General features: G+C 71.6%; 59 protein-coding genes (2 of these 59 running past the window's edge). 32 read left to right on the top strand and 27 right to left on the bottom strand.

The genetic code is table 11. The features are described 5' to 3' along the window. Positions 1-128, top strand: the 3' portion of a protein-coding gene (locus AB0J55_RS06710; protein ID WP_364243848.1) for a TetR family transcriptional regulator. Its footprint begins 487 nt before the window's first position; 128 of the gene's 615 nt are visible here — the last part of the coding sequence; its start codon lies beyond the left edge, outside the window; its stop codon occupies positions 126-128. Here AB0J55_RS06710 and AB0J55_RS06705 read toward each other — a convergent pair. The 3 genes from AB0J55_RS06705 to AB0J55_RS06695 are packed head-to-tail and all read right to left on the bottom strand — an operon-like array spanning position 110 to position 2480. After that, complete coding sequence (locus AB0J55_RS06705; protein ID WP_364243845.1) at positions 110-814, bottom strand: FadR/GntR family transcriptional regulator; 705 nt, start codon at positions 812-814, stop codon at positions 110-112. The genes AB0J55_RS06710 and AB0J55_RS06705 overlap by 19 nt on opposite strands. A gap of 51 nt (positions 815-865) precedes the next feature. After that, complete coding sequence (locus tag AB0J55_RS06700; protein WP_364243842.1) at positions 866-1870, bottom strand: beta-propeller fold lactonase family protein; 1005 nt, start codon at positions 1868-1870, stop codon at positions 866-868. Beyond that, a complete protein-coding gene (locus tag AB0J55_RS06695; RefSeq protein ID WP_364243840.1) occupies positions 1863-2480 on the bottom strand; it encodes a bifunctional 4-hydroxy-2-oxoglutarate aldolase/2-dehydro-3-deoxy-phosphogluconate aldolase in 618 nt (205 codons plus the stop codon). The genes AB0J55_RS06700 and AB0J55_RS06695 overlap by 8 nt, the downstream gene beginning before the upstream one ends. A 64-nt stretch (positions 2481-2544) precedes the next feature. Between AB0J55_RS06695 and AB0J55_RS06690 the strand changes: the two genes are divergently transcribed. The 10 genes from AB0J55_RS06690 to AB0J55_RS06645 all read left to right on the top strand — a co-directional run bounded on the left by AB0J55_RS06690 (position 2545) and on the right by AB0J55_RS06645 (position 12131). Further along, positions 2545-3222 (top strand): SDR family oxidoreductase, encoded by a 678-nt coding sequence (locus AB0J55_RS06690; RefSeq protein ID WP_364243837.1) that lies wholly within the window; start codon positions 2545-2547, stop codon positions 3220-3222. Positions 3223-3236: 14 nt separating this feature from the next. Then, positions 3237-4382: a galactonate dehydratase gene (gene dgoD, locus AB0J55_RS06685; protein WP_364243834.1), complete on the top strand. Its 1146-nt coding sequence runs from the start codon at positions 3237-3239 to the stop codon at positions 4380-4382. Positions 4383-4412: 30 nt separating this feature from the next. Further along, positions 4413-5756 (top strand): peptidoglycan recognition family protein, encoded by a 1344-nt coding sequence (locus AB0J55_RS06680; protein ID WP_364243831.1) that lies wholly within the window; start codon positions 4413-4415, stop codon positions 5754-5756. A gap of 22 nt (positions 5757-5778) precedes the next feature. After that, complete coding sequence (gene purB, locus AB0J55_RS06675; RefSeq protein WP_364243828.1) at positions 5779-7206, top strand: adenylosuccinate lyase; 1428 nt, start codon at positions 5779-5781, stop codon at positions 7204-7206. A gap of 114 nt (positions 7207-7320) precedes the next feature. Continuing rightward, positions 7321-8142 (top strand): ABC transporter substrate-binding protein, encoded by an 822-nt coding sequence (locus AB0J55_RS06670; RefSeq protein ID WP_364243826.1) that lies wholly within the window; start codon positions 7321-7323, stop codon positions 8140-8142. Between the two features lies 1 nt (position 8143). Then, positions 8144-8908, top strand: a complete 765-nt coding sequence (locus AB0J55_RS06665; RefSeq protein WP_364243825.1) for an ABC transporter substrate-binding protein — start codon at positions 8144-8146, stop codon at positions 8906-8908. Between the two features lie 7 nt (positions 8909-8915). Then, a complete protein-coding gene (locus tag AB0J55_RS06660) occupies positions 8916-9698 on the top strand; it encodes an ABC transporter substrate-binding protein (protein ID WP_364243824.1) in 783 nt (260 codons plus the stop codon). Positions 9699-9704: 6 nt separating this feature from the next. Next, the gene (locus AB0J55_RS06655) at positions 9705-10469 is read left to right on the top strand and encodes an amino acid ABC transporter permease (RefSeq protein ID WP_364243822.1); all 765 of its coding nucleotides are present in this window, start codon (positions 9705-9707) and stop codon (positions 10467-10469) included. Further along, a complete protein-coding gene (locus AB0J55_RS06650) occupies positions 10466-11206 on the top strand; it encodes an amino acid ABC transporter ATP-binding protein (RefSeq protein WP_364243819.1) in 741 nt (246 codons plus the stop codon). The genes AB0J55_RS06655 and AB0J55_RS06650 overlap by 4 nt, the downstream gene beginning before the upstream one ends. A gap of 43 nt (positions 11207-11249) precedes the next feature. Beyond that, positions 11250-12131: an MOSC N-terminal beta barrel domain-containing protein gene (locus AB0J55_RS06645; RefSeq protein ID WP_364243816.1), complete on the top strand. Its 882-nt coding sequence runs from the start codon at positions 11250-11252 to the stop codon at positions 12129-12131. On the opposite strand, the gene AB0J55_RS06640 is transcribed toward AB0J55_RS06645, so the two are convergent. Further along, positions 12014-12820 (bottom strand): SAM-dependent chlorinase/fluorinase, encoded by an 807-nt coding sequence (locus tag AB0J55_RS06640; protein WP_364243813.1) that lies wholly within the window; start codon positions 12818-12820, stop codon positions 12014-12016. The two genes, AB0J55_RS06645 and AB0J55_RS06640, sit on opposite strands and share 118 nt — an antisense overlap. A gap of 47 nt (positions 12821-12867) precedes the next feature. On the opposite strand from AB0J55_RS06640, the gene AB0J55_RS06635 reads away from it, so the two are divergent. The 3 genes from AB0J55_RS06635 to AB0J55_RS06625 all read left to right on the top strand — a co-directional run bounded on the left by AB0J55_RS06635 (position 12868) and on the right by AB0J55_RS06625 (position 15028). Next, entirely contained in the window at positions 12868-13872 is a 1005-nt protein-coding gene (locus AB0J55_RS06635) for a phosphoribosylaminoimidazolesuccinocarboxamide synthase (RefSeq protein ID WP_364243810.1), read from the top strand. Next, positions 13793-14257 (top strand): NAD(P)H-dependent oxidoreductase, encoded by a 465-nt coding sequence (locus AB0J55_RS06630; RefSeq protein ID WP_364243807.1) that lies wholly within the window; start codon positions 13793-13795, stop codon positions 14255-14257. Before AB0J55_RS06635 ends, AB0J55_RS06630 begins: the two co-directional genes overlap by 80 nt. A 66-nt stretch (positions 14258-14323) precedes the next feature. Further along, positions 14324-15028: a DUF2334 domain-containing protein gene (locus AB0J55_RS06625; RefSeq protein WP_364243805.1), complete on the top strand. Its 705-nt coding sequence runs from the start codon at positions 14324-14326 to the stop codon at positions 15026-15028. Here AB0J55_RS06625 and AB0J55_RS06620 read toward each other — a convergent pair. Both AB0J55_RS06620 and AB0J55_RS06615 read right to left on the bottom strand, forming a co-directional pair. Further along, positions 15025-15660 (bottom strand): MBL fold metallo-hydrolase, encoded by a 636-nt coding sequence (locus AB0J55_RS06620; RefSeq protein ID WP_364243803.1) that lies wholly within the window; start codon positions 15658-15660, stop codon positions 15025-15027. The genes AB0J55_RS06625 and AB0J55_RS06620 overlap by 4 nt on opposite strands. Before the next feature lie 34 nt (positions 15661-15694). Then, entirely contained in the window at positions 15695-16630 is a 936-nt protein-coding gene (locus AB0J55_RS06615) for a DUF5937 family protein (protein ID WP_364243801.1), read from the bottom strand. 61 nt (positions 16631-16691) lie between these two features. Between AB0J55_RS06615 and AB0J55_RS06610 the strand changes: the two genes are divergently transcribed. Both AB0J55_RS06610 and AB0J55_RS06605 read left to right on the top strand, forming a co-directional pair. Beyond that, complete coding sequence (locus AB0J55_RS06610; RefSeq protein WP_364243798.1) at positions 16692-17831, top strand: MFS transporter; 1140 nt, start codon at positions 16692-16694, stop codon at positions 17829-17831. 33 nt (positions 17832-17864) lie between these two features. After that, entirely contained in the window at positions 17865-19361 is a 1497-nt protein-coding gene (locus tag AB0J55_RS06605) for an aldehyde dehydrogenase family protein (RefSeq protein WP_364243796.1), read from the top strand. Between the two features lie 134 nt (positions 19362-19495). Here AB0J55_RS06605 and AB0J55_RS06600 read toward each other — a convergent pair whose 3' ends face one another. Next, complete coding sequence (locus AB0J55_RS06600) at positions 19496-21070, bottom strand: GMC family oxidoreductase N-terminal domain-containing protein (RefSeq protein ID WP_364243794.1); 1575 nt, start codon at positions 21068-21070, stop codon at positions 19496-19498. Positions 21071-21225: 155 nt separating this feature from the next. On the opposite strand from AB0J55_RS06600, the gene purS reads away from it, so the two are divergent. Further along, the gene (purS, locus tag AB0J55_RS06595) at positions 21226-21465 is read left to right on the top strand and encodes a phosphoribosylformylglycinamidine synthase subunit PurS (protein ID WP_013230759.1); all 240 of its coding nucleotides are present in this window, start codon (positions 21226-21228) and stop codon (positions 21463-21465) included. Continuing rightward, entirely contained in the window at positions 21462-22139 is a 678-nt protein-coding gene (gene purQ / locus AB0J55_RS06590) for a phosphoribosylformylglycinamidine synthase subunit PurQ (protein ID WP_354817800.1), read from the top strand. The genes purS and purQ overlap by 4 nt, the downstream gene beginning before the upstream one ends. Before the next feature lie 92 nt (positions 22140-22231). On the opposite strand, the gene AB0J55_RS06585 is transcribed toward purQ, so the two are convergent. The 3 genes from AB0J55_RS06585 to AB0J55_RS06575 form a co-directional block, all read right to left on the bottom strand. Further along, on the bottom strand, positions 22232-22657 hold the full coding sequence (locus tag AB0J55_RS06585) for a pyridoxamine 5'-phosphate oxidase family protein (RefSeq protein WP_364243791.1): 426 nt from the start codon (positions 22655-22657) through the stop codon (positions 22232-22234). Between the two features lie 66 nt (positions 22658-22723). Beyond that, positions 22724-24469, bottom strand: coding sequence for an ABC transporter ATP-binding protein (locus AB0J55_RS06580; RefSeq protein ID WP_364243788.1), 1746 nt, complete (start codon positions 24467-24469; stop codon positions 22724-22726). Further along, positions 24466-26100, bottom strand: coding sequence for an ABC transporter ATP-binding protein (locus tag AB0J55_RS06575; protein ID WP_364243785.1), 1635 nt, complete (start codon positions 26098-26100; stop codon positions 24466-24468). Before AB0J55_RS06575 ends, AB0J55_RS06580 begins: the two co-directional genes overlap by 4 nt. 347 nt (positions 26101-26447) lie before the next feature. Here AB0J55_RS06575 and purL point away from each other — a divergent pair, with 347 nt between their 5' ends. Next, positions 26448-28730 (top strand): phosphoribosylformylglycinamidine synthase subunit PurL, encoded by a 2283-nt coding sequence (gene purL, locus AB0J55_RS06570; protein WP_364245916.1) that lies wholly within the window; start codon positions 26448-26450, stop codon positions 28728-28730. 71 nt (positions 28731-28801) lie between these two features. Here the strand turns inward: purL and AB0J55_RS06565 are convergent, their stop codons facing one another. The 5 genes from AB0J55_RS06565 to AB0J55_RS06545 all read right to left on the bottom strand — a co-directional run bounded on the left by AB0J55_RS06565 (position 28802) and on the right by AB0J55_RS06545 (position 33631). Further along, positions 28802-29875, bottom strand: coding sequence for a pentapeptide repeat-containing protein (locus tag AB0J55_RS06565; RefSeq protein ID WP_364243783.1), 1074 nt, complete (start codon positions 29873-29875; stop codon positions 28802-28804). A 4-nt stretch (positions 29876-29879) separates the two neighbouring features. Beyond that, entirely contained in the window at positions 29880-30788 is a 909-nt protein-coding gene (locus tag AB0J55_RS06560) for a hypothetical protein (protein ID WP_364243781.1), read from the bottom strand. Positions 30789-30964: 176 nt separating this feature from the next. Then, on the bottom strand, positions 30965-31834 hold the full coding sequence (locus AB0J55_RS06555; protein WP_364243779.1) for a lysozyme: 870 nt from the start codon (positions 31832-31834) through the stop codon (positions 30965-30967). 192 nt (positions 31835-32026) lie between these two features. Next, positions 32027-32836: a lysozyme gene (locus AB0J55_RS06550; RefSeq protein WP_364243777.1), complete on the bottom strand. Its 810-nt coding sequence runs from the start codon at positions 32834-32836 to the stop codon at positions 32027-32029. 90 nt (positions 32837-32926) lie between these two features. Continuing rightward, positions 32927-33631, bottom strand: a complete 705-nt coding sequence (locus AB0J55_RS06545; RefSeq protein ID WP_364245913.1) for a type VII secretion system-associated protein — start codon at positions 33629-33631, stop codon at positions 32927-32929. Positions 33632-33687: 56 nt separating this feature from the next. Here AB0J55_RS06545 and AB0J55_RS06540 point away from each other — a divergent pair, with 56 nt between their 5' ends. Then, positions 33688-34068 (top strand): sterol carrier family protein, encoded by a 381-nt coding sequence (locus AB0J55_RS06540; RefSeq protein ID WP_364243774.1) that lies wholly within the window; start codon positions 33688-33690, stop codon positions 34066-34068. Positions 34069-34085: 17 nt separating this feature from the next. On the opposite strand, the gene AB0J55_RS06535 is transcribed toward AB0J55_RS06540, so the two are convergent. After that, on the bottom strand, positions 34086-34883 hold the full coding sequence (locus tag AB0J55_RS06535) for an SAM-dependent methyltransferase (RefSeq protein WP_364245910.1): 798 nt from the start codon (positions 34881-34883) through the stop codon (positions 34086-34088). Between the two features lie 200 nt (positions 34884-35083). Here AB0J55_RS06535 and AB0J55_RS06530 point away from each other — a divergent pair, with 200 nt between their 5' ends. The 6 genes from AB0J55_RS06530 to arfB all read left to right on the top strand — a co-directional run bounded on the left by AB0J55_RS06530 (position 35084) and on the right by arfB (position 39919). Continuing rightward, positions 35084-35962, top strand: a complete 879-nt coding sequence (locus AB0J55_RS06530; RefSeq protein ID WP_364243771.1) for a helix-turn-helix transcriptional regulator — start codon at positions 35084-35086, stop codon at positions 35960-35962. Between the two features lie 216 nt (positions 35963-36178). Further along, complete coding sequence (locus AB0J55_RS06525; RefSeq protein WP_247059172.1) at positions 36179-36418, top strand: DUF397 domain-containing protein; 240 nt, start codon at positions 36179-36181, stop codon at positions 36416-36418. Continuing rightward, positions 36405-36710 carry a hypothetical protein gene (locus AB0J55_RS06520; protein ID WP_364243768.1) on the top strand — a complete coding sequence of 102 codons (306 nt, stop codon included), beginning with the start codon at positions 36405-36407 and terminating at the stop codon, positions 36708-36710. The genes AB0J55_RS06525 and AB0J55_RS06520 overlap by 14 nt, the downstream gene beginning before the upstream one ends. Positions 36711-36828: 118 nt before the next feature. Next, entirely contained in the window at positions 36829-38355 is a 1527-nt protein-coding gene (gene purF, locus AB0J55_RS06515; RefSeq protein WP_364243766.1) for an amidophosphoribosyltransferase, read from the top strand. A 28-nt stretch (positions 38356-38383) separates the two neighbouring features. Further along, positions 38384-39454, top strand: a complete 1071-nt coding sequence (gene purM, locus AB0J55_RS06510) for a phosphoribosylformylglycinamidine cyclo-ligase (RefSeq protein WP_364243764.1) — start codon at positions 38384-38386, stop codon at positions 39452-39454. 33 nt (positions 39455-39487) lie between these two features. Beyond that, positions 39488-39919 carry an alternative ribosome rescue aminoacyl-tRNA hydrolase ArfB gene (gene arfB, locus AB0J55_RS06505; protein WP_364243761.1) on the top strand — a complete coding sequence of 144 codons (432 nt, stop codon included), beginning with the start codon at positions 39488-39490 and terminating at the stop codon, positions 39917-39919. Here arfB and AB0J55_RS06500 read toward each other — a convergent pair. Next, entirely contained in the window at positions 39916-40644 is a 729-nt protein-coding gene (locus AB0J55_RS06500; RefSeq protein WP_364243758.1) for a GNAT family N-acetyltransferase, read from the bottom strand. The genes arfB and AB0J55_RS06500 overlap by 4 nt on opposite strands. A gap of 310 nt (positions 40645-40954) precedes the next feature. After that, a complete protein-coding gene (locus AB0J55_RS06495; RefSeq protein ID WP_364243755.1) occupies positions 40955-41863 on the bottom strand; it encodes a Gfo/Idh/MocA family oxidoreductase in 909 nt (302 codons plus the stop codon). Positions 41864-41940: 77 nt separating this feature from the next. Here AB0J55_RS06495 and AB0J55_RS06490 point away from each other — a divergent pair, with 77 nt between their 5' ends. From AB0J55_RS06490 to AB0J55_RS06475, 4 genes are all read left to right on the top strand, one after another. Further along, positions 41941-42564, top strand: a complete 624-nt coding sequence (locus AB0J55_RS06490; protein ID WP_364243753.1) for a hypothetical protein — start codon at positions 41941-41943, stop codon at positions 42562-42564. Then, positions 42554-43618 carry an energy-coupling factor transporter transmembrane component T gene (locus tag AB0J55_RS06485; RefSeq protein WP_364243750.1) on the top strand — a complete coding sequence of 355 codons (1065 nt, stop codon included), beginning with the start codon at positions 42554-42556 and terminating at the stop codon, positions 43616-43618. Before AB0J55_RS06490 ends, AB0J55_RS06485 begins: the two co-directional genes overlap by 11 nt. After that, positions 43615-45213 carry an ATP-binding cassette domain-containing protein gene (locus AB0J55_RS06480; RefSeq protein ID WP_364243748.1) on the top strand — a complete coding sequence of 533 codons (1599 nt, stop codon included), beginning with the start codon at positions 43615-43617 and terminating at the stop codon, positions 45211-45213. The genes AB0J55_RS06485 and AB0J55_RS06480 overlap by 4 nt, the downstream gene beginning before the upstream one ends. A gap of 510 nt (positions 45214-45723) precedes the next feature. Continuing rightward, positions 45724-46551, top strand: coding sequence for an ECF transporter S component (locus tag AB0J55_RS06475; protein ID WP_364243745.1), 828 nt, complete (start codon positions 45724-45726; stop codon positions 46549-46551). Here AB0J55_RS06475 and AB0J55_RS06470 read toward each other — a convergent pair. Beyond that, complete coding sequence (locus tag AB0J55_RS06470) at positions 46536-47390, bottom strand: 3-hydroxybutyryl-CoA dehydrogenase (protein ID WP_364243742.1); 855 nt, start codon at positions 47388-47390, stop codon at positions 46536-46538. The genes AB0J55_RS06475 and AB0J55_RS06470 overlap by 16 nt on opposite strands. A gap of 123 nt (positions 47391-47513) precedes the next feature. Next, entirely contained in the window at positions 47514-47708 is a 195-nt protein-coding gene (locus AB0J55_RS06465; RefSeq protein WP_091319261.1) for a DUF3073 domain-containing protein, read from the bottom strand. A 207-nt stretch (positions 47709-47915) separates the two neighbouring features. Here AB0J55_RS06465 and AB0J55_RS06460 point away from each other — a divergent pair, with 207 nt between their 5' ends. After that, the gene (locus tag AB0J55_RS06460) at positions 47916-48812 is read left to right on the top strand and encodes a hypothetical protein (protein WP_364243740.1); all 897 of its coding nucleotides are present in this window, start codon (positions 47916-47918) and stop codon (positions 48810-48812) included. A gap of 121 nt (positions 48813-48933) precedes the next feature. On the opposite strand, the gene AB0J55_RS06455 is transcribed toward AB0J55_RS06460, so the two are convergent. Genes AB0J55_RS06455 through AB0J55_RS06445 form a run of 3 tightly spaced genes read right to left on the bottom strand, consistent with a single transcriptional unit; the run spans position 48934 to position 51603 of the window. Next, positions 48934-49866 (bottom strand): asparaginase, encoded by a 933-nt coding sequence (locus AB0J55_RS06455; protein ID WP_364243738.1) that lies wholly within the window; start codon positions 49864-49866, stop codon positions 48934-48936. After that, positions 49863-50423 carry a hypothetical protein gene (locus tag AB0J55_RS06450; protein ID WP_003056950.1) on the bottom strand — a complete coding sequence of 187 codons (561 nt, stop codon included), beginning with the start codon at positions 50421-50423 and terminating at the stop codon, positions 49863-49865. Before AB0J55_RS06450 ends, AB0J55_RS06455 begins: the two co-directional genes overlap by 4 nt. A gap of 49 nt (positions 50424-50472) precedes the next feature. Continuing rightward, positions 50473-51603: a folate-binding protein gene (locus AB0J55_RS06445; protein ID WP_364243735.1), complete on the bottom strand. Its 1131-nt coding sequence runs from the start codon at positions 51601-51603 to the stop codon at positions 50473-50475. A 31-nt stretch (positions 51604-51634) separates the two neighbouring features. Between AB0J55_RS06445 and AB0J55_RS06440 the strand changes: the two genes are divergently transcribed. Beyond that, the gene (locus AB0J55_RS06440) at positions 51635-52483 is read left to right on the top strand and encodes an aminodeoxychorismate lyase (RefSeq protein WP_364243732.1); all 849 of its coding nucleotides are present in this window, start codon (positions 51635-51637) and stop codon (positions 52481-52483) included. On the opposite strand, the gene AB0J55_RS06435 is transcribed toward AB0J55_RS06440, so the two are convergent. The 4 genes from AB0J55_RS06435 to AB0J55_RS06420 all read right to left on the bottom strand — a co-directional run. Continuing rightward, on the bottom strand, positions 52462-52887 hold the full coding sequence (locus AB0J55_RS06435; protein WP_364243729.1) for a hypothetical protein: 426 nt from the start codon (positions 52885-52887) through the stop codon (positions 52462-52464). The genes AB0J55_RS06440 and AB0J55_RS06435 overlap by 22 nt on opposite strands. Before the next feature lie 98 nt (positions 52888-52985). Then, positions 52986-53816: a biotin-dependent carboxyltransferase family protein gene (locus AB0J55_RS06430; RefSeq protein ID WP_364245907.1), complete on the bottom strand. Its 831-nt coding sequence runs from the start codon at positions 53814-53816 to the stop codon at positions 52986-52988. Positions 53817-53827: 11 nt separating this feature from the next. Then, positions 53828-54424 (bottom strand): allophanate hydrolase subunit 1, encoded by a 597-nt coding sequence (locus AB0J55_RS06425; RefSeq protein ID WP_364243727.1) that lies wholly within the window; start codon positions 54422-54424, stop codon positions 53828-53830. A 4-nt stretch (positions 54425-54428) separates the two neighbouring features. Continuing rightward, on the bottom strand, positions 54429-55030 hold the 3' portion of the coding sequence (locus tag AB0J55_RS06420) for an FABP family protein (RefSeq protein ID WP_364243725.1). 13 nt of this gene lie beyond the right edge of the window; only the last 602 of its 615 coding nucleotides appear in the window; its start codon lies beyond the right edge, outside the window — the gene reads right to left on this strand; its stop codon occupies positions 54429-54431.

Here is a 55030-nt window from a genome sequence, read left to right as displayed (position 1 = left end):
GGCTGGTCGCCCTGGTCGACGGCGCGGTGGTCAACGCGCTGATCGCGGTCGACCCGGAGCCCCGCGCGGCGGCGGCCCGGATGCTCCAGGCGGCGCTGGAGCCCACGGCTCACGACCGCGTGCGCTGAGCCTTCTCGAGGTCGTCGCGGGACTTCGTGACCAGCGCGAGCATCGCCTGCTCGGCCGCGACCGGGTCGCCCTCGACGATCGCGTCGAACACCTTCCGGTGGCTCGGCACCGGGTCCTCCGCCGTCGCCGCGCCGTGCACCAGCTTGTCCCGCTCGGCCAGCCCGATCGCGATGACCCGTTCCATCCGCATCAGGAAGTTGTTGTGGGTGGCGGCCATCAGCCGCCGGTGGAAGGCCAGGTCGGCCTGGACGCTCGCCTCGGGGTCGGAGCCTGCGGCGGCCATGTCGGCCAGCGCTTCCCGCAGCCCTTCGAGGTCCTCCTCCGACGCCCGCCCGGCGGCGAGCCGCGCGGCGGCGGGTTCGACGACCGCCCGCACCTCGGTGAGCTCGTCCAGCAGCGCCGGGTCGTCGGCGGCCGCGGTCTGCCACCGCATGACGTCGGTGTCGAGCATGTTCCACTTTTCGCGCGGCTGGACGAAGGTGCCGCGCTTCTGCCGGGCGTCGATCATGCCCTTGGCCGCCAGCACCTTGAGCGCCTCCCGCAGCGCGGTCAGGCTGATGTCGAGCTCTTCGCGCAGGGCGGGCAGGTCCAGGACGGTGCCCTCGCCCCACTCGTCGGAGAGGATCCGGCTGGCCAGGGTTTCCACGGTCTGGCCGTGCAACCCGCGTGGCCGGTGTTCGCTCAATGGAGGGACCCTCTCAGCCGGCAGGTGGTGACCGCATTATGAATGCCGGGGTCAAGGCAGGGAAACGGGCAGCACGAAGGTCGGCGACCCCGTCGGGTAGTACCGCAGTTCCGCCTCGCCGGACGCGGTCAGCGTGAACGCCGTGACCGCGTCCTCCGACTGCGCCGCCACGTAACAGGTCCCGTCGACCAGCGCGAAGTGCCGCGGGTTCGCGCCGCACGGCTGGTCCGCCACCGCTGCCGCGTCGTCCAGCGCGAACTCCGTCACGCAGTCCGGCCCGCGGTTCGACACGTACAGGCGCGAGCCGGCCAGTTCCAGGTGCGCCACCAGGTTGGGTTTCCCGGAAGACAGCGTCGAAGGGGTGGACGCGACCACCTCGAACGCGCCCGGCGACGTCTCGCGGACCGTCACCAGCGTTCCGGCGAGTTCCCCGACGACGTACGCCAGGTCCGTACCGGGACGCCGCACCAGCTGACGCGGTCCGGTGCCCGGCGGCAGCGACGACACCGCCAGCGGCTCCAGCTCGCCCGACGACGTCAGCGTGTAGCTGCGGATCTCGTCGGTGCCCAGGTCGACGGCGCTCACCACGGAACCGTCCGGCGACGGGACCGCCATGTGGACGTGGGCGGCTTCCTGGCGGCCGGACACCGGGCCGCTGCCGCTGTGCTGCACCAGGGCCGTCCGCGCCTGGAGCGCACCCGACGGCGTCAGCGAAAACACCGCCACGCTGCCGCCGGTGTAGTTGGCGCACAACAGGAACCGGCCGTCCGGCGTCACCGCCAGGTGACACGGGTGCGCGCCGCCCGTCTCGGCCGTGCCCAGCACCGACAGCTCACCGGAGGGCGAAATGGCCAACGCCGTCACACCGCCGGCAGCGGTCTCGTTCGCCGCGTACAGCACCAGCAACGACGGGTGCTGCGTGAGCCACGACGGCGATTCCAGCGGCAGGCAAGCCACTTCGCGCAGCGAGCCGGACGGCGACCGCTCGAAGGTCGTGATCCCGGTGCCGTTCCCGGCGTCCCCGGTGTAGCACCCGACGAAGACCAGCTCAGCCATGCGCGCTCCTCAGCAACGTCCCGACCCGGGCGGCGATCTCCGTCGCGGTGCCGCGGGTCAGCGCCGAGCCGATCCCGCAGGCGACCGCACCCGCCGCAAGCCAGCCTGGCACGTCCTCGGGGGCGATGCCGCCGGTGGGTACCAACGGCGCCTGCGGCAGCGCCGCCCGCACGTCCGACACCCACGACGGCCCCAGCGCCGACGCCGGGAACACCTTCACCGCGTCGGCGCCTTCCTCCAGCGCACGCACGATTTCGGTCACCGAACCAGCGCCCGGGAACGCCGCCACGCCGTACCGGTGCGCAGTGCGGATCACCGCGCGGTCCACCGACGGCGACACGAGGAACCGCGCCCCCGCGCGAATCGCGAGCACCGCGGACGGCTCGTCGAGCACCGTCCCGGCCCCGATCGTCGCCTCCGGGTACGCGGCCGCGAGCCCGGAGATCGCGTCCAGCGCGCCGGGGTTCGTCAGCGGCAGTTCGATCGAGCGCAGCCCGGCTTCGAGGGCCGCGCGGGCCGCTTCCACCGCGGACTCCGCGTCGTGCGTGCGCACGATTCCGACGACCCCCTGGCGCAGGGCGTCCGCCATGATCTCCCAGCGGTAGCTCATGACCCCAGTCTACCTTGTGAAATCTTAAATTAGGATTTATTCTCACCTCGTGAGGGGAGCGGCGATGCCTACAGCGGTGGTGACCGGAGCGGCCTCCGGAATCGGCAGGGCGACCGCCCGGAAGCTCCTCGACGACGGCTACCGGGTGCTCGGCGTCGACATCGCCGAGCTGCCCGACGGCGTCACGCCGATCCGGGGTTCGGTGGCCGACGAGTCGACCTGGGCGGCGATCGGCGAGGTGGACGCCCTGGTCAGCAACGCCTACGTGCCCAGCACCGGGCCGCTGCACGAGATCGGCCGCGCCGAGTGGCAGCGGCAGCTCGACGTCAACCTGACCGGGACCTACCTGGCCGTGAAGGCGTGCTTGCCGTCGTTGCGGGACCGGCGCGGCGCGATCGTGCTGGTCTCTTCGGTGCACGCCCACTTCGGGCTGCCCGGCCACCCCGCGTACGCCGCCAGCAAGGGCGCGCTCGTCGCGCTGGCCCGGCAGCTCGCCGTGGAATACGCGCCCGAGGTGCGGGTCAACTCCGTGCTGCCCGGGCCGGTGCTCACCGAGGCGTGGGCCCGCATCTCGCCCGAGGACCGCGAACGCAGCGCGCGGGCGACGCCGGCGGGCCGGCTCGGGGAGCCGGGCGAAGTCGCGAACGTGATCGCCTTCCTGCTGTCGCCCGCCGCGTCCTTCGTCACCGGGGCCGAACTGACCGTCGACGGCGGGTGGTCCGCCGCCAAGGATTCCGCGTAGCCGGGAGGACACGGGTGAAGATCACCGACGTCGAAACGTTTCTGGTCGCGCCGCGCTGGCTGTTCCTCAAGGTCGACACGGACGAAGGGATCAGCGGCTGGGGTGAGCCCGTGGTCGAGGGCCGCGCGGGGACCGTGCGCGCGGCCGTGCACGAGCTGTCGGAGCTGCTGATCGGCCAGGATCCGCTGCGCATCGAGGACCACTGGCAGGTGCTGCGCCGCGGGGGCTTCTACCGCGGCGGCCCGGTGCTCTCCAGCGCGCTCGCCGGGTTCGACCACGCGCTGTGGGACATCGCGGGCAAGGTCCGCGACGCGCCGGTGCACGAGCTGCTCGGCGGCCCGGTCCGCGACCGCGTCCGGGTGTACAGCTGGGTCGGCGGCGACCGGCCGTCCGGCATCCGCGAAGCCGTGTCCGCGCAGGTCGAGGCCGGGTTCACCGCGGTGAAGATGAACGTCGCCGGCCCGCTGGCCCCGATCGCGTCGCCCGCGGAGGCTGACGCGGCGGTCGCTCGCGCGTGGGAAGCGCGCGAGGCGCTCGGCCCGCACCGCGACCTGGCGATCGACTTCCACGGCCGGGTCTCGCCCGCGATGGCGCGGCGGCTGGTGCGCATGCTGGAGGACGTCCAGCCGATGTTCGTCGAGGAGCCGGTGCTGCCGGAGACCCAGGGCGACGCGCTGCGGTCGGTCGTCGAGGCGTCCACGGTGCCGGTCGCGGTCGGCGAGCGGCTGTACTCGCGCTGGGAGTTCAAGCCGGTGCTCGACGCGGGCGTCGCGGTGGTCCAGCCCGACCCGTCGCACGCCGGCGGCATCTCCGAGCTGCGGCGGATCGGGGCGCTCGCCGAGATGTACGGCGCTTCGCTCGCGCCGCACTGCCCGCTCGGGCCGATTTCGCTGGCGGCGTCGCTGCAGGTCGCCTTCGCGACCCCGAACTTCCTGATCCAGGAACAAAGTGCGGGCATGCACTACCACGAGGGCCGCGAACACGCGTACCTCGCCGATCCGTCGGTCTTCGCCTTCCAGGACGGCTACGCGGCGCGCCCCCTCAAACCCGGCCTCGGCATCGAAATCGACGAAGCGGCCGTGCGCCGCGCGGACGAGGCCGGCCACGCCTGGCGATCCCCGGTGTGGCGGCACGACGACGGTGGTTTCGCCGAGTGGTGAACGCTTCCGGCGGTTCTGGGAACATGACGTGTGACCTTCCCCGTCAGAACCCTGACCGCCGCGGCGTTCGCGCTGGTGATCGCCGCCGCCGTGCCCGTCACCGCGTCCGCGCAGGACACCCCCTCGCCCGAATGCCCGGCCGACCTGGACTGCCGGTTCGTGCCGGCCGCCTACGACTGGTCGAGCGCCGACCACAGCGACCCCAACAACTACGGCAACTACGACCCCGCGAACCGGCCGGCCGACGGCCAGCAGATCAAGTACATCGTCATCCACGACACCGAAAGCGTCCCCGGCAGCGGGGTCAGCCCGTACGACCAGGCGATCGCCACCTTCCAGAAGCCGTCGAGCGGATCCAGCGCGCACTACGTGATCCGCTCGTCCGACGGCCAGGTGACGCAGATGGTGCCGACGAAGGACGTCGCCTGGCACGCCGGCAACTGGACGCTGAACGAGCACTCGATCGGCATCGAGCACGAGGGCATCGCCGCCGAGGGCGGCACCTGGTACACCGAGCAGATGTACCGCGCCTCCGCGGACCTGGTGAAGTACCTCGCGGCGAAGTACCACATCCCGCTGGACCGCGAGCACATCATCGGCCACGAGGACGTTTCCCGCGAGCGCACCAAGAACTTCGCGGCCGCGCACTGGGACCCGGGTCCGTACTGGGACTGGAACCACTACATGGAGCTGCTCGGGGCGCCGGTCCACGCCACCGGCGGCCCGGCGAGCCAGGCCGTCACGATCAAGCCGGACTACGCCACGAACCAGCCGCCGATGACGACGTGCACCGGCACCACCTGCACGCCGCTGCCGGCGCACGGCGCGAACTTCGTCCCCCTGCACACCGCGCCGGACGCCGGCTCGCCGCTGATCACCGACCCGGTGGTGCACCCGGACGGCTCGCCCGGGACCACCGCGATCGACGACTGGAGCGACAAGGCGGTCGCGGGCCGGACGTACGCCCTCGCCGGCGAGCAAGGCGACTGGACGGCCATCTGGTACGGCGGCCAGCAGGCGTGGTTCGAGAACCCGGGACACCGCGCGACCGTGCCCGCCGGCGGCCGGCGGGCCACCGCGGTCTCTTCGGTGCCGTTGTACGGGCGGGCCTTCCCCGAGCAGTCCGAGTACCCGGCGGACATCCCGTTCGACCCGATCTGGACCGTCGGCGCCATCCCGTGGACGCTGCCGGCGGGCCAGAGCTACGTCGTCACCGGTGAGTTCCAGGCGGAGAACTACTACGCGCGCTTCGACCCGGCGGGCGTGCCGGACAACCACACGCTGGTCACCGGCGCGACGAAGTACCTCCAGCTCTCCTACAACCACCGGCTGGTCTACGTGAAGGCCTCCGACGTCCAGGTGCAACCCTGCTGACCTGCGCAGGTAGTGTGAGGGCGTGACGGACAAGCCCCGCATTCCCAACGTGCTCGCCGCCCGCTACGCCTCGCCGGAGCTGGTCCAGCTCTGGTCGCCCGAGTACAAGGTCGTGCTCGAGCGGCAGCTCTGGATCGCGGTCCTCGAGGCGCAGCGGGACCTCGGCGTCGAGGTGCCCGACGGCGTCGTCGAGGCGTACCGGCGGGTGATCGACACCGTCGACCTCGAGTCGATCGCCAACCGCGAGCGCGTCACCCGGCACGACGTCAAAGCCCGGATCGAGGAGTTCAGCGACCTCGCCGGGCAGGAGCACATCCACAAGGGCATGACCTCGCGCGACCTCACGGAGAACGTCGAGCAGCTGCAGCAGCTCCGCTCCCTGGAGCTCGTGCGCACCCGGGTCGCCGCCGTGCTGGCCCGGCTGGCCGCGCTCGCCGTCGAGCACACCGACACCGTCATGGCCGGGCGCTCCCACAACGTCGCCGCGCAGGCCACCACCCTCGGCAAGCGGTTCGCCACCGCGGCCGACGAGCTGCTGGTCGCCTTCGAACGGCTCGAAAACCTCATCGAGCGGTACCCGCTGCGGGGCATCAAGGGCCCGGTCGGCACTGCGCAGGACATGCTCGACCTGCTCGGTGACGAGTCCACTTTGGACCAGCTCGAGGACCGCGTGATGCAGCACCTCGGCTTCGGGCGCCGGTTCGTCAGCGTCGGCCAGGTGTACCCGCGCTCGCTCGACTTCGACGTGCTGTCCACTGTGGTCCAGCTCGCCGCGGCGCCGTCCAGCCTGGCCAAGACGATCCGGCTGATGGCCGGCCACGAGCTGGTCACCGAGGGCTTCAAGCCCGGCCAGGTCGGTTCGTCCGCCATGCCGCACAAGATGAACACCCGCTCCTGTGAGCGCGTCAACGGCCTCGCCGTCGTGCTGCGCGGCTACCTGTCGATGATCGGCGAGCTCGCCGGCGACCAGTGGAACGAGGGTGACGTCTCGGACTCGGTCGTCCGCCGGGTGGCGCTGCCGGACGCGTTCTTCGCGCTCGACGGCCTGCTGGAGACGTTCCTCACCGTGCTCGCCGAGTTCGGGGCCTTCCCGGCGGTCATCGAGCGTGAGCTCGATCGCTACCTGCCGTTCCTCACCACCACGAAGGTGCTGATGGCGTCGGTGCGCGCGGGCGTCGGACGTGAGACGGCCCACGAAGCCATCAAGGAGCACGCGGTCGCCGTCGCGCTCGAAATGCGCGAAGGTCGCGCGGAGAACGACCTGCTCGACCGGTTCGCCGCCGACGACCGCATCCCGCTCGACCGCGGTGAGCTGGACAAACTCCTCGCCGACCGGATCTCGTTCACCGGGACGGCCGGGCGGCAGGTGGCCCAGGTGGCCGAGCGCGTCGCGGCGGTGCTCGAGCGGTTCCCCGAGGCCGCGGGCTACGCGCCGCAGCCGATCCTGTGAGCTGACACACCCGTCCACGAAGTGGAACAAATCCACTCGAACGGGCGAAATCCCTAATCTCGATCGCTGACCACGGAGCGCTGCGAAGCGCCAGTCCCCACCATGGAAGAAGCGATGAGATCCACGCTGTCCAAGATCACCGCCGTCCTCACCGCGGGCGCGCTGACCATGACACTGGCCGCCTGCGGTGGTTCGAGCGCGGGAGCGACCACCCTGCGCGTCGGCACCCTCAGCGACGCCCCGCCGTCGATCTACCTGGAGAACGGCCGCTTCACCGGCTACGACAACGAGCTGCTGCGCGACATCGCCAAGCGTGAGGGCTTCGAGGTCGAGTTCGTCGGCACGGAGTTCGCCGGGCTGCTGGCGGGCGTCGCGGGAGGCAAGTTCGACATCGGCAGCTCGACGATCTCCAGCACCGAGGCGCGCAAGAAGACGGTCGCCTTCTCCAACGGCTACAACACCGGGTTCACCACGGTCGTGACCGCGAAGGGCGCGAACCTCAAGGACCTCGCCGCGCTGTCCGGCAAGCGCCTCGGCGTGGTCCAGGGCTCGGTGCAGGACGAGTTCGCCGGCGGCAAGGTGGCCGGCGCCCAGGTCGTCCGCTTCCCCGACTACAACGCGGGCTTCGCGCAGCTGAAGAACGGCACCCTCGACGGCTGGGTCGTCCCGCAGGACATCGGGCAGAAGTACCTGGACCAGAACCCGGCTGTGCCGCTGGAACTCGGGTACACGGTCGAGGACAAGGACACCCCGTCGGCGTTCGCCGTCGCGAAGAAGAACGTGGACCTGCTGAACAAGCTCAACGACGGGCTCGCGAAGGCCGTCGCCGACGGCACGGTCGCGCGCATCTACGCGCAGTTCTACAAGAACACGCCGCTGTCGAAGGAACTCCAGCAGGGCGGCCCGGGCCTGCCCGTGAAGAACCTGGGGGCGTGACATGAAGAAGCTGATCGTCACCGTGCTGGCTGCCGCTCTCACGCTGACCGCGTGCGGCGGCTCGGACAGCGCTTCCCCGGCCCTGCGCGTCGGGACGCTGAGCGACGCACCGCCGAACATCTTCCTCAAGGACGGCAACTACACCGGCTTCGACAACGAACTGCTCAAGGCCATCGCGGCCAAGCAGAACCTGAAGCTGGAGTTCGCCGCGACCGACTTCTCGGCGCTGCTCGGGCAGGTCGCGTCCGGCCGCTACGACATCGCCAGCTCGGCGATCGCGCAGACCGACGAGCGCAAGAAGACCGTGGACTTCTCCGCGGCCTACGACTTCGAGACCATGAGCATCCAGGCCAAGCAGGGCACCCCGGTGGCCGACGAGAAGGGCCTGGCGGGCAAGCGCGTCGCCGTCATCCAGGCGACCGTCGGCGACCACTGGCTCGGCACCACGGTCCCCACCGCGCAGGCCGTGCGGTTCCCCGACTACGCCGCCGCGCTGACCGCGCTCAAGACCGGCGCGGTCGACGCGTACATCCTGGACCAGTCCATCGCCGAGAAGAACGTCACGGACAACCCGGACGCCAAGCTGGTCGTCGTCAAGAGCTTCGTCACCGACGTGCCGCACGGTTTCGCGGTGAAGAAGGGCAACAGCGAGCTGCTCGGCAAGATCAACGACGGGCTCAAGCAGGTGATCTCCGACGGGACCTGGCTTAAGCTGCACCAGCAGTTCCTGCCGACCGCTCCGGTGCCGGCCGGGTTCCAGGGTTAGGAGAAGCATGAAGAAGACACTGGTCACGGCGATCGCGGCGACGCTGCTCGCGGCGCTGACCGCGTGCGGCGGCGGCTCGGACAGCGGTGCCGGCAAGACCCTGCGCGTCGGCACGCTCAGCGACTCCAAGCCGAACGCCTACCAGGAGAACGGCACCTTCACCGGCTTCGACAACGAGCTGCTGAAGGCGATCGCGGCGAAGGAGAACCTGAAGCTGGAGTTCGTCGCGACCGACTTCTCGGCGCTGCTCGGCCAGGTCGCGAACGGCACGTTCGACATCGGCAGCTCGGCGATCTCCCAGACCGAAGCCCGCAAGAAGACGGTCGACTTCTCGGCGCCGTACAACTACCAGGCCCTCGGCATCGAGGCGAAGGAAACCGCCGGCATCACGGACGAGAACTCCCTGTCCGGCAAGCGGATCGGCGTCGTCCAGGGCACGGTCTCGGACACCTGGCTGGGCACCAACGCCCCGGCCGCGCAGGCCGTCCGGTTCCCGAACGACGCCGCGGCCCTGGCCGCGCTGAAGACCGGCGCGGTCGACGGCGCGGTGTTCGACCAGGCCACCGCCGAGGACTACGCGAAGAACAACCCGGACGCGAAGCTCAAGGTGACCAAGGCGATCACCACGACCATTCCGCACGGGTTCGCGTTCAAGAAGGGCAACACGGACCTCATCGACAAGGTCAACGACGGCCTGAAGAAGGTCATCGCGGACGGCACCTGGGTGAAGGTGCACGACCAGTTCGAGCCCAGCGCGCCGGTGCCCGCCGAGTTCAAGCCGGGGCAGTAATCCTCCATGGAGCAATTTTTCGACACCTTCCTGAACTGGGAGTACATCTGGCAGGTCTTCCCGGACCTGCTGAAGACCGGCCTGCTCAACACGCTGATCCTGGCGGTCACCTCCGCGCTGATCGGCACCGTGCTCGGCATGGTGCTGGCGGTGATGGGCCTGTCCACGAAGGTCTGGCTGCGCTGGCCGGCGCGGGTGTACACCGACATCTTCCGTGGACTGCCGGCGATCCTGACCATCCTCGTGATCGGCCAGGGTCTCGGCACGCTCGCCCGGGACGTCGTCGGCACCAACCCGTACCCGCTGGGCATCCTGGCGCTGAGCCTGATCGCGGCCGCCTACATCGGCGAGATCTTCCGGTCCGGCATCCAGAGTGTCGACAAAGGACAGCTGGAGGCCAGCCGCGCGCTGGGGATGAGCTACAGCAAGGCGATGCTGCTGGTGATCATCCCGCAGGGGGTGCGGCGGGTGCTGCCGGCGCTGGTGAACCAGTTCATCGCGCTGATCAAGGACTCCAGCCTGGTGTACTTCCTCGGCCTGCTGTCCGAGCAGCGCGAGCTGTTCCGGATCGGCCAGGACCTGGCGGCCAACACCGGCAACCTGTCGCCGCTGGTCGCGGCCGGGTTCGTGTACCTGGTGATCACCGTGCCGCTGACGCACCTGGTGAACTACATCGACAAGAAGCTCCGGACCGGCCGCAAGGTGCGTGCGGACGAGCCGGGCGAGGGTGATGAGCTGGACCTGGTCGCCAGCGGGAAGGTCAGCTCGTGACGACGGCGGTGCGTTCGTCCAGTGTGGAGCTGCGGGACATCCACGTCAGCTTCGGCACGCTCGAAGTCCTGCGCGGGGTGGACCTCCGGGTCGAAAGCGGCAGGACGACGTGCGTGATCGGGCCGTCGGGCTCGGGCAAGTCGACGTTGCTGCGCTGCGTGAACCGCCTGCAGGAGCCGGATTCCGGCGACCTGCTGCTCGACGGCGAGTCAGTGATCCGGTCGGACCCGGACGCGCTGCGCCAGCGCGTGGGCATGGTGTTCCAGCACTTCAACCTGTTCGGCCACCGCAGCGTGCTGGACAACATCGTGCTGCCGCTGCGGAGTGTGAAGAAGCTGGGCAAGGAGGAGGCGGCGGAGATCGCCCGCGCCCGCCTGGCCGAGGTCGGCCTGGCGGACAAGGCGCCGTACCGGCCGAGCGCGTTGTCGGGTGGCCAGCAGCAGCGCGTGGCGATCGCGCGGGCCCTGGCCATGGACCCCGAGGTGATGCTCTTCGACGAGGCCACCAGCGCGCTCGACCCGGAGCTGGTCAAGGGCGTGCTGAACCTGATGGCGGGCTTGGCCGAGCGGGGGCTGACGCTGATCGTGGTGACGCACGAGATGGGTTTCGCCCGCAGCGTCGCCGACGAGGTGGCGTTCATGGACGCCGGCCGGATCGTCGAGCAGGGCCCGCCGGCCAAGATCTTCGACGAGCCGCAGAGCCCGCGCCTGCAGCGGTTCCTTTCGCAGGTCCTGTGAAACGAAGACGCTTCGGCGGCCGCAGCCCGGGTAACCTGCGAAGATGGCGAGAATCGCGCGGCTGACGTACTACCCGGTCAAGGGCTGCGCCGGCACCGACGTGCCGTCCGCCGAGGTAACGCCGGCCGGGCTCGCGCACGACCGGGTCTTCCAGCTCGTCACGCCGGAAGGCGGCGTGCTCACCCAGCGGCCGCACCCGGTGCTGGCGGCGGTCCGCCCGCGGGTGCTCGGTGACCGGCTCGCGCTGTCCGCCCCGGGCCGGGACGACGTCGTCTTCCCCATCCGGCTCGACGGCCCGCGCCGCCCGACGTCGACGTACGGCTGGCAGGGCGACGGCGTCCGCCAAGGCGAAGCGGCGGACGCGTGGTTCTCGGACCTGCTCGGCCGGCCCGCGGAGCTGATCCGCATCGCGCCCGGCCACGACCGCGTCACCGGCGGCCACACCCCGGGCACGGCCGCGTTCGCCGACGGGCACGCGCTGCTCATCACCTCGGAGTCCTCTTTGGACACTCTGAACGAGCGGATCGCCGCCGGGCAGGGCGACCCCGTCCCGATGGACCGGTTCCGCCCCAACATCGTCATCGCCGGCTGGGCGGAACCGCACCGCGAAGACGAAGCCCGCGAACTGTCCGCGGGCACCGCGAAGTTCGGCTACGCCCAGCAGTGCGTCCGCTGCACGGTCCCGATGATCGACCAGGAAACCGGCGCCAAGGCCGGCCCCGAGCCGATCCGCGCCCTCGCGACCTACCGGCGCGGCCCGGACGGCGGGGTGGTCTTCGGAGTGCAGGCCGCGGTGCTGCGGCCGGGTCAGGTCGCCGTCGGCGACGAGGTGATGGTGCATTCCTGGGCCGGCCCGAGCCCGAGCACGGCGGCTGCGGAGCCGCCGTTCACGGCGACGGCGAGCCGTCCGGCGGAGTCGGTGTAGAGCACGCTGGCGCCGGCGGGCACGTCCGCGAACGTCCGCCCGAGCACCGTCGTCACGGCCACCCGCTCGCTGTGCACCGAAACCGCGCCCGAGAGGCCCGAGAGCTCGAGGTCCGCCGGGGTCGCGGCCAGCTGGACGTTGCCGAAGTGGTCGACCGTCAGCACCTCCGACACGAGCTTCCCGGGGAACGCCGCCACGAACGGCTCCGGCATCGCCACCAGGTCGTCCACCGGGTCGCCGAAGTCGGCCGGCGCGACACCCAGCGCGAGGTGAGCGGCCGCGGGCGCGAAGACGTCACGCCCGTGGAACGTCGCCGACGTCGTCGGCAGCCGCAGCGAGGGCTCGGCCAGCTCGTACGCCGCTTGGACGCCGCCCAAGGCCTGCGCGGCCGGCAGCAGGAGGCCGTTGTCCGGCCCGACCAGCAGTCCTTCCCCGGCGACGACGACCACGCCGAGCCGGTTCGTGCCGACCCCCGGGTCGACGACGGCCACGTGGACCGACGGCGGCAGGAACGGCACCGTCTGGGCCAGCGCCATCGCCCCGTGCCGGATGTCCTGGGGTGGCACCTCGTGCGTCACGTCGATCACCCGCACGGCGGGCGCGAGCCGCGCGATCACGCCGTGGCAGGCCGCCACGAAGCCGTCGCGCAGGCCGTAGTCGGTCGTCACCGAGATCCAGTCGTACGCCATGCCAGCATCATCCATGGTGGCACAGGGTGCCCGTTAGGGTTCGGTGCGTGACACCCCTCCCCACGTGCCGGTGGCTCGCCTCCGGCAAGGTTCGCGACCTCTACGCCGTGGGCGACGACCGCCTGCTGGTCGTCGCCTCCGACCGCATTTCGGCCTTCGAGCACGTCTTCCCCACGCACGTCCCGGACAAGGGCCGGGTGCTCACCGCGATGAGCGTGTTCTGGTTCCGCGAGCTGGCCGACGTCCTCCCGAACCACCTCGTGGCCTGGGACGGGCCGCTGGTCCCCGCGCCGGTCCGCGGCCGGGCGCTGCTGGTCGAGCGGCTCGACATGCTCCCGGTCGAGGCGGTCGTCCGCGGCTACCTCACCGGCCGCGGGTACTCCGATTACCGCAGGTCAGGTGAGGTGTGCGGGCTGACGCTGCCGCCCGGCCTCACCGAGTCGGCGCGGCTGCCCGAGCCGATCTTCACGCCGTCCACCAAGGCCCGGCCCGGGGACAAGGACGAGAACATCGACTTCGGCACGTGCGTGTCGGTGCTGGGCCGCGCGCTCGCCGAGGAGGTCCGGGAAGCGTCACTGGAGCTGTACCGCCGGGGTGCCGCGCGCGCGGCGGACCAGGGCCTGCTGCTGGCCGACACGAAGTTCGAGTTCGGCATCGGGGCGGACGGCGGCCTGGTGCTCGCCGACGAGCTGCTGACGCCGGATTCGGCGCGCTACTGGCTCGCCGACGGCCACCAGCCCGGCGTGCCGCAGCCGTCGTTCGACAAGCAGCACGTGCGGGACTGGCTGGTCGACCCGGCGTCCGGCTGGAACTGCGTGTCCCCGCTGCCGCCGTTGCCCCCCGATGTGGTGACGGCCACGCGCGACCGGTACCTCGAGGCGTACCAGCGCATCACCGGGCTTTCGCTGGCAGACTGGCCCCGTGATCCTGCTGATCTGCGGCAGCCTGCGAGCCGGCTCGGGCAATGCGGCGGTGCTGGGGACCGTCGCGACCCTCACCGCGAGCAAGACGTACACCGGCCTCGGCGACCTGCCGCACTTCAACCCCGATGACGACCGCGACCCGCTGCCCCCGGCGGTCGCGGACCTGCGGGCGGCGATCGCGGAGGCGTCCGCGATCCTGATCTGCACCCCGGAGTACGCGGGCGGGCTGCCCGGCTCGTTCAAGAACCTGCTGGACTGGACGGTCGGCGGCGGCGAAATCTACGGCAAGCCGGTGTCCTGGATCAACGCATCGTCGATCGCGGCCCCGACCGGCGGCCGGGACGCGCACGACTCGCTGCGCAAGGTCCTGACGTACGCGGGCGCGAAGATCGTCGAGGAGGCGTGCGTGCGGATCCCGATCTCGCGCGCCGACGTCGCCGAGGGCCAGGTTGCCGACCCGGACCTGCGCGGGCGGATCGCGGTGGCGGTCAAACGACTGCGTGAGGGCGTCTGACCCTTCCGGCAACGGTCGCCCGCCCGTTCTGCGCAGTTCACGGCGACGTCAGCCGCGTGGGTCCCAATGGGGGGCGTGGAAGCTCGCTTGCTGGTTTCGCTGTCGGGAATCACCCCGCGCACGCTGCACCGGTGCGCCGACCTCGCGGCCGAGCTCGACCGCCGCAAGGTGCCCCTGTCGCTGCTGTACGCCGCCCGCACCGGCGAAGGCCCGGTGACGGAGTGGGTGCGCACCCGTGCCCGCGGCGGTGATTCCGTGCTCCTGCACGGCTACGACCACACCGTCACCCCCACCCACCGCACGGTCTACCTGGGCAAGAAGGCCGAATTCGCGACGCTGCCCGCGCACGAGGCCCGGCTGCGCCTGATCGCGGCGAAGGCGTCGCTGGACGCGGCGGGGCTGTCGGTCGACGGTTTCGCGCCGCCGCGCTGGATCGCGTCCCAGGGCACGCTGCAGGCGCTGGCCGAGCACGGGTTTCGCCTGTGCGCGGACCTCGGCGCGGTGCGCGACCTCGTCACCGGCGAGGTACGCCGCGCCCGGGTGAGTGAGTTCACGAGCCAGTCGCACCGCACGGAGACGGTGCGCTGCTTCGCGCTGGTGCTGGCGGCGGCGCGGTCGGCCCGCCGGGGCGGGCTGGTCCGGCTGGGGGCGGAAGCCACGGACCTCACCCGCCCCGGTCTCCGCCAGGCCCTGCTCGACGCGGTGGACGTGGCGCTGGAGAACCGGGCGTTCGGCGCGACCTACGGTTCGCTGCGCGCGGTCGCGGCCTAGAACTTCGCCGGTTCGCCCCGGTCGAGCACCTTGACCTCGGTGCCTTCGGGCGCGAGGTTCCCGAACAGGCCGTAGTGCATGGCGGGGTTGGCGAGCACGGCTTCGTGGATGGGCACGGCCACCCGCGGCGCAACGGCCCGCAGGTAGTCGACGGCTTCCCCGGCCTTCAGCCACGGCGCCCCGGTGGGCAGCCCCAGTACGTCGATCTTCTGCTCGGGCACGAAGAAGGAGTCGCCGGGGTGGAAGAAGGCCCCGTGGTCGAAGACGTACCCGATGTTCGGGATGACGGGGATGTCGGAGTGGATGACGGCGTGCTGCCCGCCGACGGCGTTGATCGACGTCCCGCCGACGGTGAAGGCGGCGCCGACCTCGGCGACGTCGAACTCCAGGCCGAGCTTCTCGACCTCGGGGGCGGAGCCGGGATCGACGATCAGCTTGGCGCCGGGGTTGGCCTCGAGCACCTTCGGCAGCCGTTCGACGTCGAGGTGGTCGAAGTGCTGGTGCGTGACCAGCACGGCGGACAGCTCCCGTTCCCCTTCGAAGCCGGTGGAAAAGACGCCGGGGTCGATCAGGATCCGCTCGGAACCGGTCTCCAGCAACAGGCAGGCGTGTCCGAAATGGACGATGCGCATCGGTTGTTCTCCTTCACGGGTGGTCGATTCCAGCCTAGTCCCGTTTCCCGGCCAGCAACGCGTCGCCGAGCTCCGTCCGCCGGTACAGCACCCGGTGCCCGCGCCGCTCCGAAGCCAGCAACCCGGCCCCGCGCAGCGCCGTGAGGTGCGCCGAAACCGTCGCCGGCGCCAGCCCGAGCCGCTGGGCCAGTTCGGTCGTCGCCGCGGGGCGGTCGAGCGTGGTCAGCAACAAGGCGCGCGTCCGGCCGAGGATCTCCGCCAGCGGTTCCGGTGGAGAGCCCGCCGAAGTCCACAGCGAAGCCACCCCGCGAGCCGGGTAGAGCAGGGAAACCTGCCACGGCGGCACGGTCACCACTCCGACGTTCGGCCACGCGAACACCGCCGGGATCAGCAGCAACCCCCGCGAGTCGATCGACAGGCGCTCCCGGGCCCGGACGTCGACCAGCACCGACGTCCCCGACAACCGGACGCGCGGGTGCAGCTCGGCCAGCATCGCGGCGAGCCCGCCGGAGCCCAGCTGCCGCGTCCGGTGCGCGATGTCCGCCGCGAGCAGCTCGCGCAGGCGCGGCCACTGCGGGGCCAGCACCGCCTGCCACACCGTCTCCAGCTGGCCGGCGAGCAGGTCGCGCGCGGCCGCCGGGTCGGCGGGCAGCCCGGACAAGTCCGCGTCGACCATGCCCAGCTCCAGCGCCACCTGGTCCGGGTGCGTCGCGCGAACCACCGCGAGCTGGGCTTCGGCGGTGGTCTCTGGACCGTCGGGCGGTGGGCTCAGGAACTCGGTGATGTAGTGCCGGGCGCTCAGCACCGCCGTCAGCTCGGGCACGTCGGGGATACCGTCGAGCCACGGCAGCGGCGCGGGGTGCCGCCGGAGGCCGAGCAGGGTCTGGACCGCGCCCAGGACCTCCTCCAACGGCGAGATGGCGAAACGGACGCGTTGGCTGCCGGCCGCCGTCAGGGTCAGCTCGATCACCGGTGATTCGCTCTCACCCGAATCAGTGTGCCGCAGAACCGCGCCGGGAGAGCGTGGAGCCATGTCGTTGCTCACCCACCGCGCCTACTGGCGCTGGTCGGCCGGCGTGCAGCTCGCGCGGCTCCCCGGGACCATGGCGCCGCTCGCGTTCACCCTGCTCACCACGGCTACGACCGGCTCGTACCGGCTGGGCGGCGTGCTGATGTCGGTCTACGTCGCCACCGAGATGGTGTGCGCGGTGCCGGTCGGGCGGCTGCTGGACCGCGTCGGCCCGGCCCGCGGCCTGTCGGCGCTGTTGCTGCTGACCGCCGCCGGATACGCCGCCCTCGCCGTGGCCGCCGACGCGCCCGCCCCGGTGCTGGTCGCGCTCGTCCTGCTGCCGGGGATTTCGGGCGGAGCGCTGGCCGGCGGGTTCCGGACGCTCCTGGCCGACACCGTCGACGACGCCTTGCTGCCGCGTGCGATCTCCGTCGACGCGATGCTGCTCGAAGGCGTGCTGATCGGCGGCCCGGCGCTGGTCGCGCTGCTCGACCTGGCCGGCACGGCCGTCCCGCTGGCCGCCATGGCCGTCGCCTGCGTGGTCGCCGCCGCGCTCGTCCCGCGCCGCCCGGCGTCCCACGGTCGGGTGGAATCCGCCGCCGAAGTCCCGCCCGTGCGGCCGGGCGCGTACCTGCCGTGGCTGTGCTGCGCGTTCACCGTCGGCCTGCTGCTGTCGACGATCGAGGTGGCGCCGCTGCCCCTGGTCCAGCGCCTCGGCGCGCCGGAGACGGCCGCGCCGGTGGTGATCGCCGTGCTGAGCGGGGCGAGCATCGCGGGCAGCGCGCTCTACGCGTGGCGCGGCCGGACCGGGGATCCCCGCCTGCTCCTCGGCGGGTTCGTCGTCGGCGGGGTGGTGCTCGCCTGGGACCTCGGGTGGCCGGGCCTGCTCGCGTCGATCGCGGTCATCGGCGGCTGCACCGGGCCGCTGGTCGCCGCGACGTCGGTCAACCTGCAGCGGCTCTTGCCGAAGGACCGCAGGTCAGCGGGGTTCTCGCTGAGTTTCACCGTGCAGGCGTGCGGCTTCGGGCTCGGCTCGCTGTCGGTCGGCGTGCTGCCGTTGTGGCTCGCTCCGTTGTTCGGTGTCTTTGCCGCGGCGATCGCCGGTGCAATGCTGGTGCGGAAGCCCGCACGAGCTATTGGCACGGTGTCAGTAACGTCGTAACCTGGGCTGACCCTCGACCCACGGGAGACGCCGATGACTGCCGTCCAGCCGAAGCCGACGACGGTCGGCGAGACCTTCGACTCGCTCAGCCCGGCGACCGACGAGGTGGTCGGAACGTACCCGATCCACAGTGCGGGGGACGTCAAGGCGGCCGTCGAGCGGGCGCGCGTCGCGGCGGAGTGGTGGGCCGGCCTCGGGTTCGCCGGGCGCGCCGAGCGGCTCAAGGGCTGGAAGGGCGTGCTGACGCGGCGGCTGCCGCAGCTGTGCCAGGTCGTCCGCGACGAGACCGGCAAGCCGATCGCCGACGCGCAGCTCGAGAGCGTCCTGGCCATCGAACACATCGCGTGGGCGGGCAAGCACGCGAAAAAGATTCTCGGCAAGCAGAAGCGGTCGGCGGGCCTGCTGATGTCGAACCAGGCGGCGACGGTGGAGTACCAGCCGCTGGGCGTGGTCGGCGTGATCGGCCCGTGGAACTACCCGGTGTTCACCCCGCTGGGCTCGATCGCGTACGCGCTCGCGGCCGGCAACGCGGTGGTGTTCAAGCCCAGCGAGTACACGCCGGGCGTCGGGAGGTGGCTGGTCGACGCGTTCGCCGAGATCGTGCCGGAGCAGCCGGTGCTGCAGCTGATCACCGGCTTCGGCGAGACGGGCGCGGCGCTGGTGACGTCGGGTGTCGACAAGATCGCGTTCACCGGTTCGACGGCGACGGGCAAGCGCATCATGGCGGCGGCGGCCGAGACGCTGACCCCGGTGGTGATCGAGGCGGGCGGCAAGGACCCGGTCCTGGTCGACGCGGACGCCGACCTCGACGCGGCGGCGGACGCGACGGTGTGGGGCGCGTTCTCGAATTCGGGCCAGACGTGCATCGGCGTCGAGCGGGTGTACGTGCACGAGAAGGTCCACGACGAGTTCGTGGCGAAAGTGGTCGAGAAGTCGAAGGACGTCCGCGCGGGCTCGGACGAGGCGGCCCAGTACGGCCCGGTGACGATGCCGTCCCAGCTGGGCGTGATCAAGCGGCACATCCACGACGCACTGGCCAGGGGCGGCAAGGCGGTCGTAGGCGGCGAAGACGCGGTCGGCGACCGGTACGCGCAGCCGACCGTGCTGGTGGACGTCCCGGAGGATTCGGAGGCGGTCACCGAGGAGACCTTCGGCCCGACGGTGACGATCGCGAAGGTCGCTTCCATGGACGAAGCGGTCGAGCGCGCGAACAACACGAAGTACGGCCTCGGCTCGACGGTGTTTTCGAAGTCCCGCGGCGTGGAGCTGGCGGAGAAGCTGCGCACGGGCATGACGGCGATCAACGCACCGCTGTCGTTCGCGGGCATCGCCTCCCTGCCGTTCGGCGGCGTGGGCGATTCGGGCTTCGGCCGGATCCACGGACCGGAGGGGTTGCGCGAGTTCGCCCGCACGAAGGCGATCGCGAGGCAGCGGTTCACGGCCCCGTTGACGTTGACGTCGTTCAACCGCAAGGAATCGACGGACGCGCTGGTGGCGAAGCTGGTGACCATCCTGCACGGCAAGCGTTGAGCGGTCCGGGGCTGTGGACAAGGAGGGTCCACAGCCCCGGAATCGCCCGGAACTGTCGGTGGGCGCCGGTAAACTGGATACCGGGGGGCCGAGGGCCGCAGATCCTCCGCAAACCGCCCGGCCCAGAACGGCAGCTACGCCGACTTCCCCCGGATCAGATCCGCCGCTTTTTCCGCCACCATGATCGTCGGCGCGTTCGTGTTCCCCCGCGGCACCACAGGCATCACCGAAGCATCGACCACCCGCAGCCCCTCCACCCCCTGCACCCGCAGCTCCGGATCAACCACCGACCCGATGGCGCAAGTCCCGACCGGGTGATAAAGCGTCTGCGTGTGCTCCCGGACGTGGTCCGCCAGCTCGGCATCACTCAAATCATGCCGGGAAGGCAGGAACGGCCGGTCCAGGAACCGCCGCAGCGGGCCCGATTTCCCGATCTCGATCAACGCCCGCAACCCCGCGATCATCGTCTCCATGTCGCGCGGCTCGGAGTAGTAAGCCGGGTCGATTTCCGGCTTCCACAACGGATTCGCCGACTTCAACCGCAGCCGTCCGCGGCTCGCGACGTCCACCAGCGTCGCCGCCGACGTGAAGCCCGGCGTCGTCCATTCGCGCATCGCGTTGTCGTAGAACAACGTCGGCGCCACGTGGATCTGCATGTCCGGCGCCGGCAAGCCGTCCGTCGTCGGGTAGAACGCGCCCGCCTCGCCGACGTTCGACGTCAGCGGCCCGCGCTTGGTCAGCTGGTAGCGCATCAGGCCGCGCGGCGTGGCCGATTCGACCAGGTCGGTCGTGTCGCGCGTGGTCCAGATGATCCCGCACGCCGGGTGGTCGTGCAGGTTCTCGCCGACGCCGGGCAGCGCGGCCACGACGTCGATGCCGTGCTCCCGCAGGTGCTCGGCCGGCCCGACGCCCGAAACCATCAGCAACTGCGGCGAATTGACCGCACCACCCGAAAGAACGACTTCGGCCGAAGCCCGGGCCGTGCGCTCGACCCCACCCTCCAAATAGGACACACCGACCGCGCGCGTGCCTTCGAAGACGACGCGGGTCGCCGGCGCAAGGGTCTTCACGGTGAGGTTCGGCCGGTCGAGCGCCGGGCGCAGGTAGGCGTCGGCGGTCGACCACCGGCGGCCCTTCTTGCAGGTCACCTGGTAGACGCCGGCGCCTTCCTGGCTCTCGCCGTTGAAGTCGTCGGTGCGCTTGAGGCCCCACGCGACGGCCGAGTCGACCCAGGCGTGCGACAGCTCGTGGGTGAACCGGCGGTCCTCGACGTGCAGCGGGCCGTCGGTGCCGTGCAGCGGCCCGCCGAGCCGCTGGTTGCCCTCCGCGCGCTTGAAGTAGGGCAGGACGTCGTCCCAGCCCCAGCCGGTCGCGCCGTGGGAATCGCGCCAGCCGTCGTAGTCGGCGCGGTTGCCGCGGATGTAGATCATCGCGTTGATCGACGAGCAGCCGCCGAGCATCTTCCCGCGCGGCCAGTACGACGTCTTGCCTGTGTGCTTCTGCTCGACGGTCTCGTAGTTCCAGTCCCACTTGGTCTTGAACAGCGACGCGAACGCGGCCGGGATGTGGATCTCGTCCGCGGTGTCCTCCGCGCCCGCTTCGAGCAGCAGGACCTGGGCCGAAGGATCCTCGGTGAGGCGGTTGGCGAGGACGCACCCCGCGCTCCCGGCGCCGACGATGACGTAGTCGTAGGACTCCTGGACGGCCACGGTGCCTCCTGTTGGCGAGATGTCAACGACTCATCATGGCGCAGCCCCGCGCCCTCGGCCAGTGTAGGTTTCCCGGTGGGCCCCGCCAGGGGATCGGGAGGGTGAACTATGCTCGCGGGGTATCCACGACCTGCGTGAATAAGGAGCAGCCTGCCGTGGCCCGAGTCGTCGTCGACGTCATGCCGAAGCCCGAAATCCTCGACCCGCAGGGACAGGCCGCGCTCGGCGCCGCCGGCCGCCTGGGGTTCACCGGGATCACCGAGATCCGCCAGGGCAAGCACTTCGAGATCGAGGTCGACGACACGGTCGACGACGCGACGCTGGAGAAGATCGCCGAAGGCTTCCTCGCGAACCCGGTTATCGAGCAGTGGACGATCACGCGGGTGGACGCGTGAGCGCGCGCATCGGGGTCATCACCTTCCCGGGCACGCTCGACGACGGCGACGCGGCCCGCGCGGTCCGCTACGCCGGCGGCGAGGCCGTGCCGCTGTGGCACGCCGACGAAGACCTGCGTGACGTCGACGCCGTGGTCGTCCCGGGTGGGTTTTCCTACGGCGACTACCTGCGCGCGGGCGTGATCGCCCGGTTCGCGCCGGTCATGACGCCGGTGATCGAGGCGGCGCGCGCGGGCATGCCGGTGCTCGGCATCTGCAACGGGTTCCAGATCCTCTGCGAGGCCGGCCTGCTGCCGGGCGCGATGATCCGCAACCAGGGCCTGCACTTCATCTGCCGCGACCAGTGGCTGCGGGTGGAGAACACGTCCACCGCGTGGACCACGCGCTACGACGAAGGCGCCGAAATCCTCATCCCGATGAAGAACATCGACGGCTGCTACATGGCCGAGCAGTCCACTTTGGACGAGCTCGAGGGCGAGGGCCGCGTGGTGTTCCGGTACGTCGGCGGCAACCCGAACGGGTCGCGCAACGACATCGCCGGGATCCGCAGCGAGAACGGCCGCGTGGTCGGGCTGATGCCGCACCCGGAGCACGCGATCGACGCGCTGACCGGGCCGTCGGACGACGGGCTGGGCATGTTCTTCAGCGCGGTGGACGCGCTCGTGAAGGCCTGAGGGCGGCCCTCGGCCCCCCGGGTATCCATTCTACCGGTGAGGACCGACAGTTCCGGGGCTGCGGACGTGAGTTGTCCACAGCCCCGGAGGCGTCACTTGCTCTGGTCGTTCGACAGCCACTTCTCCGGCCGGACCCGGACCAGCACCGACCGCTCTCCGAGCGCCGAGTCGACGTACGCCGTGGCCTGGTCCTCCGGCCAGTACCGCTTCGCGATCCGCAACGCCTGCTCGCGCGTCGGCGGCTCGTCGTTCGCCACCACCGGGCCCTCGACCGTCACGTACTTGTACGGCGGGTTCTCGTCCTGCGCCACCAGGCTCAGCCGGCCCGCCGCGCGGATCGACCGGTCCTTGACCGTGTCGCGCTCCATCCAGATCAGCAGCTCGCCGCCGGGTTCGTAGTCGTACCAGACCGGGACCGCCAGCGGTGCCCGGCCGGCGCGTTCCACCGCCAGCACCCCCACGTGCACCCCGCTCAGGAACTCTTCGCGCTCCGCCGCGGTCATCACGAACGACGACATGTCACTCCCCGGGTAGACGGGCCATCCACCGGGGAGTGACACGTCCGGCAGTCCGGACATTCCGGACTACGAAGCCGCCGCCACCAGCCGGGCGTACGAGCCGCCCGCCGAGAGCAGCTCGTCGTGCGGGCCCAGCTCCGTGATGCGGCCGCCCTCGACCACCGCAACCCGGTCGGCCGCCGCGGCCGTGTGCAGGCGGTGGGCGATCGCGATCACCGTCCGGCCCGCCAGCACGCTGTTCAGCGACCGCTCCAGGTCCCGCGCCGAGCCCGTGTCCAGCAGCGACGTCGCCTCGTCGAGGACCAGCGTGTGCGGGTCCGCCAGCACCACCCGGGCCAGCGCCAGCTGCTGTGCGATCGCCGCCGGCACCGGGTGCTCGCCCGAGCCCAGCTTCGTGTCGAGCCCGGACGGCAGGGACGCCACCCAGTCCGACGCGCCCGCCGAGTCCAGCGCCGCCAGCAGCTCGCCGTCGGTCCAGTCGCCGCCCTCGCGCCGCGCCGGCAGCGCCAGGTTCTGCCGCAGCGTCCCGGAGAACACGTGGTGCTCCTGGGTCAGCAGCAGCACCTCGCCGCGCAGCACGTCGTCGGCCAGCGCCGAGACGTCCTGGCCGCCGATCCGCACCGAGCCCGCCGACGGCGCCGCGATGCCGGCCAGCAGCCGCCCGAGCGTCGACTTGCCCGCGCCCGACGGCCCGACGATCGCCAGCCGCTCGCCGCGCGGGACCCGCAGGTCGATGCCGTGCAGCACCTCCCGGTCCGCGGTGTAGGCGAACCGGACGCCGTGCACGTCGATGTCGCGGCCGCGCGGCACGTCGGTCACCTTCGGCGAGTCCTCGGCCGTGGCCGCGTGGACGCCGAGGATCCGGCGCGCCGCGGCCGCCGCGACCTGCAGGTCCTCCAGCCAGAACAGCGCCTCGTTGAGCGGCGCCGCCATCGCCTGGACGTACAGCAGCATCGTGGTGATCTCGCCGAGCCCGGCCCAGCCCTTCGTGTACGCGAGCAGCCCGAGCGGCAGCATGACCGCCAGCGGCAGCACGTAGCTGATCTCCAGCGACGGCAGCCACCGCAGCTGCAACCGCCGCATCCGGCGTTCCCCGAGGATGCTCTGGTCGAGAGCGTCGTACGCGGCGCCGATCCGCCGCTCGGCCAGCCCGAGCGCCTCGACCGTGCGCGCGCCCTCCGCGGTCTCGTGGACGCTGGTGGTCAGGTCCGCCCAGCGGTCGAGCATCCACTGCATGACCGCCGGGATCCGCCGCTGGTACCAGACGTTGACCGGCACCAGCAGCGGCAGCGCCACCAGCAGGCCCAGCGCCAGCAGCGGCGACGTCACCACCATCGCGACGACCGTGAACACCACGGTCACCGCCGCGACCAGGATCTCCGGCGCCGCGAACCGCGCCGCGTGGTCGATCCGGCCGAGGTCGGTGGTCGCCCGGCTGAGCAGGTCGCCCGTCCCGGCCGCCTCGACCGTGCCGAGCGGCAGCTGCAGCGCCGTCCCGACGAACTCCTCGCGCGTCTCGGCCAGCACCAGCTCGCCGAACACCGCGCCGCGCATCCGCGCGATCTTCCGCGCCAGCGCCTGCAGCACGAGGATCACGACGAACGCCGCCGCCAGCACGTCGACGCGCCCGGTCGTGGTGCCGGCCGCGACGTCGTCGACCAGCGCGCCGAGCAGCTGCGGCCCGGCCAGCCCGATCAGGGTGGCCACCGCCAGCGAGCCCAGCAGCAGGCCGAACTCGCGTTTGTGGATCGCCGCCGTCTTCAGCGCCCAGCGGCGGACGTCCCGCCGGGACGCCGTGGGAAGCCGTTTCATACCGTCATTGCCTTTGCCGTGAATACTTCGTCCGCCACATGTGTCCACAAGGGACTCTGGCTGAACACCACCGTCGTCTTGCCGCGGCGCAGCGCCGCGACGCGTTCGGTGATGCGGGCCTCCGTGTGCGCGTCGACCGCCGACGTCGGCTCGTCGAGCACCAGCACGTCGGCGTCCGTCGCCAGCGCGCGGGCCAGGTTCAGCCGTTGCCGCTGGCCACCGGACACCTCGCGGCCACGCTCGCCGATCACTTCGTCGACGCCGTCGGGCAGGGCGTCGACGATGTCGTCGGCGTCGGCCGCGGACAGCGCTTCGGTGATGCTCACGCCGCCAGGACGCGCGGGGGCCAGCTGCTCGCGCAGCACGCCCGAGAACCAGATGTCCTGGTTGTGCGCGTAGACCACCCGCCGCCGCAGTTCCGCGAGCGCGACGTGGTCCGCCCGGACCCCGCCGACCAGCACTTCTTCGCCCTCGGCCGGGTCGGCGAACCGGGCCAGCCGGTCGGCCACCGCCTCACCGTCGGCGCCGAAGTCGACCACCGTCAGCCGGCCCGGCGCGACCCGGACCCCCGACGCGGTGTCCACCAGCTCCAGCGGCCCCCCGGGCAGCGGCACCGGCGTCTCCGGGTCCGCCAGCTTCGGGGGGATGGCCAGCAGCGCGACGACCTTCCGCGACGCGACCAGCCCGGACGTGATCGAGCCGACCGCCTCGGTCGCCGCGGTGACCGGCCAGATCAGGAACGCCGAAACGCCGTAGAAGGACACCAGCTGCCCGACGCCGATCTCGCCCGCCACGGCCAGCCGCGCGCCCAGCCAGGTGATCACCACGGTGACCAGGCCGGGCAGCGCGATCTCCGCCGCGGCCAGCCACGCCTCGGCCTGGCCGACCTCGATGCCGGACCGCCGCACCCGCTGGCTCGTCTCGCGGAAGCGCGCGAAGAACCGCCGCTCACCGCCGATGCCGCGCAGGATCCGCAGCCCGGACACGATGTCGGCGCCGAGCGCGTTGACGTCCCCGCGCTTCTCGCGCTGCTTCGCCTTGCGCTTCTGCAGCGGCGCGAGCAGTGGCCCGATGCCGAGCACCGCGAGCGGTACGCCGACCAGCGCGACCACGCCGAGCAGCGGCGACGTCGAGATCAGCCACACCGCGACCACGACGAACGCCAGCAGCGAGCCGAACGCCCGCCCGGTCATCTCGACGGTGTTCCCGATGTGGTTGATGTCGGTCGTGCTGACCGCGACGAGGTTCCCGGTGGTGGTGTGTTCGCGCAGCGCGGCGCCCACGCGCGTGGTGTGCGCCGACACGACGCGCTGCGTCGAGCCGGCACCGTGCAGCCACAGGCCGTAGTTGAGGAAGTGCATCCAGGTCCCGGACAGAGCTTGGATGACACCGAGCGCGGCGGCGGCCAGCGCCCACCGCCAGACGGCACCGCCGTCGTGCGCGCCGACCGCACCGATGCCCTGGCCGATCACCAGCGGCACGAGCGCACCGGGCAACGCCCAGACCACCCCGATCGCGGCAGCCCCGAGCACCGTGCCGAGCCGAGCCCGGAACACGGCGAGCAGGAAGCGGCGCGCGGTCGGCCGAGCGGGCAGCCGCAGCGGCGGGAAGGGATATGTGGCGGAAAGCACGATTCCCGACGGTAAGCCGAGGCCCGGGAGAAGGCGACCGATTTTCCCGGACCATGGCCGCTCGGGTGCCCTTTCGCGCCCACACGTGCACCCGCTCGGGGCCCTGCGGCACGGCCCGGCCACCTGGGGGACCCCCGGTTTCAACGTTACTCGCGGGCACCGACAATTCCGGGCCGCGCGCCGCCCGCGCAGCCGAGCTGTCCACAGGGAGCCGAGTCCACATCGGGCCGCTCGATGTCGCCTTGCTCACACCGCGCCGCACCCGTCCGGATTCGGCGGCCCACCGTCCGGGTCGCCACCGGGCGGCACGTATCCTGACGGCCGTGGCGAACCCTGACACGGACACCGTGACCAGCACCGTTGACACCACCGAGCGTGCCGGGGCGACCCCGGACCACACCCAGCCCTACCGCGAGCTCGGGCTCGCCGACGACGAGTACGCCCGCATCCGGGAGATCCTCGGCCGCCGGCCCACCGACGCGGAGCTGGCGATGTACTCGGTCATGTGGAGCGAGCACTGCTCCTACAAGTCCTCCAAGAAGCACCTGCGCTACTTCGGGGAGACCGCCACCGACGAGATGAAGGCCAAGATGCTGGCCGGCATCGGGGAGAACGCCGGCGTCGTCGACATCGGCGAGGGCTGGGCGGTCACCTTCAAGGTGGAGAGCCACAACCACCCGTCCTATGTGGAGCCGTACCAGGGCGCGGCGACCGGTGTCGGCGGCATCGTCCGCGACATCATGGCGATGGGCGCGCGGCCCCTCGCGGTCGCCGACGCGCTGCGCTTCGGCCCGGCCGACGCCCCCGACACCAAGCGCGTGCTGCCCGGCGTGGTCGCCGGTGTCGGCGGCTACGGCAACTGCCTCGGGCTGCCGAACATCGGCGGCGAGCTGGTGTTCGACCCGTCCTACTCGGGAAACCCGCTGGTGAACGCCCTCTGCGTCGGTGCGATGCGCGTCGAGGACCTGCACCTGGCGTTCGCGTCCGGCACCGGCAACAAGATCATCCTGTTCGGCGCCCGCACCGGCCTCGACGGCATCGGCGGCGTTTCCGTCCTGGCGAGTGACACCTTTTCGGGTGACGAGTCGGCGTCGGGCCGCAAGAAGCTGCCGAGCGTCCAGGTGGGCGACCCGTTCACCGAGAAGGTGCTCATCGAGTGCTGCCTCGAGCTGTTCGCCCAGAAGCTGGTCGTCGGCATCCAGGACCTCGGCGGCGCCGGCCTGTCCTGCGCGACGTCCGAGCTGGCCGCGGCCGGCGACGGCGGCATGCACATCTACCTCGACCGGGTTCCGTTGCGCGCCAAGGGGATGACGCCCGCGGAGGTGCTCTCCAGCGAGTCGCAGGAGCGCATGTGCGCGGTCGTGGCGCCGGAGAACGTCGAGGCGTTCATGGCGGTCTGCCGCAAGTGGGACGTCATCGCCACCGACATCGGCGAGGTCACCGACGGCGAGCACCTGGTCATCACCTGGCACGACGAGGTCGTCGTCGACGTCCCGGCGCACACGGTCGCCCACCAGGGCCCGGTGTACGACCGGCCGATCGAGCGACCGTCCACTCAGGACGCCCTGATCGCGGACACCTCCGCGAAGCTCCCGCGTCCGTCCACTCCGGACGAACTGCGCGCGGACGTCCTGAAGCTCATCTCCTCGCCCAACCAGGCGTCCAAGGAATGGGTGACGTCCCAGTACGACCGGTACGTGCGGGGCAACAGCGTCCTGGCGCAGCCGTCGGACTCGGGCATGATCCGCATCGACGAATCGACCGGCCGCGGCGTCTCGGTGGCGACGGACTGCAACAGCAAGTTCGTCTACCTGGACCCGTACCGCGGCGCGCAGCTGGCGCTGGCGGAGGCGTACCGCAACGTGGCGACGGGCGGCGCGACGCCGGTGGCGGTGTCGGACTGCCTGAACTTCGGCGCCCCGACCGACCCGGGCGTGATGTGGCAGTTCGAGCAGGCGGTGCACGGCCTGGCGGACGGCTGCGTCGAGCTGGGCATCCCGGTGACCGGCGGCAACGTCAGCTTCTTCAACCAGACCGGTGACACGGCGATCCTCCCGACCCCGGTGATCGGCGTCCTCGGCGTGATCGACGACGTGACCCGCCGCATCCCGACGGGCATCGGCGCGGAGGCGGGCGAAACCCTGCTGCTGCTGGGCGAAACCCACGACGAGCTGGACGGCTCGGCGTGGGCTCGCGAGCTCCACGGCCACCTGGGCGGCGTCCCCCCGAAGGTCGATCTGGCGCGCGAAAAGCTCCTGGGCGAGATCCTGGTGGCGGGTTCCCGCGACGGCATGATCTCGGCGGCCCACGACCTGTCGGACGGCGGCCTGATCCAGACGCTGGTCGAGACCGTCCTCATCGGACAGTGCGGCGCCCGGGTGTTCCTGGACACCGACCAGGACCCGTTCGTCCAGCTGTTCTCGGAGTCGGCGGGCCGGGTCCTGGTGGCGGTCCCGCGCACGGAGGAGCTCCGCTTCACGGAGATGTGCACGGCCCGCGGCCTGCCGTGGCGCAAGACCGGCGTGGTGGACCCGGAGTCGGGCACGCTGGAGCTGCAGGGCATCACCGAATTCACGCTGGACGAGCTGCGCGAGGCTTGGGAAGGCACGCTCCCGGCCCTGTTCGACTGACCTGTGGATACGTGACCGGAGGGCACCGGAAACTGTCGGTGCCCTCCGCTAGCGTGGAAAACGGGGGCTGCTCAGCCCGCCTTGGCGACGATCCGCAGGTCACCGCCACCGAGTTCCTCGGTGGCCCAGACATCAGGTAGCCGCACGTCCTTCTCCGCCCGCACCACCGTGTTGTACAGCGAGACAGACTCCGGCAGGCAGGCGAACCGCAGGTCGGTCTGGCCCGCGAACCGGGCCCGCCGCAGGTCGAGCGAATCCGTCGCGTGTGCCCCGGTGAACTCGGCGTCGCCGCCGAACTCCGCGTCCTTGAACGTCGTCGGCCCGGCGAACGTCGTGTTCCGGAAGTCGGCGGTCTCGGCGAACCGGGTCCCGCTGAACCACGCGTGACTCTCGAAGATCGCGCCGCGGCAACGGAAGTAGCCCACCAGCCGGCCGGACTCCGTGCCCGCCGCGGTGAGGTACACCCGGCCCTTGAACCGGCAGCCGCTGAAGTTCGTGGTGCTGTGCAGGGACGCGTACCGGAGCAGCAGGCCACCGACCAGCTTGCCCGAGAGGTCGAAATAGTCCAGCCGGGCGCCGGTCAGGTCGAGGTCGTACGGCGAACCGTCGTCATCGCGCCCCGGGAGCAGGTCGACGACCAGCCGCTGCGCCGTGAGCCGGACCGTGAGCTCGCGTTCCTGCTCCGGATCCGGGTCTCCCTTCGCCGGCCTGGTGTACGAAAACGGCCGCCGCAGGTACGAGCACAGCACGTCCAGCACCGTCTGCGTGTAGTCCGGCCGGCTCCGCGCCAAGCCCGCCAACGCGTGCAGCGCCCCCACCCGCACCTGGTCCGCCGCGTGGCCGAGCAGCTCGACCGCCTTCGCGAACCGCTCGTCGGCGACCCGGGAACGGTCCTGCTCCGCCCGCTGGGCCTCGAGTTCGTGCCGCTGCCGCTCGATGTCCTGGCGCCGCTCCTCGACCCGGCGGCGCCGGTCGTTCAGCCACAGTGCGTACAGCGCCACGATCGCGCCGCCCGCCAGGCCGCCCGTCTTCAGCGCGTCGCTGCGGCTGGTGGCGGGGTCGGTCAGCAGCCAGCCGCCGACCCCGAGCAGCAGCACCACCGACGCGAGGAACGTCCACGCCAGCGGCGATCGCCACAGCTTCACCGGCTCAGGACACCAGCATCGTGCTGACGCAGAAGCCCTTGTCGTCGAAGTTCGTCGCGCTCAGCGTGCCCTTGACCGGCTTGCCGGCGGCCGTCCCGGTCACCTGGCCCTCGACCAGGTACTTGTCGTTCGGCACGTCGCCGAGCTGCAGCTGCAGCGGTGGCTTGAGGAACGTCGAGAGCCACGACTCGAGCAGGTCCTTCGAGTCCGCGCAGCCCAGCGCGACCGCGCCGTTGTTGTCGCCCGCGTTCAGCTTGTCGATGAACCCCTGCAGCACGGCCTTGGCGTCCGAGGCGCCGTCGCCGCCGCCGGGCGCTGTCGGCTTCGGGGCGGAGGCCGTCTTCCGCGGGGTCGTCGGCTTCGGCGCCGTCGGCTTGGCGGACGTGCTCGACGCCGGGGGCGCGGCCGTGTCCTCCTTCGACAGGAAGAACCCGGGTGCGACGAACCCCGTGATGCCGACCAGGGCGAGCACGACGACCACGGCGGCGCCGATGGCGATCCACATCCCGGTCCTGCTCTTCTTCGGCGGCGCCGGGGGCCCGCCGAAGCCCTGCGAATAACCCTGGTCCCAGCCGGACACCTGGCCGCCCGCGTTCGGGTCCCACGCCTGCTGGCCGTACTGCTGCGCGTTCGGGTCCGCCCACGCCGACTGCTGCTGCGGGGCGTTCGGGTCGGCCCACTGCTGCTGCGCGTACGGGTCACCCCACGCCGGCTGCGGGTTCGCCGGGAAACCGCCCGAGGCCGGTGGGTACCCCTGCTGCGGGTACTGCTGGGTCGGGTACGGCTGTTGCTGCTGGTTCGGGTCCCACCCGCCCTGCTGCGGGTACGGCTGCTGCGGGAAGCCGCCGGACTGCGGCTGCTGGCCGTACGGGTCGGGCTGGCCGGGCTGGCCCGGCTGAGGCGGGTAGGTCATCGATCCATGCCTTCCGGGCGCTGGGGGTGTTCGTGCGCTTCCGACGTCCGGTGGGCGCGTGCGGTTCCCCCGGTCGTGGCTGCAGCATTCTGCAAGCTCGGACGGTACGGCATGAAACCGGCTCCCGGTCGTGATGACGCGAACCCGGCACGATCCGGGAGCCGGCTCGGGGATGCTCAGCCGTTGGCGAGGGCCTGGAGCCGGTCGTAGGCACCGTTGAAGGTGTCCTGGTCGAGCGGGCTCGAGGTGTACTGCCAGACGGTGTAGAAGCCCCAGTTGTAGGGCAGGGCACCGACCGTCGACGAGTACCGCGCGACCCACAGCGGGGCCGTGCTGGAGAAGTCACCGCTCACGCACTGGCCCCACCAGTTCGCCGACGTGTAGATCACCGGGTACCGGCCGGTCTTGGCGTGGTAGGTGTCGTGGAAGTCGAGGATCCACGCCGTCATCGCCGCCTTGCTCAGCCCGTAGCAGGTCGCGCCGTACGGGTTGTACTCCATGTCCAGCGCCCCGGGCAGCGTCTTGCCGTCCTTCGACCAGCCGCCGCCGTGCGCGACGAAGTACGTCGCCTGCGCCGCGCCGCTCGAGGTGTTCGGCGTGGCGAAGTGGTACGCGCCCCGGATGAAACCCTGGTTGTAGGAGCCGTTGTACTGCTGCGCGAAGTACGGGTTGGTGTAGCTGGTGCTCTCCGTGGCCTTGGTCCAGACGAACCGCTTGCCCTGGTTCCACCAGTTCGCCCAGTCGACGTTGCCCTGGTAGCTGGCGACGTCCATGCCGGCCACTGTGGCCAGCACCTGGTTCGGGACGGCCTGCGCCGGCTGCGGTTGCTGCGCCGCCTGCTGCGTCTCCGGTGTCGACTTGTCGCCTTCGACGCGCCGGATCTGCGACCCCAGATCGTGGTTGTGCGCGGCGATGTCCGCGTTGATCGCGGCCACGGGGTCGACTTCGGGGGAGAAGGTCGTCGCCTGGGCCGTGCTGCCGAGCAGGAGCAGCGTGGCCGGGACGACCAGGGCGGCGAACAGTCGCCTTCTTCGGGATGAGGACATGTCGGATCCCTTCACAGATACCCTCGCGGTGAGCGGCTTACTGCAGGTAGCCGCCCGAGCACGATTGTTAGGGACGACGTGGCGTTTGTCACTCAGTTCCGTGAAATTGGGTATACGTGTGGGTGATTTTCTCCGGAAGTCGATCTTCAATTGGTGACTGGTTAACACCTATTATTCGAAACGCTGGGCCGTTCAGCCCAGCGCGAGCGCCAGCAGCCGGTCCGCCGGGCCGTTGAACCAGTTCTGGTCGCCGGGCAGCGTGCCGCGGTCGGCGAACTGCCAGATCGTGTGGACGTCCCAGCTCGCCGGCAGCTCGCCGATGAAGGTGTTGTAGCGCGCGATCCACAACGGGTTGCCGCCGAAGCCGGCGTCGTTCGCGGTGCAGCGCTTCCACCAGCTCGTCGACGTGTAGATCGTCGGGAGCCGCCCGGTCGCGGCGAAGTAGGTGTCGGAGAAGTCGCGGATCCACGCGACCATGCCCGCGGCGTCCTTGCCGTAACAGGTCTCGCCGTACGGGTTGTACTCCGCGTCGAGCGCGCCCGGCAGCGTCTTCCCGTCGGGCGACCAGCCGCCGCCGTGGGCCAGGAAGTACCGCGCCTGCGACGCGCCGTCGGAGATGTCCGGCCGCGCGAAGTGGTAGGCCCCGCGGATCAGGCCGGCGTTGTAGGAGCCGTTGTACTGCTGCGCGAACTGCGGGTTGACGAAGCCGGTGCCCTCGGTCGCCTTGACGTAGACGAACTTGGCGCCCGATCCCGCCGCGCCCGGCCAGTCGACCGGGCCCTGGTGCCCGCTGACGTCGTGGCCGAGCTGCTGGTCGTCGCCGCCGTACAGCACGTCGGGCGCCTCGCCGACGCCCTCGACCTTGGCGATCTGCGAACCCGCGTAGTGGTCTTCGGCCCCGGCGTAGCCGTCCCCGGCGCTCGCCGGGACCGGCCCGGCGAGGAGCAGGACAGCGGCGGCGAAGGGCACCAGCGAACGACGTTTCACCCTCTTGCACCCCATCGGTCTCGTCAGACTTCTTCAGTCTCACGATGCACCCGAGCCGCCGGATCGGCGACTCGGGTGGTCACTCGATGGGGTTGAAACCGCAGGTCAGCGGCGTTCGTCGGCGAGCGCCTTGAGCAGGTGCTCCGCCGGCACGACGGCCGTGATCAGGTCGTGCGGGTTGATCGCGACAGGGTGGCCGCCGAGCAGGCCGACGATGTCGCGGCCGAGCACGGCCCGCGCGTGCGGCCACTCCCTCGGCACCAGCGCCTTGCGCGTGTACGCGGGCACCATGACCCGGCCGTCGGTGTTGTGGAAGCCGATGACGGTCCGCTGCACCGGCGACATCGCGTAGACGAACAGCGTCGCGTCGAGGACGGCCTTCGGCAGGTCCGACGGCGGGCGGTGCTCGGTGCGGACGAGCTGCAGCAGGTGTTCGAGGTCGTTCGCCGGGTCCGGGAAACCGAGCGCCTTGGGCGAGGGCCGGTAGCGGTCGTTCGGGTGGAAGTCGGCGACGACGTCCCCGGCGCCGTTCACCGGGTAGGCGCCGACGACCGCCCACGACGGCACCGGGCCGTTCGGGTCGAAGGCCTCGTCGATGACGTAGAGCCAGCTGTCGGGGTTGGCGCGGGCGTTCGCCCGCATTTCCGCGGTGATCTCGGGCGTGCCGTGCTTGCCGGTGCGCCGCGCCTGCTGGCCTTCGCGCCGCGAAGCGCGGTTGTGCTTGCCGTGCCTGCCGGGGCGATCGGCTCCGCTTCCGGTGGGCTGCTGCGAAACCATCCGATCCGCCTCGTCCCGCTGCGCCATCGTCATCCCCACGTTCTCGGGTGTGCCTGCCAAGTCTTGGTGCGCCACTCTACTGTTTGCCCATGGCCTCTTCGCGTTCGGTCGACCCCGGACAGTTACGTGCGGCGGTGCTGGCGATTTCCCCGTGGCTGCAGGGTGATGCGCCCGATCCGGCGCGCCCGGAACTGGCCGCGGCGGTCCGGCTGTCCCTGCGCGCGCTGGCGGCCGACGCGCCGGGCCGGACGGTCGAGGTGCGGGTGCCGCCCTTCGCCGCGGTGCAGTGCGTCGAAGGTCCGCGCCACACCCGGGGCACCCCGCCGAACGTGGTCGAAACCGATCCGCGGACGTGGCTCGAGCTGGCGACCGGGCGGCTGGACTGGACCACGGCGGTGGCGGACGGCCGGGTGTCCGCATCGGGCACCCGGGCCGACCTTTCCCACTGGCTCCCCCTCGTCCGGTTCTGACGGACGGGGAGCGCGGGTCACGGCTTGCGGCCGACTCCGCCGGCGATGGTCCGCTGCGCCACGTTGAGGTCCTTGAGCCGCGGGCCGTCCGGCCACCAGTCGGCGCACAGCGTCACGCCGGGGTCGACCAGTTCGAGGCCGGGGAACAGCTCCTCGATCTCCTTCTGCGTCCGGAACGTCCCCGAGCCCATCGGGCTGTGCAGGAAGAAGTCCTCCATCCGGCGCGCGGTCGCGGAGTCCTCGTTCTCGGGGTCGAAGAAGTGGCTGATCCCGACGAAGGAGCCGGACGGCAGGGCGTCGACGTACTCCCGCATGATCTCGGCCGGCCGGTCGTGGTCGCCGGTGTAGTGGTGCAGCGTGCCCATCTGCAGCAGGACGAGCGGCTGGGTGAAGTCGATGTGCTCGCGGACCACCTCGTTTTCGAGGATCCGCTGCGGCTCGAAGATGTCCTCGGCGACGAAGTGGGTGTGCTCGTTCTCCTCCAGCAGCGCCCGGCCGTGCGCGAGGACCACCGGGTCGTTGTCGACGTAGACGACCGTGGTCTCCGGGTTGATCCGCTGGACGACCTGGTGGGTGTTCTCCGCCGTCGGCAGGCCGGAGCCGAGGTCGAGGAACTGGGTGATGCCCGTCTGGCTGGCGAGGAAGCGGCAGGCGCGGATGAGGAAGCCGCGGTTCTCGAACGCCAGGTCCTGGGCCTCCGGGGCGGCCTTCTGCACCTTCTGCAGGACCTCCCGGTCGATCTCGTAGTTGTCCTTCCCGAGCAGGAAGGCGTCGTACACGCGCGCGATGCTCGCTCGGGTCGGGTCGACCCCCACGGGAACTCGTTCGGTCCGGGTCGCGGCGTCGGGCATCTTGAACCTCGCAAGTTCTGTGTTGAAAGTCTCGTACCCTACGTAGAGTAGGACTCCACACGCATGCGGTAAACCGGGTCACCTCTTTGCGCAGGACGGCCCAACGTGTACTTTCGGTAGTCGGCCTAGAACCCCCTGGTGACGTGAGCGCGGAAGGTCCGGGAATGAACGCGGTGAACGCGTCCGCAGGTGAACAGAACATCGGCCCCACGGCACGCCGGATGATCCTGGGCTCCCAGCTGCGCCGGCTCCGGGAAGAAGCCGGCATCACCCGTCAGCAGGCCGGTTACAACATCCGGGGCTCGGAGTCGAAGATCAGCCGGCTCGAGCTGGGCCGGGTCGGCTTCAAGGAACGCGACGTCACCGACCTGCTGACGATGTACGGCGTCGACGACCCGACCGAGCGCCGCACGTTCCTCGAGATGGTCAAGCAGTCGAACGAGCCAGGCTGGTGGCGGCGCTTCGGCGACACCATGCCGAACTGGTTCACCGACCTCGTCGGCCTCGAAGAAGCCGCCGCGCGAATCCAGATCTGGGAACCGATCTACGTCTCGGGCCTGCTGCAGATCGAGCCGTACGCACGGGCGATCTTCAGCCACGGCCGTCCGGAGATGGCCGACGAGCGGGTCGACCAGCTCGTCGCGCTGCGCATGCGGCGGCAGAAGATGTTCAGCAGGCCGGACGCGCCCCGCGTGTGGATGGTGCTCGACGAGTCGGTGCTGTACCGCCCGATCGGCGGCATGAAGGTGCTCAAGCAGCAGATCGAATACCTGCTCGAGATGAGCGCGCTGCCGCACGTGTCGATCCAGGTGCTGCCGTACTCGCGCAGCGGGCTGTCCGCCGAGCACGCGTTTTCGCTGCTGCGGTTCGGCGAACCGGAACTGCCGAACATCGCGTACGTCGAATACCTGACCGGCGCGCACTACATCGAGAAGCGCGAAGAGATCGAAAAGTACAGCCGCGCCCTCGACATGCTGGCCGTCGACGCGGAGACGCCGGAGCGGAGCCGTTCGATGCTCGCGAAGCGCCGCCAGGAGATCTAAAGCGGTAACCGGCAGTAGCGATTAGGCCGTTCGTGCCGTTGCCTATCACCCAATAGGTTAACGGCAGTCCTGGGATTCTTTACCGTCCGAGAACTTTGCAAGAAATTCTGCACGTGCATTTACCGCTGCATGCGAACGTGCTAGCCTCCGATACGCGGGCAAATGCACATGCAGATGCATAGCCTCGGAAGATCTTCCGCATCGAGAGGTGGGACCATGGCTGAGCGATTCGAGAACGGCATCCCGGCCGATCGGCTGTCCGGAGCCCAATGGCGCAAGGCGAGTTACAGCGGCGCGGTCGGCAACTGCGTCGAAGTCGCGCCGCTGACCACCGGCGAGATCGCGATGCGCAATTCGCGCTTCCCGACCGGCCCGGCGCTCGTGTACACGCGCGCGGAAATGGCGGCGTTCCTGGCGGGCGCCAAGGACGGTGAGTTCGACGATGTCCTCGGCTGAGGCCGTCGCCCCCGTCTTCGACATCGAAACCGGACTGCAGGAGCTGGTGGCTCGCGGCTACCAGTTCGTGCACCCGGCCGACGAGCGCGGTGAAGTCCTCGCCGTCGTCGGCGTGCGGGTGCACGACGACGTGGTGGACGTGGTCCGGCTCAACGCCGAAGACGACGTCGTGGCGACCAGGATGCCCGGCACCGAGGAGAACATCTTCGAGCCGGAGCGGTGGCTGTGGCGCCGCCGCGGCGAGGGCGCGCAGGTGCTGACGGAGATCCTCTCCCTGCCGGACGCGTGCTAGGCGGGCAGGCGCACGGCCCCTGTCCGAAGTGGTCAGAACCACGTCGGGCGGGGCCGGGACGGCGATCGGACCGTTTACACTGAAATCGGCCTGACCACGTCTTCCCAGGAGCTCCTCGGTGGTTTCCGACCCGCAAGTCGTGTCCGACCAGCCCGAACCGGAACCCCGTGAGGAGTGCGGCGTCTTCGGCGTCTGGGCTCCCGGGGAAGAAGTCGCGAAGCTGACCTACTACGGCCTCTACGCCCTGCAGCACCGGGGCCAGGAGGCCGCCGGCATCTCCGTCTCCGACGGCTCGCAGATCGTGGTCTTCAAGGACCTCGGCCTGGTCAGCCAGGTCTTCGACGAGCAGATCCTGCAGTCGCTGCAGGGCCACATCGCCGTCGGGCACTGCCGGTACTCGACCACCGGCGCCACCATCTGGGAGAACGCGCAGCCGATCTTCCGCACCACCGAGACCGGTAGCGGCCTCTCCTTCGCGCACAACGGCAACCTGGTCAACACGGCCGAGCTGCGCGAACGCACCATCGAAGCGGGTCTCAAGCCGCACGCGGGCCTGACGGGTTCGTCGAGCGACTCCGACCTGATCTGCGGCCTGCTCGCCGCGAACGCCGCCGACAAGGGCATCGAGGCCGCGGCCATGGAGCTGCTGCCCACCCTGAAGGGCGCCTTCTGCCTGGTGTTCTCCGACGAGAACACGCTGTACGCGGCCCGTGACCCGCACGGCGTCCACCCGCTGGTGCTCGGCCGGCTCGAGCGCGGCTGGGTCGTTTCCAGCGAGACGGCGGGCCTCGACATCGTCGGCGCGTCCTTCGTCCGCGAGGTCGAGCCCGGCGAGCTCATCGCGATCGACGCCGCGGGCCTGCGCTCCTCCCGGTTCGCGAATCCGGACCCCAAGGGCTGCGTCTTCGAGTACGTCTACCTCGCCCGTCCCGACACCACGATCGCCGGCCGCGGCGTGCACGCCACCCGCGTCGAGATCGGCCGGCGGCTCGCCAAAGAGCAGCCGGTCGAGGCCGACCTGGTGATGCCGGTGCCGGAGTCCGGCACCCCGGCCGCGATCGGCTACGCGCAGGGCTCCGGCATCCCCTACGGCACCGGCCTGGTGAAGAACGCCTACGTCGGGCGCACGTTCATCCAGCCGTCGCAGACCATCCGCCAGCTGGGCATCCGGCTCAAGCTGAACCCGCTGCGCGACGTCATCCGCGGCAAGCGCCTGGTCGTGGTGGACGACTCGATCGTCCGCGGCAACACCCAGCGCGCACTCGTCCGGATGCTGCGGGAGGCCGGCGCGCTCGAGGTGCACGTCCGGATCGCGTCACCGCCCGTGCGCTGGCCGTGCTTCTACGGCATCGACTTCGCGTCCCGGGCCGAACTGGTCGCGAACGGCGTCGACCTCGACGGCATCCGGCGCTCGATCGGCGCCGACTCCCTGGGCTACATTTCCCTGGACGGCCTGGTCGCGGCGGCGGAACAGCCGAAGTCGCGGCTGTGCACGGCGTGCTTCTCCGGCGAGTACCCGATTCCGCTGCCGGAGGACGCGCTGATCGGGAAGCACCTGCTCGAAAGCCTCGACGCGGTCAATGGCGCGGCGACCCCCGTCAGTCCCGCCGGGTACGGTGCCGAAGACGCCGTCCGGCGTCCCTGAGTTCCTTCCAGTAGGGAGTCCGTCCACCGTGAGCGAGTCCACGAGCGCCACGTACGCCGCCGCCGGGGTCAGCATCGACGCCGGCGACCAAGCCGTCGAGCTGCTCAAGCCGCACGCCGCGCGGGCCACGCGGCCCGAGGTCATGGGTGGCGTCGGCGGCTTCGCCGGGCTCTTCTCCCTGAAGCTCGACAAGTGGAAGGAACCGGTGCTCGCGTCGTCGACCGACGGCGTCGGCACCAAGATCGCGGTCGCGCAGGCGCTGGACAAGCACGACACGGTCGGCATCGACCTGGTCGCCATGGTGGTCGACGACCTGGTCGTGACCGGCGCCGAGCCGCTGTTCCTGCAGGACTACATCGCCGTCGGCAAGGTGCACCCGGAGAAGATCGCGGCGCTGGTCGGCGGCATCGCCGAGGGCTGCGTCAAGGCCGGCTGCGCGCTGCTCGGCGGCGAGACCGCGGAGCACCCGGGGCTGATGGGCGAGCACGACTACGACATGTCGGCCACCGGCGTCGGCGTGGTGGAGGCGTCCCAGCTGCTCTCGCCGGAGAAGGTCCGCCCGGGTGACGTCGTGCTGGCCCTCGGGTCGTCCGGCCTGCACTCGAACGGGTACTCGCTGGCCCGGCACGTGCTGCTGGACATCGCCCGGATGCCGCTCGACGGGCACGTCGAGGAGTTCGGCCGCACCCTCGGCGAGGAAATGCTGGAGCCGACGCGGATCTACGCGAAGGACTGCCTGGCGCTCGCCGCCGAGACCGAGGTCCGGACGTTCGCGCACATCACCGGCGGTGGCCTGGAGGCCAACCTGGCCCGGGTCATGCCGCGCGGCCTGGTCGCCCGCCTCGAGCGCGGCACCTGGACGCCGGCGCCGGTGTTCGCCCTGATCGGCCAGCGCGGCAAGGTCGAGCGGGCCGAGCTGGAGAAGACGTTCAACATGGGTGTCGGCATGGTCGCGATCGTCGGTGCCGAGGACGTCGACCGGGCGCTGGCCATGCTGACCGCGCGGCACGTCCCGGCGTGGGTGCTGGGCGAAGTCCAGCCGGCCGACGACGTCGACGGCCCGCGTGCGGTGCTGTCGGGTGACCACCCGCGGTTCTGATTTCCGCTCGACCCGGCTGTCACACTGGTTGACGTGGCAGCCGAAGACGTAGTGGTCGGCTCCCGGTTCACGATCCCGGGAGCCGAGTTGAGCGAGCGCTTTTCGCGGTCGTCCGGCCCGGGCGGGCAGGGCGTGAACACCACGGACTCGCGCGTCGAGCTGTCCTTCGACGTCGCTTCTTCGCCGTCGATCCCCGAGCACCTGCGGGACCGGGTGCTGGCCGGGCTCGGCTCGCGGCTGGTCGACGGCGTCCTGACGATCGCGGCGAGCGAACACCGGTCGCAGCTGCAGAACCGCGAGGCCGCGCGCGGCCGGCTGGCGAACCTGCTGCTCGACGCGTCGGCCCCGCCGCCCGCCAAGCGGCGCCCCACGAAGCCGTCTCGCGGTTCGAAGGAGCGCCGCCTGGCGTCGAAGAAGCGCCGGAGCGACGTGAAACGCGGCCGCTCCGGCCGGTTCGAGGACTAGCTCAACGACAGGTGCACGCACTCGCCCGCCGGCCGGTAGCCGACGCGGGCGTAGACGTGGCCGATCCCCAGGTCACCGGGGGTGAGGAACGCCGTGTGGGCCCCGGCCTCGTGGACCGCGCGGGTGAGGTGCGCGGTGAGCGCCGCGGCGATCCCGCGGCCGCGGTAGGCCTCGAGCACGGCGATTCCGGCGATCTCGGTCGTGCCGTCGACGATTTCGAGCGCGAGGCCGCCGCCGACGACCACGCCGTCGGCTTCCGCGAGCAGGTATCCCACCCCGGCACTCGGCTCTCCGGCGTCGCCGGCTTCCGCGGGTTCGCCGAACGCGATGTTCTGCGCGCGGCGCATGCTCCGGAAGTCCTCGGCGGACTCGGGGGCGCGCAGCCGGATTCCCGTCGGCACCGGCCGGTCGATGCGGCCCTCCGGCGGGCAGGTCATCAGCGGTACTCGCCGTTCGAGCCGGTACCCGGCGCCGACCAGCAGTTTCTCCAGGTCGGGGGCGACGTCGGTGAAGTACTCCAGCCGCGGGAGCAGCCCCCGCCGCCGGTATGCCCCGGTCAGGGCGGCGATCTCGGCGGCGGGCGGCTTCGCGCCGTCGTCCGGGATCGCGTAGTTGAGCATCGGGTGGGCCGTGTCCGGCGAGAAGGTGGCGAGGAACGGCCCGACCCGTTCGGTCGTGCGGCCGCGTGGCGCCGTCTTGCGGACATAGGCCTGGATGGCGGACATGGTGAGCCTTTCGAGCGCAGGTCAAGGAACCGCAGCCGGTGACCGGCGTGCGGGCGGGGCGCTGGGCGTCAGGCCTAGCGGAGGCCGACGCCGGGGACGGCGCCAGGCATAGGCGTTCATTCCTTGAACTCGAGCGGGCTCTTCCCGGCCATGTTCGCATGGCCGGCAACCGGTTTACCGCGTTCCGGGTGAGTCCGGTCAGGGATCGCCGTGTTCGCAAGGGAAACTGTGGACAACCCTGTGGATGGATTCGGGGCGTTGCCGGGAAACCCCTGCGGCGCAGGGAAAGTACGCGAAGCGTGCCTGTGTACTACTTCGCCGCCAGCAGGCGCGCCTGCTCCAGCAATGCCTGCAGGTGCAGCCCGCGGCGAACGTCGCAGGGGTGGGTCGTCGTGCCGCTCGCGATCATCGCCGCGAAGTCGTCCAGCAGCGCGGTGTAGGACTCCTGCGCCGAGCCCGGTTTGCGCCCGAGCGTCCGGTACCCGTGCTGCCCCCAGACGGCGACCTCCACGACGGTCGGCTGCACCGGCAGCCGCAGTGAGAGCGTGGCCGTGCTGATCGCGCCGCCGTCGTGGGCCAGCATCAGGTGCCAGAGGTCGCCGGGGCTCTGCCGGGCCGCCACAACCTCGGTGATCGGGCCGAGCGCGGCGTCCAGCAGGTCGAGCGCGTGCGGGCCGATGTCGTACAGCGCGCCGCCGTCGTCCTGCCGCCACTCCGAAGCGGCGTACTGGCCGCCGAGCAGGGCACCGGACAGCCAGCGCGCGCCGCCACCGGCCCAGCCGCCCGCCTGCGCGAGGCCGGCGAGCCAGTCCTGGGTCTGCGCCGAATAACGCAGGGTCAGCACGACGAGCGCGGCCACGTCGGCGGCCGCGACCGCGTCGGCCAGCCGCTGCGCGCCGCCGAGGTCGGCGGCGATCGGCTTCTCCAGGATCAGGTGCTTCCCGGCCTCGGCCGCGCGCACGCCCAGCTCCGCCTGAACCGACGGCGGCACGGCGAACGCGACCGCGTCGACCTGCGCGAACAGCTCCTCGACGCTGGCGGCGGTGGCCGCGCAGTGCGTTTCCGCAAGCGCTTGCGCCGCTTCCGGCCGCCGCGCCCAGACGGCGGTCAGCGCGGTGCCGGGGTGGTCCGCCAGTCCGGGCGCGTGCACCGTCGCCGCCCACGGGCCGGCGCCGACCAGGCCGACGCGCAGCTGTCCGTCCGCGATGAGCTGTCCCACGGCCCGCAGTCTAGGTGTGTCCCGCGTCGCGCCGGAACCGCACCTTCGGCGGGCGCCGACCTGGTTAAAGTGCCTGCATGATCGCCTCCCGCTTCGCCGTCGTCTGCGCCCTCCTGTTCGGCGCCGCCTTCGTGGGTGCCGCACCCGCGTCGGCGGCGGGCACCGACGGGACCTGCCCCGAGGGCGGCGGCGTCACGGTGGTCGTCGACTTCGGCGATCTGGGGCCGCAGCCCCTGGTCCGCTGTGCCGCCGGGACACCCGCGAACGGCATCGCCGCCCTGCAGGAGGCCGGGATCGAGGTGGCGGGCTCGCAGAAGTACGGCCTCGCCGTCGCCTGCCGGATCAACGGCAAGCCGGGCCCCGACGTGGAATCCTGCGCGGGGATGCCGTCGGCCACGGCGTACTGGAGCTACTGGCACGCCTCGCCCGGCGGGACCTGGACGTCGAGCCAGGAAGGTGCCCAGACGGCCAAGCCGGCCCCGGGCGGGTTCGAGGGCTGGGCGTTCGCGCGGCCGAAGTCGGTGAACGACATGCCGGCACCGCCGCGGGTGGCGCCGGTGCGCCAGGCCGCCACGTCCGCGCCCGCGCCCGCCGCCGACCAGGGCGGTTCGTTCCCGTGGGGCCTGGTGATCGGGGCCGTCGTGATCGTGCTGGTCGGCGGCGCGGGGATCGTCGTCGCCCGGCGCCGGCGTGCGCAGTAGGCCACTGCACCCCGGCGCCTGGTGGGCCTGGGCGCTCTCGCTGGCCGTCGCGGCCAGCCGCACGACGAACCCGCTGCTGCTCGGGCTGGTCATCGCCGTCGCCGGGTTCGTCGTCGCGAACCGGCGGAGTGACGCGCCGTGGGCGCTGGCCTTCCGGCTGTACGTCTACGTCGGCGCGCTGATCGTCGCCTCGCGCGTGTTGTTCCGGATCCTCGTCGGCGGCGAAGACGGCGGCCACGTGCTGTTCACGCTGCCGCGGATCCCCCTCACGGCCGGGTTGTCCCTGCTCGGCCCGACGTCGGCGGAGGAGCTCCTCGGCGGCTTCTACGACGGCTTGCGGCTGGCGGCGATGGTGGTCTGCATCGGCGCGGCGAACGCCCTCGCCAACCCGAAACGCCTGCTCAAGGCGGTTCCCGGGGCGCTGTACGAGGTCGGCACGGCGGTGACGGTGGCGTTGACGGTCGCGCCACAGCTCGTCGAGAGCGTGCAGCGGGTACGACGGGCCCGGAGGCTGCGCGCGGGCCGGACTCGCGGGCTGCGGGCCCTCAAGGGCATCGTGGTCCCGGTGCTGGAGGACGCGATGGACCGGTCACTGCGGCTGGCGGCCGCGATGGACTCCCGGGGCTACGGGCGCCGGGAGTACCTCAGCCTGCGGCTGCGGGCGGTGATCGCGTTTTGTGTCCTGGCCGGCCTGGTGGGCGTGTGCGTTGGCGTCTACGGCGTGCTCGACGGGACGTCGTCGGCGTGGCTCGGCGTGCCGTTGCTGGCGGCCGGGCTCGCGGTGGCCGTCGTGGGTTTCGTCGTCGGCGGCCGCCGGGTGCACCGGACGGCGTACCGCCCGGACCCGTGGCGGTGGCCGGAGACGCTGGTCGTCGCGGCCGGCGTCGCGGCGTGCGTGCTGCTGTTCGTGACCGCGCGGGTCGACCCGGACCGGCTGTTCCCTTCGCTGAGCCCGCTGCGCTGGCCGGAGGTGTCCTGGGTGCACGTGGTGTCCGTGCTGGTCGCGGCGCTGCCGGCGGTCGTTTCACCCCCTGTTCCGGAGGTTGCCCGGTGATCGAGTTCTCGCGGGTCACGGTGACCTACCCGGACGCCTCGCGGCCGGTGCTGTCGGACGTGTCCCTGGTGGTCGAAGAGGGCGAGCTGTGCCTGGTCGCGGGGCCGACGGGGGCGGGCAAGTCGACGTTCCTCGGCGCGCTCAACGGGCTCGTCCCGCACTTCACGGGCGGCCGGCTGTCCGGCCGGGTGCTCGTGGCCGGGCGTGACACTTCGGTGTACCCGCCGCGCGACCTGGCGTCGGTGGTCGGCGTCGTCGGGCAGGACCCCCTCTCCGGGTTCGTGACCGACACCGTCGAGGAGGAACTGGCGTACGCGATGGAGCAGCTGGCGGTGCCGCCGGACGTGATGCGCAAGCGCGTCGAGGAAACGCTGGACCTGCTGGGCATCGCGGACCTGCGCAACCGTCCACTCCGGACCCTTTCGGGCGGCCAGCAGCAGCGCGTCGCGATCGGCTCGGTCTTGACGGCGCACCCGTCCGTCGTCGTGCTGGACGAGCCGACGTCCGCACTGGACCCGACGGCGGCGGAGGACGTCCTGGCGGCGATCACCCGGCTGGTCCACGACCTGGGGACGACGGTGATCGTCGCGGAGCACCGGATGGAGCGCGTCGCCCAGTACGCGGACCGGCTGCTGTACCTGCCGGGCGACGGTTCGGTCCGGTCCGGGCCACCGGCCGAGATCCTGGCGACGTCGTCGATCGCCCCGCCGATCGCCGAGCTGGGCCGGCTGGCGGGCTGGTCACCGCTGCCGCTGTCGGTCCGGGACGCGCGCCGGGTCGCGGGGCCTCTCCGCACGCGACTCCGGGAATTGTCGGTGGTGGGTCGTAGTCTCTCGGTGACCGGTTCGGCACTGGATGTGAGAGGGGTGGTGGTCCGATACGGAGATGTCCTGGCGGTACGCGGGGTGGACCTGCGTGTCGGACCGGGTGAGGTGGTCGCGCTGATGGGACGCAACGGCTCCGGCAAGTCGTCGCTTCTCTGGGCGGTGCAGGGCAGCGGCCCGAGGTCGGCGGGGAAGGTCGACGTCGGCGGCGCGGACCCGGCATCGCTCAAGCCACGAGTGGCCCGTCAGCGCGTCGGCCTGGTCCCGCAGACCCCGGCCGACCTGCTGTACCTCGATTCGGTGGAAGCCGAGTGCGCACAGGCGGACACCGAGTCCGAGGTACCGGCAGGGACGGCTCGGGCCCTGCTGGACAGGCTCGCCCCGGGAGTAGCCGGTGAAGCGCACCCCGGCGACCTCTCGGAAGGGCAGCGACTGGCGTTGGTGCTGGCGATCCAGCTGGCGTCGGCCCCACCGCTGGTCCTGCTCGACGAGCCCACCCGCGGCCTCGACTACCACGCGAAAAGGCGCTTCGCCGCGATCCTGCGAGAGCTGGCCTCGCAGGGCCGCGCGGTGCTCCTGGCCACCCACGACGTCGAGTTCGTGGCCACGGTGGCCACCCGCGTGGTGGTCATGGCCGAGGGCGAGGTGGTAGCGGACGGCCCGACAAGGGAGGTGGTGGTCGCTTCCCCGGCGTTCGCACCACAGGTGGCGAAGATCCTGGCGCCGGAGCAGTGGCTGACGGTCGACGAGGTCGCGGAGGCGCTGGCATGAGGGAGGAGGGGAGGGGGCGGGGGGCGGGGGCCAAGGAACCCCGCGCCTGGCCTTCGCGGCGTGCCCGGTCGGCTTGCGCCGCGCGGTGCTGCTGCCCTCTCGGTGGCTTGCACTCGGCCAGCCGGGCGGCTCCTTCGCGGCGTGCTCGGTCGACATGTGCTGCGAGGTGCCGCCGACCTCTCGGCGCCTCCCAACCGCCCGGCTCTGCCGGCATTGCCAGCTGGCGGTGCTCAGCGGGCTGCCGCGCCGGCGCGGGCAAGGGTTGGCGACGTTGCTGGCTGGCACTCGCGGCGGTCCAGCTGCCGGCAGCTCCCGGCATTGTCAGTCGGCGGTGCTCAGCGGGCTGCCGGGCCGGCGCGGGCGAGGTTGGCGACGTTGCCGGTCGGCGCCTGCGGCCGTCCGCGGCAGCTCCCGGCGCGTTCAGCGGGCCGCGGTGCCGGCGGGCAGGTTGGCGTCACCGACCCGGCGCCTCGCAGCCGCCCAACCACTCGTCCCGGCGGGTGACCCGGCATGACTGATTTCCTCAGCCCACCGCCCCGCGCCATCCGACTGACCCCGCGGCCCGCGCTCGTGCTCACCGTCGCCAGCCTCCTCGGCCTGGCCATGTTCACCTGGCCGCTCTTCGCTCACCCGCGCCCCGGCGCCGTCGCGCATGCCGTCGATGCTCCGTTTGTCTTCATGGCGACCCTGCCCGTGCTGATCCTCGTTGTCCTGGCCGAACTGTCCCGGGGTGGCATCGATGCCAAGGCGCTCGCGCTGCTCGGGGTGCTCTCGGCCGTCAATGCCGGGCTTCGGCCGCTCGGGGCCGGGACCGGGGGCATCGAGCTCGTGTTCTTCCTGCTCGTGCTCGCCGGGCGGGTGTTCGGGCCCGGCTTCGGGTTCGTGCTCGGCTCCACGTCGCTGTTCACCAGCGCGCTGCTCACCGCCGGGGTCGGGCCGTGGCTGCCGTTCCAGATGCTTGCGTCGTCGCTGATCGGGCTCGGGGCCGGGCTGCTTCCGCGCAAACCGCGCGGCAAAGCCGAGATCGCCCTGCTCGTCGGCTACGGCGTCTTCGCCGCGTACTTCTTCGGGCTGCTCATGAGCCTGTGGACGTGGCCGTTCCTCGCCGGTGAATCCACTCAGCTCGGCTTCGTGCCCGGGGCGCCGGTGCTCGACAACCTGCACCGGTTCGCCGTCTACACCGTGCTGACCTCGACCCTCGGGTGGGACACCGGGCGCGCCATCACCAACGCCGTCGCCATCGTCCTGGTGGGGCCGGCCATCCTCGCCGTCCTGCGGCGGGCGGCGAGGCGCGCCGCCTTCGGCGCGCCCGTCCGCTTCGGTCAGCCGTACGAATAAAACCCGCGGCCGGTCTTCTTTCCCAGCAGGCCCGCGTCGACCATGCGAAGCAGCAGCGGCGGGGACGAGTACAGCGGCTCCTTGAACTCCGCGTACATCGAGTCCGCGATGGCCTTGATGGTGTCCAGGCCGATCAGGTCGGACAGCCGCAGCGGGCCCATCGGGTGGGCGGTGCCCAGCTCCATGCCGCGGTCGATGTCCTCGGCCGAGGCGAAGCCCGACTCGATCATCCGGATCGCCGACAACAGGTACGGCACCAGCAGCGAGTTCACGATGAACCCGGCGCGGTCCTGCGAGCGGATCACGGTCTTGCCCAGCGCCGACGTCGCGTGCTCCTCCGCGCGGCGGGCGGTTTCCTCGCTGGTCAGCAGCGAGGGCACCAGCTCCACCAGCGGCAGCACCGGCACCGGGTTGAAGAAGTGGATGCCGACCACCTGCTGCGGCCGGCTCGTCGCCATGCCCAGCTTCATGATCGGGATCGACGACGTGTTGGACGCGAAGAGCGCGTCCTCGGCCTCGACGATCTTGTCGAGCTGGCGGAAGACGTCGACCTTCGCCTGCTCCTGCTCGAGGATCGCCTCGATGACCAGTTCGCGGTCGGCGAACTCGGCGATGTCGGTGGTGAACCGGACGCGGCCGAGGGCCTTGTCGGCCTCCTCGGTGGAGAGCTTGCCGCTCTTGACGCCGCGTTGCAGCGACTTCTCGATGCGCGCCTTGCCCGCGTCGAGCGCCGGCTGGTTCACCTCGGTGACCACCACGTCCAACCCGGCCCGTGCGTGCACCTCGGCGATGCCGGACCCCATGAGGCCCGCCCCGACGACTCCAACCCGACTTACCACCGGCTCACTCCTTCATCGCTTCGCAGCCCCAAGCGCCTGTTGGACGCGAATGTGGGCAGCACGCGACGCGCGAGGGCGGTAGCCGGATGTCGCCCGGCGCCGCCCTCGCGCGTTTACGCGTGCTCAACGACGGTACTCGTCGTACCCGTCGTCGTACGGGTCTTCATACCGGCTGTCGGCAGAGTCCTCATGGTGGTTGTCACTGGAGGAGTTACTCGACAGCTCGCGCTGCAAAGCATCGAAGTCGGTCTCGTGCGAGCTGTACTTGAGCTCACGCGCCACCTTCGTCTGCTTGGCCTTAGCCCGGCCGCGCCCCATGGCTCGACCCCCTCGCACAGGGGCGGGGCGGCCGGGGGAATCGGCGGCCCCGCATCGTCTCGACAATTCTTTCCTGCTCACACCGTACCGTGTCCGGGGGGTTCGATGCGACGTGGCACGGTGTGCCGGTCGTGACAGTGTTCGCCGGACACCGGTTACCGGCCGGTCGGTGGCGATCGGCGCAGGTAGACGTGCCACGATCTACCCGTGCTCCGTCCCTTCGTGGCTTACCTGCGGGTGTACGAACCCCTGCTCGCCCTGGGCGATCCGCCGGACGAGCGGCTGCGTGCGGCCGTGGCGGCGGCCAAGCTGCGGCGGACGGACGCGGGCGTGCGCGAGCAGGCCATGTGGCTCAAGTCACAGGTGGCCGCCCCGCGGCGGCTGCTGCCCGCCGAGCTCGCGGACGGCCGTCCCGCGCCCAGCCTGCTGACCGACGTCCTGGTGCTCGACGCCGCCGACGTACCGGGCGGCAAGGCGGAGCACGGTCCGTTCGTCTGCCCGCTGGAGCTGCGCGCCCGCTCGGCGGCGGCGCTGGTCACCTTCCTCGGCGACGCGCACCCGGCGCTGAAGAACGTCGTCCTCGACGAGGGCGGCTTCACCCAGGAGACGATCCGCGGCCGCACGAAGTCGGCGATGGCGGACCTGTCCACGTCGGCGGCGCACACGCTGTCGACGACGTGGACGGTTCCGCTGCCGTGGTTCGTGCTGGTCGAGCCGGACGAGCGCCGCCTGGTCCTCGGCAACGGCCGCGACGACCCCCGCCGCGAGCTGTCCTGGCGCGCCACTCTCGCCGACGCGCAGCACCGGGCGCGGGAGGCCGGCGAGCTCCTGGAACAGACCTTCGGCGACTCCGGCCCGGGCCGCGTGCTGTTCGAGACGCGCCGGTGGCTGGACAACTTCCACGCGGACTCGGTGGTCGAACTCGACTACGGCGGCCTGGTGCAGCTGTTCGCCGACCCGGTCCTGGAAGCCGACAACACGGCCGACGAGGTCCACGACATCCTGGACGCCCTGCGCTCGGGCAACGTCGAGGAGCTGGCCGAGCTGTTCTCGGACCTGCGCGAGTTCTGGGGCGACGTGGCCGCCCGCGAACGCGCCAACTAGCGAACAACCCGCGCCCCGGCGCCGTGGCCGGCCAAGCCAACCAGTGGACAACTCCGCGCCCCGGCGCCGGTGACCGGCCAAACTGTCGGTGCCTGCCGGTAGCGTGGAAAACGGGGGCTGCTCAGCGCAGCTCCGGCACCCGGATCTCCCCGACCGGCCGCCCGCCGCCGGACACTTCCGGTGCGGCCAGCTCTGCCAGCCCCGACACGTCCGCGCCCAAGTACCGCAGGGCTTCCACCGCCAGCGGGGCACACGCCCGCTTCGCGCCGTCGTCCATCTTGATCGCCGCCGCGAAGCCGTCCGGCAGGGCGAACGCCTGGACCCCCTCCGCGCCCGCCTTCGCGATGAGACCCTCCACACCGGACATCAGCGCCGTGTCCTCGCGTCCGGTGCCCGCCACCAGCCACGGGTGCGCCCGCATCGCCGAAGCCACCTCGAAGCACGGGCCGTCCGTGGCGACCGCGATCCGGCCGAACGCGCGCGCCAACCCCGTCAACGAGAACGCGAACAACGGTGCACCACAGCCGTCCACACCCGTGTGGGCGATCGGCTCGCCGGTCAGCGAAGCCACGGCCGAAGCCAGGGCCTGCTGCAACGGGTGGTCCGGGGATTCGTACCCCGACGTCGGCCAGCCCGCCCGGACACACGTCGTCAGCATCGCCGTGTGCTTGCCCGAACAGTTCATCGTCACCCGGCGGGGCTCGGCCGCGTCGCGCATGCTCGGGACGTGCAGCGGGAAGTCCGGCGGGCACGCCAGGTCTTCCTCGCGCAGGCCGGCCGCCGACAGCAGCTCCAGCACCCGCTTGACGTGGCCGGGCTCGCCGGAATGGGAGGCGCACGCCAGCGCCAGGTCCTCGCCCGTGAAGTCCAGGCCCGCGCGCAGCATCCCGGCCGCCTGCAGCGGCTTGTTCGACGACCGCGGGTACACCGGGGACACCACGTCGCCCAGGGCCAGGCGGACGCCGCCTTCCGGGCCCGTCACCACGAGCGCGCCCCGGTGGCTGCTTTCGACGAAACCCGACCGCACCACTTCGGCGAGTACGGGGTTCGTCACTCCGTGCGGCCTTCGTTCTCCAGCAGCTCGTCCACAGTGGCCGAACCCTGTTGGTAGCGCTTCGCGATCTCCGCGTTCAACGTGTCCATCACGCCCTGGACCTCACGGCGGAACGACGACACCGACAGCTCTTCGCTCGCGTACGTGTCCAAAGCAGAAGCCAGCTTCTCGTCCGACAGGGACCCGACGTCGGTCAGGTCCGTGTCGCCGATCAGGGCCTCCGCGTGCCGCCGGTGCTCGCCCGCGCGGGACGGCTCCAGCTGCTGGTGGCGGCCCGAACCGGCCGCCGGGCCCAGCGCGTTGTCGGCGAGGATCGTGGCCAGCTGGTCGACGATGCTGGCCTCGCCCCCGGAACTGCGCCGGGCCTGCTCCGCGCGCACGATGTCGATCCGGGCGTGCAGGAGACGGCGCAGGTAGGACAGGTCGGTCTCTTCCTGCGCGGCTTCGTCGCGCCGCTCGCGCAGCACCTTCAGCGGCAGTTCACCCAGGCCGCTGAGGTACCCCGGGCCGAGCACGCGGTCGATCCGCCGCCTGCCGCCGGGCCGCACTTCGATCACAGCGCAGTTTATCCCGGTTGAGCGTGATCTCGCTGTCAGGGGCGTTGGTTCAGCCACGGAGTTGGGCCGCTGCCGCGCGGCCGGGTGCGGGCTGTTCGGACGGCACCGAATCGGGGTCGATGGCCGCCTGGACGAGGTTGTCCTCCGACCCCGCCAACAGCTCCGCGCCCACCGGCGTCGACCGCTTGACCAGCGCCAACGCGATCGGGCCGAGCTCGTGGTGCTGGATCACCGTGCCGATCCGGCCGACCGTCCGGCCGTCGAGCAGCACCGGGTCGCCGGTCTCCGGGGTGATGTCCGGTGAGCCGTCGAGGTGCAGCAGGAGCAGGTTCCGCGGCGGGCGTCCCACGTTGTGGACTTTCGACACCGTTTCCTGGCCGCGGTAGCAGCCCTTCGCGACGTGCGCGGCCGAACCGACCCAGCCGGCTTCGTGCGGGATCGTGCGCTCGTCGGTGTCGACGCCCACCCGTGGCCGCACCGACTCGACGCGCAAGGCGTCGAACACCCAGCTGCCCGCCGCCCGCGCGCCCGCGTCGGTGAGCCGCTTCCACCAGTCCAGCAGCGCGTCGCGGGGCACCGCCAGGTCCACGCTGAACCGGCCGGGCCAGGGCATCCGCCGGGCGAAGCCGCCTCCGGGCAGCGCCGCGACCGCGTACGGCTCCGGGCCGACCTCGGCGCCGACGGCGCTCAAGACGCGCTCGGCGTCCGGGCCGAGCACGGTGAGCAGCGCGAGCTCGCCGGTCGCGTCCCGGATGTCCACCTTGGACCAGAACTTCATCGCCTCGAGGTACTCGTGCAGCGTCTGGGGGCCGCCCTTGGGCAGCGCACTGGTGACGCGCGGGCCCGGGTCGGTGTCGAGGTACACCGTGCCGTCGAGGTGGGCCAGCACCATGTGCGTCTCGACGCGGCCCTGGCTGTCGAGGACCAGTGCCTCGGTGCCGGAGCCGTCGGCCAGCCCGGTCACGTGCTGCGAGATCACCAGGTGCAGCCACGACAGCCGCTCTTCGCCGGTCACGGCGAGGAACTCGCGGTGCGAGCGATCGATCACGACCACGCTGCGCGAGGCCGTGCGTTGCTCCGCGAAGGGGTCTCCCCAGTGCCAGGGGACGCCGGCTTCGAAGTGGTCGTCGGGGGGAGGGATGGATCCGGGCACGTCCAGCAGCGGCGAGCGGTACGGCATGGTGCCCAGCCTAAGTGAGTACCGTGTGCGCATGCGCGTCCTCGTCTTCCTCGACGGAACCCCGGCCGACCCCGAAGTGGCCCAGATCAAGGTCGACGACCTCGGGCTCATGCGCGGCGACGGCGTCTTCGAGACCATCCTCGTCGTCGACGGCAAGCCCCGGGAACTGCGGCCGCACCTCGAGCGGCTGGCCCGCTCGGCAGCCATGCTGGACCTGCCCGAACCGGACCTCGCCGCCTGGGAACGGGTCGTTTCGCTGGTTCTCGAAAGGTGGTCCGGCGGGCCCGAAATGGTGCTGAAACTGGTGTACACCAGGGGATCCGACGGCGACCCGGCCGCGGTGCCGACCGGCTTCGCGCTCGGTTCGGAGGTCTCGCCGTCGGTCCTCAAGGCCCGCGCCGAGGGCGTCGCCGCGATCACCCTCGAACGCGGTTTCCCGCCGGACCTCGCCGAACGCGCCCCCTGGCTGCTGCTCGGCGCGAAGCCGCTGTCGTACGCGATGAACATGGCCGCCGTGCGCGAGGCGGGCCGCCGCGGTGCCGAAGATGTGATTTTCACCGCCGCCGACGGCTCGGTGTTCGAAGGCCCGACGTCGACCGTGGTGCTCGCGAAGGGGCGGACGCTCTACACGCCGCCGTCGAGCATCGGGATCCTGCCGGGCACCACCCAGGCCGCGCTGTTCCGCGGCGCCGAGAAGGCGGGCTGGGCGGTCAAGGTGGAGCCGCTGACCGTGCGCGACCTCGTCGAGGGCGACGGCGTGTTCATGGCCTCCAGCGTCCGCAAGCTGACCCGGGTGCACACCCTGGACGGCGAGCGGCTGCCCGATTCCGCAGCGGTGTACGCCGAGCTCGTCGCGGCCTACGAAGGCGAGTACGCCTGACCCTGGCTGATCCGGACGACGGCGGGCGCGACCTCTTCGGCGCGGTAGGCGGCGATCTTGTGGTGACCGTCGATGATCAGCTCGCGTTCGCCGTCGGCCAGCACCACCGCGACCGGCCGGTGCCCGGTGCGGATGGCCGTCCGGTAGTAGCCGACGCGGGCCTCGTCCGACGGCGGCCAGGCGTCGGTCGGGGTGAGCAGCCGGTCGTCCGGCAGCCGTTCCGGGCCGCTCACCCGGTAGTCGCCGTCGACGAGCAGGTCGAGAACCGGGCCCAGGGTGGTGGCCAGCGGGCGGCGCAGCTGCCCGGTGGCCAGCGCGATCCGCAGCGACTGCGGCAGCTCCGCCCGCGCCCGCGCGTTCACGTCGAGGAAACCCGTGCCACCGCTGATCGTCACCTGTTCCACGCTTATCAGGACGGGCGGCGGCGCGACATGGTTCCGACCCCTACCCGGACGGGTGCACCGCGTGATCCGGGTCTCACCCGCGCGGCGGTACGGCTTGCTCAGGAAGGCCGGAACCGGATCCGAATACCCGGCCGGGCCTGCGCGAGGGCGCTCAACGCGGCCGTCTTCACGACGGCGGCGACGGGGTAGCCGCCGGTCGTCGGGTGGTCGGCGAGGAACACCACCGGCAGCCCGCTCGGCGGCACCTGGATCGCACCGGTGACGACGCCTTCGCTGGGCAGCTCGCCCTCGAGCGTCCGCCGCAGTGGCGTCCCGTCGAGCCGCAGGCCGACGCGGTTCGACTCGGCCGTCACGGTCCACCCCGCGGAGAGCCCGGCGGCCGGGTCGTCGAACCAGTCGTCGCGCGGGCCGAGCGTCACCGGGACGACGAGGTCGTCCGGCGCCGGTACGGGAACGACGACGTCGGCACCCGCGGGAATCCCGGGCTCGCCGAGCGGGAGGACGTCTCCGGCGCGCAACGGCTCCGGGCCGATGGCCGACAGGACGTCCCGCGACCGGCTGCCGAGCACCGGTTCCACCGCGATGCCGCCGGAGACGGCCAGGTAGCAGCGCAGGCCCGCCGACGGCGTGCCCACCGTCAGCGTCTGCCCCGCGCGGACCGCCAGCGGCGCGTGGGAACCGGCGGCCCGGCCGTCGACGCGGACGTCGACCGCCGGGCCGGTGACCGCCGCCGTCACCGCGGAGGTGAACCGGACGGCGAGACCGCCCAGCAGAGCTTCGATCCCCGCGGCGGCCTCGGGATTGCCGACGAGCCGGTTCGCCAGCCGCAGCGACGCCGTGTCGAGGGCGCCCGAAGGCGCGACGCCGAGGTGGGCGTACCCGGGCCGGCCGAGGTCCTCGACCAGCGCGTACCGCCCGGGGTCGAGCACTTCGAGGCTCCTCACCGCACGCTCCGGAAGCGGACGCGGTCGCCCGGTGCGAACAGCGCGGGTGGGTCCGCGTGCGGGTCGAACAGCGTCGCCGACGTGTGCCCGAGCAGCCGCCAGCCGCCCGGTGACTCGCGCGGGTAGACGCCGGTGAACTCGCCGGCCAGCCCGACCGACCCGGCCGGGACGCGGGTCCGCGGGGTCTCCAGCCGAGGCTGCCGGAGCGGAGCCGGGAGCCCGGTGAGGTAGCCGAAACCGGGTGCGAACCCGGTGAACGCGACCGTGTAGACGGCTTCGGTGTGCAGCGAGACGACGGCGTCGGGCGAAATCCCGGCGTCGGAGGCGATCAAAGAGAGGTCCTCGCCGTCGTAGCGGACGTCGAGGATCACTTCGCGCGGCTCGTTCGCGGGCGGGTGTGCGAGGTCGGCGTCTTCCAGCAGGGCCCGCACCGCCGCGACGCCGCCGACGACGAGCAGGCTGCGCGCGCCCGGCACGAGGTCGACGACCCCGGGCGGGCGCGCGGCGAGCACGGTGGCGTGGGCGGCCCGCATCTGTTCGAGCGAGTCGCAGTCCAGCAGGGCGGCGTCCTCGCCACACCGCCGCCAGCGCACGGCGTCAGCCGACGACGCGGTGCAGCAGGGCCGAGGTGTGCGGCTGCATCTCCTGGCCCACCATCGCGCGCTCTTCGACGTAGCCGAGGGAGCCCTCGATCAGGCCGTACAGGCGCTGGGCGGCGGTGACGTCCTTGGCCGTGGCCGTGCGGATCACCGCGTCCGTGCCGAGCTCCCAGGACGTCTGGTTGCGCGGCTTGCCGTAGTACAGCTCGACGATGCCGGTGTTGTGCGTGAGCAGCAGCTCGATCGTGTCGTCTGCCTGCGGCCGCCAGAACCCGGACTCGCGGGCGGCGGGGCGGATGACGTTGCCGTCGTCGTCCAGCAGCCACGCCCGGGACTCGTGGATCAGGAACGGGCGGCCGTCGTGCGAGATCGTCAGCTGCTGCGCGAACTTGCGCGGGCCGTCGATGGTCGGGTAACCGACCTCGCCCTCACCGCGCCAGACGCCGACGAGCGGCAGCAGCGCGAGGCAGGCGTCGTTGAGGTTCGGTCCCTCACGCAGGTTCGCCGTGTCGTTCGGGATGGGCAGGTCGTCCCACAGCGGGAGGTTGCGGGCGCGGGTGCTCTCCGCGCGCCTCTCCGCTGCCGCGATGGCTTCGTCGC

The sequence above is a fragment of the Amycolatopsis sp. NPDC049688 genome (genome assembly GCF_040674975.1).
GTDB lineage: Bacteria > Actinomycetota > Actinomycetes > Mycobacteriales > Pseudonocardiaceae > Amycolatopsis.
Note: the sequence above shows the minus strand (reverse complement) of the source record. Positions and strands in the feature narration are given on the sequence as shown.

Coding starts and splice junctions, on each gene's coding strand:
- AB0J55_RS06700 (WP_364243842.1), bottom strand. CDS start 1,870: ATGGCTGAGCTGGTCTTCGTCGGGTGCTACACCGGGGACGCCGGGAAC.
- AB0J55_RS06695 (WP_364243840.1), bottom strand. CDS start 2,480: ATGAGCTACCGCTGGGAGATCATGGCGGACGCCCTGCGCCAGGGGGTC.
- AB0J55_RS06690 (WP_364243837.1), top strand. CDS start 2,545: ATGCCTACAGCGGTGGTGACCGGAGCGGCCTCCGGAATCGGCAGGGCG.
- AB0J55_RS06670 (WP_364243826.1), top strand. CDS start 7,321: ATGAGATCCACGCTGTCCAAGATCACCGCCGTCCTCACCGCGGGCGCG.
- AB0J55_RS06665 (WP_364243825.1), top strand. CDS start 8,144: ATGAAGAAGCTGATCGTCACCGTGCTGGCTGCCGCTCTCACGCTGACC.
- AB0J55_RS06660 (WP_364243824.1), top strand. CDS start 8,916: ATGAAGAAGACACTGGTCACGGCGATCGCGGCGACGCTGCTCGCGGCG.
- AB0J55_RS06655 (WP_364243822.1), top strand. CDS start 9,705: ATGGAGCAATTTTTCGACACCTTCCTGAACTGGGAGTACATCTGGCAG.
- AB0J55_RS06645 (WP_364243816.1), top strand. CDS start 11,250: ATGGCGAGAATCGCGCGGCTGACGTACTACCCGGTCAAGGGCTGCGCC.
- AB0J55_RS06640 (WP_364243813.1), bottom strand. CDS start 12,820: ATGGCGTACGACTGGATCTCGGTGACGACCGACTACGGCCTGCGCGAC.
- AB0J55_RS06625 (WP_364243805.1), top strand. CDS start 14,324: ATGGGGGGCGTGGAAGCTCGCTTGCTGGTTTCGCTGTCGGGAATCACC.
- AB0J55_RS06620 (WP_364243803.1), bottom strand. CDS start 15,660: ATGCGCATCGTCCATTTCGGACACGCCTGCCTGTTGCTGGAGACCGGT.
- AB0J55_RS06610 (WP_364243798.1), top strand. CDS start 16,692: ATGTCGTTGCTCACCCACCGCGCCTACTGGCGCTGGTCGGCCGGCGTG.
- AB0J55_RS06605 (WP_364243796.1), top strand. CDS start 17,865: ATGACTGCCGTCCAGCCGAAGCCGACGACGGTCGGCGAGACCTTCGAC.
- AB0J55_RS06585 (WP_364243791.1), bottom strand. CDS start 22,657: ATGTCGTCGTTCGTGATGACCGCGGCGGAGCGCGAAGAGTTCCTGAGC.
- AB0J55_RS06580 (WP_364243788.1), bottom strand. CDS start 24,469: ATGAAACGGCTTCCCACGGCGTCCCGGCGGGACGTCCGCCGCTGGGCG.
- AB0J55_RS06560 (WP_364243781.1), bottom strand. CDS start 30,788: ATGACCTACCCGCCTCAGCCGGGCCAGCCCGGCCAGCCCGACCCGTAC.
- AB0J55_RS06555 (WP_364243779.1), bottom strand. CDS start 31,834: ATGTCCTCATCCCGAAGAAGGCGACTGTTCGCCGCCCTGGTCGTCCCG.
- AB0J55_RS06550 (WP_364243777.1), bottom strand. CDS start 32,836: ATGGGGTGCAAGAGGGTGAAACGTCGTTCGCTGGTGCCCTTCGCCGCC.
- AB0J55_RS06545 (WP_364245913.1), bottom strand. CDS start 33,631: ATGACGATGGCGCAGCGGGACGAGGCGGATCGGATGGTTTCGCAGCAG.
- AB0J55_RS06540 (WP_364243774.1), top strand. CDS start 33,688: ATGGCCTCTTCGCGTTCGGTCGACCCCGGACAGTTACGTGCGGCGGTG.
- AB0J55_RS06530 (WP_364243771.1), top strand. CDS start 35,084: ATGAACGCGGTGAACGCGTCCGCAGGTGAACAGAACATCGGCCCCACG.
- AB0J55_RS06525 (WP_247059172.1), top strand. CDS start 36,179: ATGGCTGAGCGATTCGAGAACGGCATCCCGGCCGATCGGCTGTCCGGA.
- AB0J55_RS06520 (WP_364243768.1), top strand. CDS start 36,405: ATGTCCTCGGCTGAGGCCGTCGCCCCCGTCTTCGACATCGAAACCGGA.
- AB0J55_RS06500 (WP_364243758.1), bottom strand. CDS start 40,644: ATGTCCGCCATCCAGGCCTATGTCCGCAAGACGGCGCCACGCGGCCGC.
- AB0J55_RS06490 (WP_364243753.1), top strand. CDS start 41,941: ATGATCGCCTCCCGCTTCGCCGTCGTCTGCGCCCTCCTGTTCGGCGCC.
- AB0J55_RS06475 (WP_364243745.1), top strand. CDS start 45,724: ATGACTGATTTCCTCAGCCCACCGCCCCGCGCCATCCGACTGACCCCG.
- AB0J55_RS06465 (WP_091319261.1), bottom strand. CDS start 47,708: ATGGGGCGCGGCCGGGCTAAGGCCAAGCAGACGAAGGTGGCGCGTGAG.
- AB0J55_RS06445 (WP_364243735.1), bottom strand. CDS start 51,603: ATGCCGTACCGCTCGCCGCTGCTGGACGTGCCCGGATCCATCCCTCCC.
- AB0J55_RS06440 (WP_364243732.1), top strand. CDS start 51,635: ATGCGCGTCCTCGTCTTCCTCGACGGAACCCCGGCCGACCCCGAAGTG.